Source organism: Aeromonas veronii bv. veronii, assembly GCF_000820225.1.
Taxonomy (GTDB): Bacteria; Pseudomonadota; Gammaproteobacteria; order Enterobacterales; family Aeromonadaceae; genus Aeromonas; species Aeromonas veronii.
Genome location: NZ_CDDK01000040.1, coordinates 1 through 45,578 on the forward strand (window position 1 = coordinate 1; position 45,578 = coordinate 45,578).

Here is a 45,578-nt window from a genome sequence, read left to right on the forward strand (position 1 = left end):
GGCGACCATCTATGAATACCTTTGGCCTGCCTCTCAGAAAGCCCCGAGTGTAGCGGTCACTTGGGGCTGGGGCAGGTGTGGCTTGATGGTTGATTTGGGAAACAACGCCGTTTGGCGATAAAATCAGATCACAAACGAAGCCTTTTTATATCTATTTCAATTGGTTGCCGCTAAAGATCCTGTACATGAGCTCCTGCTATTGATTAACCTCCTAGGTAATCGCAGCAACGTGTAAACTCGTCAAAATCATAGACGAAGCCACCTTTCTATATGGCTGGCCCTTGCGTCCTAGAGCTGAATCCTTGACTCAATCAAATAGCACTGTGACTGGTAGCCCCTCAACTTGAAGACTGAGCGGTAACTTATCATCCAATGATAGTGCTACTTTGAGCGTTGCTTTCTCCCCTTCAAACGGAGCGGCCAATTGTGCTGGCAATTTGTCGGCTAGCTCGACCGGTCTAGCTACTCTGGCTGCCAGACGCTCACCACTGGGTAACTTGACGATGGCCCTGTGACCCGTCTCCATGGATGACAAATACTTGGGCTGCACATAGGCAAGGACTAGAGGATCCTCACGTTTGGAGATCAGCGCAAGTGGAGCCCCCGAGAAGACCCAGTCCCCTGCTTGTACTAGCACATCGGAGACCTTGCCCCTGGTAGGCGCTACTGGTTGTTGCTGCATAGCCATGGTTTCCATCTCCGTCAACTCCTGTTCTAGAGAGTGGCGAGCACTGGCCAGTGGTCCTGTCAGGTGATCTTCTTTGACTTGTAAGATGTGTTGCGTTTTGTCTACCTTGGCTTTTTGCAGCGCGATAAGTGACTGTGTCCAGCTCAGAAGAACGCTGGCGTATTCAGCGCTGGATACCAGTTTCTGCTGCCGGTAGTTTGCATATTCTTTGTAGATAGCTTCCTGCTCACGGGAGCCTCGTTCAGCAATGCTGATTTGTCCATCAAGGATGCGCAGTATCTCAAGCTCGTCGAGCTGCTTGTTAAGTACAATCGCCTTCAAACGGGCTTTGCGCGCCTCAATATTTACATTGAGTGTAGGGGATTCAAACTGCATCAAGACATCCCCCTGTGAGACGGGTTGTCCCGGTGTCATGTAGATATTGCGGATAAAGCCATCGCCATTGGCCACCACCAACTGGGGCTCTGTCGTGATAATGGCTGGTGCTTGAGTTAGCCACCACTCTCGTCCCAGATACCAGAGCAGTATGATGACAGGACTGAAGGCCAGTATCAGGATCAGATACCATCGCACCTTGAATGCCATCCGTTTCGCGGGGGCATACAATACTCGGATCCCCTGTTCCGAGGTGGCATCCTGTTTTTTAGGGGGGGTGAATGTGACTTTCATCAGAATTTGTTTCCTCGTTTCAGAACCCACCATGGCGCCATGCTGCTCTCTTCATGGCCGCGCCGGAATATTTCATTCAAAAGTGCTACGGCACACCACAGACGCATCAGTAGGGTATAAACCGGATAGAGGCACAACCAAGGCAACAGTCTCAGATCGGCTCTGGGCCGTTCTGATATTGCGAGCAGGAACACCAGAAAATTGATCAAAGTGAGAAATAGGTAAACCAGATAGAGACAGAGCATTAAGGCCATCACAAACTGACTCGGATAACTGAAGATCAGCCACCACGTGTATCCCATGACTAGCAGTGGCAGCACCACGTTTTGCGCCACCCCATAGACCAGAGTGAACAGGAAGGTTTTCCATCCTAATATGCGAGGTGTAAGTGACAGCTTGTGCTTGCGCAGATAGAGGAAAAGCAGGTCACCATCCCAGCGCAGACGCTGTTTGGCTAGAGTGACTAGATCCGAAGGGGCATCAGTATGGCCTATGGCTTTAGGGGCAAACCCTATCTTCAGACTGGGGTGACGCTTGAGGTAGTGTTTGATCCGTAATGTCAGATCCAAGTCTTCTGCTGTGTGTGTATCCCATCCCCCAATCTGGCGAAGGAAATCACGACGAAATGCCCCGAATGCCCCCGAAATATTGTTGATAAGATTCCACTCGCTTAAGCCGGTTTTGCCGCCCTGCATGGAGATCATGTATTCAATCCCCTGCATCCGGGTCAGCAGCCCAGCCTGCAGGTTGCGCACTCGCAATGCTCCGCCGACGGCTGGAATATTGGGATCATCAAAACAGGCGACAATCTCATCGATCATATTGTTGTCAAAGGATGTATCCCCATCGGCATTCATCACTATTTCACCGGTTGCCGCCGATAGGCCTGCGTTCAGGGTCGATACCCGTCCGCCACGTTGCCACTTAGGCAACAGCACCAGGGTTCGGTTCTCGCATCCCTGAAACTCGCGGACACAGTCCAAGGCCGCTTGGTAGGTATGAGCGTTGGCATTGGCGCCATCAATGACCGCGATGATCTCCATATGACCGCGATATAGCTGTTCCTTGAGGGTCAATATAGTGGAGCGGATCGCATTCCCCTCTCCATAACTGGTGATGATACAAGAGACGCTGGGGCAGCGTCGTGACAGCGGTAGGTCGGACACTCTGGGCTCCTGACGGGCATACCACTTGAGGATTCCGGTCAGCGTCAGCGCCATTAGTGGAACTTCAACCAACAGCAGCATGGGCAACAGCAGCAGAATCATCCGAGGTGAAACCGACAGACTGCCCAGTATATCTATCAGGATGTAATAAACGGTTCTCAGCCAATCATGCATGCTGGATGCTCCCATCCAGCCAGTGACTCAGCCATAGGTTGGCGTCTTCACCCAGGCTGACAGGTAGGGGTTGCATCTTCACATTGAGTGTCAGTGTGTCCAGTCCCTCAATATTGTTCATCGCCAGGATCCGGCTCTGCAATATCTCTCTGTCATCTGCATCCGTGTATGGGAGCAGGAGCAGCAGCAAGTCATCTGCGTACTGGCAAACTACGTCTGTATCCCGAAATTGTGCTTGTAGGCGAGTAAGCAGAGCTGCCAGCCTCTGGAAAGCTTTTAGCAACCCCAGTTCTGCTCGAAACTCGGCCAGATGCTCAACCTGTATAGCGAGCAGCGTATGGCTGCCGCCGTGACGCTGTAGCAGGCGGTTGCTCCACTGCAGCAACCAAGGGAAGTGTTCTATAGCCATAGGAGCTCCCCAAGCTAGGGGGAGATGCAACCGCTGGCTGCCTTCCCGGGCAATATGATGCGCCAGTTTGCCAATGCGATATTCATGGATGGGCGTCACCACAAGATCATCCGGTTTGCTTGACTGACCGCACTCATAACAGCGCGCCAATACGGTAGCTTCGATGAAACGAGCGTTACACGAGAGACAACGATACTTCTCCAGTGGGCGATCATAGTCCACCCCTATGTGACGCAAGGTGGTGACACATTTGGGACAACGCAACGTGCTCTGTTGCATGAAGGAATCTTGGTCATCAACGTGGCCACAGGTGAAGCAGTGAACAGCCGGTTTAGCCTCAAGGGCAATATGGGAGCATTCCGGACAAACATCGACAAAGTTCAGGTGAGCTGAGCGACAGCGGTTGCACAGGCGCACGCGATCCACCAGTTGTTCGCTCTGCAACAGACGTTCAGACACCAGTTGTGGCAAAGAGCCTATGGACTCGCTGCCTAATAGACAATCGAGCAGAGGATAACTGTAGCCTTGACGGCAACCTACCTGCCAGTGTGGTAACAAGCGGAAGTGAGCGCGCGGCCAGCTGTACCAGGCTAATTTATCCATCTCATCTGGGTGTTCACGCAGTGTCAGTAGGGACAGACGTTCAAGTATATGAGGTACCCGCTCATCCAGTTGGCCAAGCAGACCATCTGCCAATATGGGCGAGAGCGGGCTGGCTTCTAGGCAGAAAACGGGATGCAAATAACGGTCGGGATCACGGCGAACCGCCAGCAAGACCTGGTCTTGCTCATCTGCTGGTAAATTGAGTAGCAGCACTGCTTGCTGTGCTGGGTCCCATAGAGACCAATCGGTTATATGCTGGGTAACACGATCCATCGATGCCCCTAGTAGAGCGATCTGGATGGGTTGTTCATTTGTACTCATCATGAGGAAATAACCTCTTTCCACAGACTGAAATATAGAGTGCCACCCTGTAAGAGGGTTAGTGTACTGGTGTCAACAACTGTGGGGAGAGAGACTGCGAGCTTCCCAACCTGGAGCGATACCAATGGCACTGCCGTTAAATCGATCAACGTCCTGGATATGGCGAAAGTACACAGAGGGTTGAGAACTGATAACTGATGCCATACTCAATCTGCAGCTCAGCCGTCTCAGGTGTAGAGATCTGTAGCTTTCCGAACCCGACTCACATCGGGAGTGGCGAGGTGGATAAATACAACCTTGTGCAAAACTTAGTCAATGCTTGGAAATAGGAATTGTTATCAATTAATCATGTTCGGTAGCCTGCCATTCGAGACCTTGTTTTTCCTACAACTATTGAGGCAATAAACAGCACTACGAATTGCTTGGCCTACATCCGAGGTTTAATAAACTAGGGGGACTCTATTGTGCCCCGCCTTCCCTTGTTGCCGGTGTAGACACACAGAGTTGCGAGGCTTGCTGACTACGACAGATGGCGTCATTTGATAACAATTCTGACACTGTTTGTGGCTCGGGCTGGATTAGTGGTAGCAGAGGCAGAGGGAGCTTAAGGAAAGGGAGGGGGTTGCGTATCCGGAGAATTCTTACTTAGTGGTAACTCAAGAAATATCTGAAACTAGGCAGGCTCATGATGAGTTGGAATGCTTAACAGCAGTAATTGAGGTCGGGGGGGGCAGTCTAGCCCCTGAGTATGTAGGGAGGTAGCCCTAGGTGCTCGGGCTCGTTGAGAAAGAATTGCGTGATTCATCTTTCAGTTTCATATTCCAATATGTTTATTCTGACATTAACATCAATTAATACAGCCTAATAGCACAATATATTTGATCTAAGTCAAGTTCTATTTTTATTATAATTTAAGTTGTCAGTAATAGATTTCATCGATAACAGCAATAGATAATTAAAAAACTCATCCTGCTAATTGTGGTATATGATGTGGAAAATTTGGGGGTGCCTATGATTATCTATGGACAATACGGTGGGGCAGCACTTAGGGCCGTACATTTAATGGTGCAGAACAACTATGATCATATCACTGCTTGGGATATGGCAATATTCGAAGCGTTCGGAGAGGACTTGGGCGAAAAAAAACAGTATAAAAACAACCCGAAGGTAACATTCCTGACCCTCTGCAGCTTGGGTAGCATCAGTTGCATTATGCCAATCCACTATGATACAGCCATCAAAACTAAGAAATATGTCACGACAGCAATCGACATCCTTTCCTCTAAAGATAAATCCACACCGATTAACCCTGATGACTTATGGCAAGAAGTTATTGCAGCATGTGATGCCGCAGCTTCATTGAAGCATAACAATCAGATGGATGTGGTTTTGACGCTATGGTATGCAAATGTGTTGAATACCAATTGGTCTAGTGATGAACTGGAACTGTGTACGGAATTTATATGAATTTTGCAGTTAAAAAAGCCAAGGTAAAATCACCTTGGCTCTTCACATTATTTGATTTTAATTAATGTACCACTATCAGAATGTGCAAATGGTTTACCGTACACTTGCAGACTTGTCGTCTGATTATACTTGAGCTGATCTTTAACAGAGAAATCAAGCGACATCATAAAGTCAGTCGTTGAATCATTTGCTGACATATAACTACTTTCAGCAATTCCACGCTTCCCTGTTTTAAAATCAACCTTATTGCCTGCTTTACCTTCGACGACAACACAAACAGCACGAGGTATGCAGTATGAGTTGTAGATCATCTGATTTTTTTTATCGTAAATCAGATAACCACGCTGGTCATGAAACTTACCGTTGTCACTTTTTCTGAATACTTCTTGCTTGTAATACATCGCAACTAAATATTGGTCACTGGCGTTTTTTGCATCCGCAGCGGGCTCGAAGGTAAAGGTCTCATAGTACGGTTCGACCGCTGGTCCACCCTTACCAACCTTGCTCCCTTCTTGCCCTGGAGCTACGTCTACACCACCACTGTCCGTGCTTTTCCATGTTCCCACTAGCTGTGCCAGGGGACCAAAATCCAAGCCATTTATTGTTGTGTCTGAATCTGCGTGCGCCAGCGTAGAGCTGGCAAGTAAAATGGCGGGTATTACAAGCTTATTCATAAAAGACTCCTGTATGGTTCAGCTTTTTATTATTTTCTGCAAGCCAGGGGATTTTAAAAAGAGCGGTAGATGATGGTCAATTATATTTAATTGTGTGATGTGATTTTTGTGAGGCCGGATTCGTTTTTTACTCGTAATAAAAACCAGATTTGATTTAACACATGTTCATGGTTATAGCGGAAAAATCTCAATGCCAATCTAGATCAATTTTTAGTTACGATATTCTATACTTACGGTTAGGTGATTTTATTGCTAGGTAGGAGAGGGCTATGTATTGTTTGAAATGTTATTAGTTTAGGGTCGTCGTTTTTTGTTAAGGTGCTGACTTTTGATGCCGATATTAAATGTGGAACATAAGGCGTTGACATAAAAGTTAATAAGGATAACCAGATGCTTAAATCAATGACAATAGGTAATAAACTGATAACTGTTTTTTCGGCCCTTGTGGTGCTGATGCTGGGATTTGCCTGGTTTTCTGTTACCCAACTATCGAACATTTACCGTGATACAACCGAGATCACTAACAATGTCATTCCGTCAATACGAGCTTCAAGCCAAATGCATACGGCCTTGCTTGATGCTCGCCGGGCTGAGTTGAGCATGCTGATTGGTATTCAAGACAGTGATCAGAGTGCGATTAGTACCAACAAACAACGTTTTGAGAGCAGTAAACGTGACTTTGAGGCTGCGCAACAACAATATTCCAAGATGGATTTTGTCTCAGAGAGGGACAAACAATACTTCGAGAACCTTGTCGCAGCCGCATCGGATTATTTTTCTGCCCATTCCATTCTGTTGACGGCCGTTGAGCAAGGTGACGTGACCAAAACAAAGTCCCTTATCAATAACGAGTCTAAGCAAGCCTTGGAAAAGGCTGGGCAGGATGCCTTGAGTCTGCGTGCAGAAAATGATCGGATTGCTCATGAGATGGCCGCTCATGACAAGGTAGTTTATGACAACGCCAAGACACTCAGCATTTCAATGGGTGCAGGTACGGTGGTTTTTGTGATCCTGGCGGCTCTACTACTTATCCGTCAGATCCGCAATCCGATCATGGTTTTGTTAGAGCAAATTCATCAGGTATCTGCTGGTAACCTCACCAGCAAGCTCGATATGAAAGTCTTTTCCCATGATGAACTCGGCATGCTGGCCAAGGGCTTGAACGAGATGCAGGACAACTTGCGGATGCTCGTAAATGAGGTTTTAAGCTCTGTGGTTCAGCTCGGTTCTGCAACCGAAGAGATCAGTGCCGTTGCCTTGCAGTCTGCCCATAATATGGATGGTCAAAAGCATGAGCTGAACCAACTGGCCACAGCTATGAATGAGATGCAGGCCACTGTGCAGGAGGTAGCCCGCAATACTAACGATGCTGCCAGTGCTGCAACCCAGGCAAGTACAACAGCCCTTCAGGGTAGTAACACAGTGAACAACTCTATCGTGCGTATCGAGAAGGTGGGTGAATCGATAGAGCATACTGCAGTGGTGATCCGCCAGCTGGGCGATGATAGCCGCAATATCGGCATGGTGCTGGAGGTAATTCAAAGCATTGCGGAGCAGACCAATCTGCTGGCGCTGAACGCAGCGATTGAAGCAGCTCGAGCTGGCGAACAAGGGCGTGGATTTGCAGTCGTGGCCGATGAGGTCAGAACGCTGGCTAAACGAACCCAAGACTCCACCTCCCAGATAAACGGTATCATCTCCGAACTGCAGGAACGAGCGAATGAAGCGGGAGCCACGATGCAGCAAAGTCAGACCATGATGGTTGAAACGGTTACCATCGCCCGGGAAGCAGGGGCGTCAATCTCGGAGATCAGCAGTGCTGTCAGCAGTATTTCGCATATGAATATCCAGATTGCCACTGCTACAGAAGAGCAGGGGGCTGTGAGTGAAGAACTGAATCGCAACGTGGTCAACATCAGCAATGCTTCGGAAGAAGTCGCAGCAGGCGCTAAGCAGATGTCCCAGGCATGCCATGACTTGAACCACTTAGCTACTCAGTTACAAGATGTAGTCAGGAAATTCCGCATTTAAGCTTGGGAAAGGATATGTCTTTGTTGAACACCGGCTGATAGCCGGTGTTTTTTATTAGACAAGTGCTGGCGCTTATTCAATATTTGACGGTTTTAAGAAACCACAGATATAGCAATAGATATTACTGTTTTTGTTATTAGAGCTTATACGTAAATTTCAGATAGACCTTCATCTCTGAATCAGTAAAATTTGGCGAGGCTCACCCAACAAGAAGGTTATAACGTGAAAAAAACGATGCTAGTATTGGCCTGCTCGATTGGATTGTTTGGTAGTAGTTGGCCTGCATTTGCTGCAAATGATAGCAAGGCTCAGCAGGTTCAGTTTAAAAAAGGGATGTCGGAGACAACAATTAACAGTTCGATCAAAGGTGATCAGAACTTGGATTATAAGTTAACGGCCAACAAGGGCCAGAAGATGCTTGTGACATTGGACACCAAGTACAACACATATTTTAATATCCTTCCTCCTGGTAGTACTGCTGATGCCATGTTCTCTGGTGCTATGAAAGGTGACCGCTTTGAAGGTGAGCTGCCGATGAAAGGGACTTATACCATTCGAGTTTATCAGATGGGGGCAGACAAAAGCAGTAAAGCCAAGCATGATTTCAAGCTTTATGTAAAAATTAGTGGCTAAGCTTTATAAGGTTAATGTGGGCCATTCTGTAGCGAGCTTACGATGTTGAGAGAAAGCCCCGAGCATTATGCTTGGGGCTTGATTGAAAACCGATATGAATTATTTTCTGTTAAAATCAATTCGATTAGACTCGATTGTTTTCTATATCTCGCTAACACAATAATATCACTATTACTGGTGCGTGACATTGATCAAACTTTGGCCTTACCATGGTTATGCCGACACTAGACCATCCGGCTATTAACCTAAAAAGGGCCAAGCGTGACCAAGAATATTAAAATTCTTCAAACCAGACCAGTCTTTATTAGCACTATATGGAGCTGACTCTGCTGAAAATGTCTGGCGGCGTGCTGGTTCCTTCCACCCCAGCTGATGCTGAAGCGATCCGATCATTACCCATTGGCTCATTTATTCAAGCCAAAGGAAGCGGGCGCCGTAATCCTGCTTTTCATCGCCGCTTCTTCGCATTACTCAATCTGACTTTCGATTACTGGGAACCTGCAGGCGGAATGGTGTCACCAGCAGAGCAGGGGATCTTGAATCGCTTTGTTCGTTACCTCTCACATTTTGGCTCATCTCAGGCACTTAACCAAGCGAAGGATGAGTTCATCGAGCTGTTAGCCATTAACAGGGTCGAGCGTCATGGACCTCAAGCTGAAAAGTCATTCGAGGTAATGCGCAAGTGGCTGACTGTCGAGGCTGGATATTTCACTATCGTTATACTGCCGGATGGTGGGATGCGCAAAGAACCAAAAAGCATTCGGTTTAACAAGATGGAACAGGCCGAATTTTCAGATCTATATCGAGCTGTATTCGGTGTGTGTTGGCGCTATGTGTTGAATCAGCAGTTTGGCTCTGAGGCTGAGAATACCATTGCTCAGCTGATGGGATTTTCTGGATGAGGTTTGATACTAGCCCTATTCGCTCGAAAGCACTGCGGAATAGCGCCAGAGGGCAGTTGTGCAAGTTGCAGTTGCTTGGTGTGTGCCAAGGCGGTACCGAGACGACGGTGTTGGCTCATCTGCCGAGTATGCCTCATGGGATGGCCCTGAAGGGTGATGATCTGATTGCAGTCGAGGCTTGTGCAGCGTGCCACGATGCCATCGATGGACGATTCAACTATGGCTGGCTACCGGGAGAGAAGGAGGAAGTCCTCTACTTCGCCCTGATCCGCCAACTGCATCAGTGGGTAGTGCGCGGGCTTATTAGTGTGAAAGGGGCAACATGATCCACCTATCAGCCCTTGAAGCTAGTCGTCTGCTTGCTAATTACCCCAAAGCTAAGCGGGAAGTTGAGCAACTGAAGACAGTTCAACAGGTAGACAGCTTGCATGGCAATGTGATGGCCGAGCTAGTTGGTTTTCCGGAGCCAAAGACCGAGCTGCTATTCCACCCAGTTCGAAAATGGAGGTTTGACTATGCCTGGCCACTCAACATGATCGCCCTTGAGATCCACGGCGGGATCCACTCTGGGGGGCGGCACACCCGGGGCAAAGGGTTCGTTGAGGACAGAATGAAGATGAATGAGGCCACATTGCTTGGATGGTCCGTCATCGAAGTTACTCCTGAGCATATCAAGACTGGCCAGCTGCGCGCCTGGTTGCTGAAAGCATTTGACCGGAATACCAATCACTTGAGGACCACCCCATGAGCAAAGCATTGGAAATGGCACTGCGCCTGTTTTCACCAAAAGGAGCTCTCCATGAACCGACCTCCCGTAATTTCAGCGCTCTGGGGCGTGACGAGTTGATTGGTGCGCTACAGATAGCCTCCAAGGATAATCCCCAGGGGTTGCAGTATCTGATGGCTGATCACCTGATCGACAAACAAGCTATAGAGGCGCTGCAGGCTCACTTCAACGATGGCCTGTGTAATGCGGATGTAGGGCGTATGGCATTGGCTATCCTGCTACGACGTCCACTGCCAGAGCAATTGGAGAGGCTCGTTCTATCTCATCCCTACTATGACAAAGAGCGCCGCCGTGCTGCAGTGGTAATGGAGAAGGCCAAGCGGGCTCACCGTCACGGTAATGATCATGAATATCTGCGCCTGCTAGATGAGCGTAATGCCATCCTAAATACCGCGCATGGTCGCTGTGTTGATGAGATGCTGATATCCGGGCGTTGTCCACATTGCACTGGAACCGGCAGGCGGCTACGAATCGGTGGCGAGTGTCCCAAGTGTCATGATACCGGGCGTGTGGCCCCTGACATTGCTCTGGTCTCCCGTCGATTCGGAGGGGAAGTACAACTATCTGTAGAGAGCATGGTGGATGAGGTGATCTACCAAGCGTCAGATCTCACTAAGGCTATGGAGCGGCAGGTTCGGGAAATGGTCATGGAGTGAGGTTCTTCCTATCGTGTCAGCTCCCATGGAGTCACTGCGCTTAACTCATGTAGGCGTTGCTTTTTTGGTTGCTTTATTTTTGTACATTTTCCTGTCAATGATATCTAAGGTCGTATCTATGTTTGACTCAAAGCGGTTGTAACCAAATGAAAATGAAAGCTGAGGGTAATTCTTTTGGAATTTAGTTTTGAATCGTATTTCGATTTCTTGTAATGCCTCTTTCACATCTACATCTTCAGTACAGTCGATGATGATAAGGTACTCATCACCCCCCATTCTCACAATGTAGTCATCATGCCGGAAGGTTTTCTTCAAAATATTGGCTACATCACACAAAACCTTATCACCTGCTAAGTGACCAAATGAATCGTTGATGTATTTAAAATTATCAAGGTCCATATAAATCAGTAGGTTATCTGATTTTAATTGTAGGTCTTCTAGAACACTTCGATTATAAATTCCAGTCAGTGGGTCCGTTTTAGCTTGTTTTTGGTACAACATTTTTTCATTGTATGAGTCAGTTATATCTGTTGCTAAGGTGAATATATATACCTCATCTTCCACTACACTCTTAAATTTTGTGACATCAAAATAATGCACGTTATCGTCAAATTTAAACGACATAATCTTATTGGATTCTTCATTGTTATCCATATATGTTAGAGTCAAGTCATGGCATTGGGCAAATACATTTGCGACATTGCCATCGACTAAGTCACAGATATCATCATTCGTTAAACCGATAATGTTCATATCTGTGAGACTTGCAACCCATTCTCTAAATGGTTCATTTATATAGACAATCCGGTGTTTGCTGTCCCTTACTGATAGAAACCCAGGAAAATATTTAATAAAAATATCAGAAAAATTTATTGCTGTTTTGCTCATAAAGACACCATTATTAATAACCATTCCCGTAACATCAAGTGTAGTTGTTTGCAACAATCACACATCGCTAATCTGTTTAGTGCCTTAGGAGGAGCCTTCACATACAGCAACATGAACAGGGATAATTAAGGCTATCTATGTCAGCAGATTAAGTGGGGTAATATGCACGGTTCTAAGGCTGAGATCTAGCGCAGCTGATATGATTGATATCAGGCATAGCTTATCGCCAAGTTGGCTACATCAGAGAAGAACGGAAATTATCATTCATATAGTCCATTGTTTTTAAACAGCTTACTATTATTTTAACGTTTTCGTGCTATTCGCGCTCAGTCATGTTTGCGAGGTACTGTCATTGATGACGACCGTTCCTTAATTTTTTTGAAAAAATATGTTGCAGAGATACATTGAATGCATAGATGAGCAAGATAGCGGCAAACATGACCATGTTGTGATTAATGCTTCTGGTTGAATTCACCCCGCCGTCCCAGCGTTAGTATTGCTTAAAGATGACCAGAGTCACCGTGACCTTGGTCTTTTTCATTTCTGGCTCGCCTGGTGCGGGCTTTGTCGTTTCTGGAGGGGAGGGGGAGATAGGTGGCGTCACTATAGGGGGACCAAGATTGTGCCGCTTGTTGTTGTGTCAGGTGATAACTAGATCTGTACAGTCAGGCCAAGCTGGATGCACTCACACCAAGCGTGATGAAGCAGCGGGCGCTGGCGGCCAGATCCCCGAATACTGGTTCGGTGGTGCGTGGTAGCTGGCGGCGCAAGTCTCGCAATCAGCTGGGCCATGCCAGCTGGCTGGATGTGGTAGAAGCCGCTCTCTGGTGCTTCTGGCATGGGGACGATTCGGCCAGCGGCGAGGTATTGCTCGGCTTACTGCTGGGGCGGGATGAGCGAGTGCGGCTTGTTTATGGTCTGCTGGTGGGGGCTTTCTACATGGGTGAGCCTTTCAAGCTCGAGTGAGATTGTTTGAATGCCTCAGTAAGTGATTAAAATATAAAAATAAAATGAACTTCTGCAGTTTATGTCCACGAACTTCTGCATGTGGTGTTTCAAATATGAAACGGCTGGACGGGTCTGGCCTGGCTCTATTACGGCAAAAACGGATGAAATCCTGTCGGTTCAGTTGCTCAGTCGAAGAGTGTTACTATCTGTAGCAATGCCCCTCAAATTTCACCACGTCCCAATTGTGTACCACTATCATCAGCGTTAGAGCCATAAACCTTTATAAATCAGTTCATTAAAAAAGACATATTGCAAAACGTGGAAGTAGAATGTTGGCTCGTTGCCCGCGTGTGCTGTTTTGCTCATGTTGCTCGAGATGAGGTATCCGATGACGGCGGCTAGCGCCTGGGTGGGCGGTGCCAGGCACCACAATTGCCAGCATGGTAAACCATAGCGCAGGCAGAACGAAGGGCGAGCCGCGCAGGTGGCGGTTTATTGGGCGGTTGTTCCCGACATCTTGTGCACTTCTGTCTTGCTCAGCGGGACTATACGACCAATTTATCTCGTAGGATGCGATGATTTTTTATGACATCAAAATGTTAGCCTGGTCCCATATCCGCTGGTTATAAGGAGTATAACCAGCGTGTGACGGCGGTAGCCTTTAGACTGCAGGCCTCAAAACAGCAATTTTGCAGGTGGTGCAGTTATGGTGATTACTCAGGGTCCACAGTTCAACGGCAAGGCATCCAAGCGGATGCATGTGATGGCCAAACCTATCGGGGCCGTGTGTAACATCGACTGCACCTACTGCTACTACCTCAGCAAGCAGGATCTGCTGGAATACAAGAAGGGGTGTTCGCCCCAGATGGACGAGCAGACCCTTGAGACCTATATCCGCCAATATATCGAGGGGCAGAACACCCCCGAGATCATCTTCTCCTGGCAGGGGGGAGAGCCGACGTTGCTCGGGCTCGACTATTTTCGCAAAGTGGTCGAGTTGCAGCGCAAATACCAGCCGCAAGGGGTGGTGATTGCCAACGACCTGCAGACCAACGGCATCCTGCTCAACGATGAGTGGTGTGAATTTCTGGCCGCCAACAACTTTCTCATCGGTCTGAGCATCGATGGCCCCGAGTTGCTACACAACGCCTATCGGGTCAACCGAGCCGGGCGCGGTACCTTCAATCAGGTGATGGCGGCGGTGGCGTTGCTGCATAAATACAAGGTGAAGTTTGCCACCCTGACCTGCGTCAACAACCTCACCAGCAAGAATGCGCTGGAGGTTTATCGCTTCCTGCGTGATGAGGTGAAGTCGCCCCAGATGCAGTTTATCCCCATCGTCGAGCAGAAGAGTTTTCGCACCACCGCGCCCCAGACCTGGCAACCGCAGGAGCAACTCAAGCAGGGGGACAAGCGCCTCAATCCCTGGCACAAAAATTCGGTGGTCGAGCCCTGGTGCGTCTCGGCCGAGGGGTGGGGGGATTTTCTCATCACCATTTTCGATGAGTGGGTGCAGCGGGATCTGGGACGGGTCTTCGTGCAATATTTCGAGGCGAGTGTCGAGACCTGGATGGGACGCAAGAACCCCCTCTGTACCTTGGGGGAGATCTGCGGCAAGGGGCTGGCGATGGAGCCCAACGGCGATGTGTTTGCCTGTGACCACTATGTCTATCCCAAGTACAAGATCGGCAATATCCACCATCAGCCGCTCAGTGAACTGGCGTATTCGCCCGCCCAGCAAGCCTTCGGCTTTGCCAAATCGCGCAGTCTGGCCCGCCAGTGCCAGCAGTGTGACTACCAGTTTGCCTGCTATGGGGAGTGCCCGAAGAACCGATTTATTCGCACCCACGAAGGGGAGGCAGGTCTGAATTACCTCTGTGCCGGTTGGTACAAGTTTTTCAGCCATATCGATCAGTCGATGGCCTATATCCTGCGCCGTGCCGGTTATCCGGTGGCCCATGGCAAGTACCGTGATTCGGTGATGAATAACGGCGTCATGACACATGGTCAGAGGAAATAAGCGATGCAGAGAATGTTGAGTCGCCACGAGTTCCGTCACACCCGCTCCTGCACCATGGGCGCCTTGTGGCTGGCCCTTGGCATGACCCTGTCTGGCCCAACACTGGCGGTAGCCAGCCCTGAGCCGCCAGTCACCACATCAGCGAATGGGGCACCCACTGCATCCGTGGCGGCCAGTGCGCCCTCAGCCGCCCAGATCCAGCAGTGGGCCTACAGTGCGCAGAATATCTCCCTGCCAGCGGTGGAGCGGGCCGATGCCCTGCGCCAGCTGGCGGCTTATCCGAACCAGAACAGTCTGGTGGCGGTGGCCAGAAGCCTGCGTGATGAGCACGCATTGGTGCGCGAAGCGGCGGTGATTGCCGCCGATCCCTATCAGTTTGCGCACCGCTGGCGACTGCTCTCACCGCTGCTGGCTGACAGCAGTGCCGAGGTTCGCCGCGCCGCTACCTTCAATCTGGCTCGCGATTATGGCGCCATGAATGAGGGGCAACTGAGCGCCATTGGCCAGCCGCTGGCGGAGTTGAGCGAGTATCTCGCCCGGCAGCAGGACCCTGCGCAGCAGCTGTTGCAGGCAGATCTCTATCGCTGGACCCGGCAGTGGGACAAGGCGCAGGCAAGCTACGAACAACTGCTGGCCAATCAGCCTGACAATCCCCAGCTCTGGCTTGGCCTCTCTGACAACTTGCGGGCTCAGCAACGGGATGCCGAGGCGCTGGCCTTGCTCAACAAGGGGATTCTTGCGCTGCCGCAGAATGCCAACCTCCATTACGCCAAGGCGCTGACCCAGGTGCGCCTCGATCAGAAGAACGAAGCGGCAGTCACCATGGCACGGGCTGCGGAGCTCGCTGGCAATAATAGCTACTTCTGGTATCTCAACGGGGTGCTGCAAGAGCCGCTGGATCTTGAGAAAGCCATCGGCTCGTTCGAGCTTGCCTACCGGATCTCCGGCGCGCCGGAGCAGCTCTATGCGGTGTGTGATATCTACCTTCGCCACGATCACCCCAAGAGCGACGCCTGCATGAGTGAACTTGGCAAGATAGCGCCCCCCGAGGTGCTGGCCGAGCTCAATAGCAAGCGCGCGAGCAAGACGAGCACGCCGCCGGTTTCCGCTGGCCAGTGATGGCTGCCACTTCTCTTACTGCACAGGTCAGGCTATGACGATCATACCGTTCAAATGCGCAATTCCGTTGCTGGCGACCACCCTGCTGGTGGCCGGCTGCACCCTCTCGGTCAAACAGGGCAACCAACCGCTCCATCCGCTGCGACAGAAGGTTGAGGCGGACATGGTGCTGGTGGAAGAGGGCCGTTTTGATATGGGCTCCAACGACCCTGCCGCCAAAGCGAGCGAAGGGCCGCAGCATACGGTCTCGCTCAACAGCTTCTACATGGCAAAATTCGAGGTGACCCAGGCTCTTTTCGAAGCGGTGATGGGCCCCTCCATCAGCTATTTCCAGGCACCGGATGTACCGGTCAACAACCTCAGCTGGCAACAGGCCAATCTGTTTGTGACAAGGCTCAATGAGCTGACCGGCGCTCACTACCGCCTGCCCACCGAAGCTGAGTGGGAGTATGCAGCCAAGGGGGGCAAGCTGAGTAAAGGTTATCGTTACAGCGGCTCCGATCAGATTGACGAAGTGGCCTGGTACAGCGGCAACGCCAAGAATCGCGCCTATCCGGTGGGGCTGAAAAAGCCCAACGAGCTGGGGCTATACGACATGACCGGCAATGTGGGGGAGTTTGTGGCTGATGCCTATGAAGAGACCTTCTATCGCCACAGTCCTCAAGAGAACCCGAACAATGCCCAGCAGAGCAAGAGCCACCTCGCCCATAAGTCGGTGCGAGGCGGCAGCTACGCCTATGAGGCTGAATTGTCTGAAAATTTCCGGCGTGATTTTGCCAGCCAGTCGGTGATGATGGCTGACATGGGATTGCGACTGGTGCGAGATGCCCGTTAGGACTGAACGATGGAGGTGGTCAGCCCCAGCTCGCTGACCACTTCGAACAACTGCTGGCGCAGCCAACGGTGGCCAGCCTCGGTGGTCCGGCTGGGGTGCCAGATGGCCGACAGGCTGAATACTGATTCCTCGAAGGGGAAGGGGAGTACCCGCACATCATACATGCCGGCAAAGGTATTTATGATGGAGGTGGGCAAAACCCCGATGATCTCGCTGCATGCAATGATGGGCAGCATCTCCATGGCGGTCGGCACCCGTACCACGATATTGCGGTTGGCCATTTGCGGCAGGTGCTCGGCGGTGATCATGCTGCCTCTGACCTGCCACTGGGCCAACGCCACATGCTCCTCGGTAAAATAGGCCTCCACCGTCAAGTCGCTGCCCAGTCGCGGGTGGTTGCTGGCACACACCACCTTCACCTGCTCGCCATAGAGCACCTCGCTCTTGAGCATGCTGCGCCCGCTCTGGGTCATGTCGATGATGAGATCATAACGCTGCATCCGCAGGTCACTCTCCATATCCTCGGTAAAGAGGGGATGCACCTCAAGCGAAATACCTGGGGCGTGTGCCCGGATCTTGCACAGCAGCGCCGGGACCAGTTGGGCGCTGATCAGTCTGACACAGGCGATGGAGAAGACTCGCTGGGAAGTACGTGGATTGAAAGTGCGCGAGGTCGAGAGGGTCGAGCTGAAGTTTTTCAGCGCGGCCGCCATCGCCGGATAGATGTCGATGGCAAACGAGGTGGGCTCCATCCCCACGACCTTGCGATTAAACAGAGGATCGCCGTAGATCTCCCGCAGTCGCTTGAGGGCCTTGCTGACGGCGGGTTGGCTGATCTCCATGCGTGTCGCCGCCCGGGAGAGGCTGCGCTCTTCATAGATGGCGACAAAGATCGGGATCAGGTTCAGCTCGGTACTTCGGATGTCTAACAAGAGAAGCCTCGTTACATGTTCGTGGAAAAATCACACTGCCTTGGCACTGCCGGGTAGCCGGAGGGGAGAACCTGCCACGCCAGTCAGGTGGCGTGGCAGCCAGCTGGTATCCCACTTTGGCAGTGTAATGAAGTGAGCAAAGTGGGACAACCAGTGCAGGGGTTGGTTGCTGCGTGGCGCACTTTATTTATCTGTTTGCGTTGCAGGATGATTGACCCGCTGAGGTCGGTTTGCCAGTCAGGGGGGTCAGTTCCGGCAGGGCCGCTTGCCAGCCGATGATGCGGCCCAACCATGAACGGATGTTGCCAAGACTGGCGCCCCGTCGCCTTTGCAGGCGCACCAGCAGGTGCCAGCCCATCCTGAGCGCATCAGCCCGATCAAGGGGATCTTGCTGGAATACAACCTGTTGTTGCTCCCAAGCCGGATCGGAACTGACACGGCTAAGTTCCAGCCAACCCCTCTTGGCCCGCAGATAGCGATAGGCCAGTACCCGCACCGCCCCCCACTGCCTGCTCCAGATGGCGGCCCCATATTGCCAGCCGAGCGGACGAGGGTGGTGACGGTAGTAACGGGCCATAGCCAGGAGCGCCAGCACCAGCAGGGCTACACCACTGGCTACTCCAAGCAGCCGATGCCAGTAGGCCGCCAGCCAGGAGGCGGGAGTGTGGCGCACTTGCAGGGTCTGCCCAGGGAGGGTCAGGGTTTGCAGCTGGCCAGTCTGGCTGTTCCACCAGGCAAGCTCCAGCGCGGGCAGGGTCAACTCACCACCGCGCTGCACGATATAGGTAGTCTGATCTTCCCGTGTCGAGAGGTACTCCCCCCGATCCTGGGTATCGTTCAGTCGGGCTTGCGCCGGATAGGCCTGTACCCGCCCATCGCTTGCAAGCGGAGTGATCAGCGGCGGGATCAGCACCGAGAGGGTATCCTGCCCGCTGGCGGTCACGGTGCGGGTGATAGCATCCCCCACCCGCAGCTCGCCGTCAGCACGGTCATCCGCAGAGCGCTGCCAACGCTGGCTCAGGGTGAGATTACTGGCGCTCAGCCAACGCCCGCCGACCGTCAGGGCTGGGTCGGGCAGAGCGGCGGCAAAGCGCTGAGGGTGGGTGGTGAGGGTGATCTGCCGGGAGCCCCCTTCAGGGCGCGCCACGGTGGCCCGCACCGTGATGGCGGGGATCTCGAACTGGCCGGATTGCTGGGGATAGAGCGTCAGCTCCCAGCGCTGGTGCGACCAGGTCTCGCCATTGCGGCGCTGGGTGAAGTTGGTCGCCAGCTCGCTGCGCTGCTTGACCATGACCCCCGGCAGCTCGAACTGGCCGATGCGGGTACCCGCGGTAAACCAGCGGTTGGTGGCCAACTCCAGATAGAGGGTGATCTGTTGGTTGACGGCATAGGGGCGCTTCTCCTCCCCCTGATCTTTCAACCAGCTCTTGAGGGTTACCTGAGTGGCGTCAGTCGCATCAGCGGCCTCGGCAGCCTGTGCCTCGACCGTGAGCAGCACGGCCCCGAGCAGGGTAGCGGTCGCCACATATCTGCACAGCCAGTGGCGGAGTTTATTGTGCCGGTTGCACATGGGTAGGCTCCTTGTGGGTGGCAGAACGAGGACGGGCGGTTGCGCCCGTTTGCTGCGCTTGTAGCTGGAGGCGGAATTTGGCTTGCAGGAAGTCACCGGGATCAGACTCCACCCGGCGCAGCCACTTTTCGGCCTGCGCCGGATTGGCCAGGATCTGATCTGCGGTCAGGGTTTCGCGCGCCATCAGGGATGAAGCCACGGTCTCTTCTGCCCCGTTGGCACTGCGTGGCTCATCATCGGGCAGTTCACTGGAGTGATCAGGTCCATCCGGCGTGCCGGTCTGGCTCTGACTGGCGCGGTTGATCTCGTCAACAATCCCGCTCATCACCTGATAGTTATGGGCGGCTGATTGGCGCACGCTCGGGTCGCTGGCCTCGTCAGCCAGTTTCCGGAACAGCCGGCGGGCGGCCAGATACTCACGCTGTCTGGCGAGGGCATTGCCGGCATAGAGCAGAGCCTGTTCGGAGTCGGCTTGCAGGAATGCTGACTGGGCCAGCGCAAACTCGGCGCCATAGTAGTAGGCCACCCCCTTGTAGAAGGGATCTTCATAGTGTTTAGCCGCCTCCAGATAGTCACCTTGCTGGAAGTACCACTGCCCCTGCTGATCCGGGGTGAGCCAGAGGTTTAACCACTGCTGTTTCAGCTCCTTTGCCCAGTGATTGATCGCAGGCTCTGTCGGCTCTACGGGCGCCAGCGAGAAGGTGGTGGCCTGCGCAGGCGTCGTCTGTAACAGGGAGAGACCGATGGCTGCCACCAGACCCCACTGCACCAGCCAGCCTTTGCGAAACCAGAGCAGCAGCAGGGCGACGACCGGAAAGAGCAGGTAGTAGCCCATGTCTTGCCAGGGCATCAGGGAGTCGTTGTGGATCAAAAAGTTGCGTTCAATCCCCCGGTTGATGCGCTCTACGTCGCCATTATCCACCGTCATGGTGAGCAGGGTGCCATCGCTGTCACTGGCCAGTCGCCGTAGTGAGGCAAGCTCCAGCGGGCGTTTGCCACTCAGGGCCGGGTCGCCAGCGGCCAGGATCAGCAACTGACGGGATTGACCACGGAAATAGTCAGCCAAGGGGGCGATGGCGGAGGGGCTGATGCCATCACTCACCAGCAAAACGGTGCTGCCGGTCTCATCGGCCAGAAGCTCGGTGAGCAGCGGGAGCACCTGTTCGGTGCGCTTGCCCGCTTTAGGCATGATCTCGGGACGGATGGCGGCGAGGATAGGGTCATAGACGGCATTGTCACGGGTCAGCGGCATGGCGGTGTGGGCCGAGCCGGCAAAGACCACCAGCCCGTTGCGCCCGCCATCGCGGGTCGCCAGCAGATCGCTGATCTTCTGCTTGGCCCGCGTCAACCGGTTGGGGGCGATATCCGTTTCCAGCATGGAGTCGCTGTTATCGAGCAGGATCAGCAGGGCGCCCTGATCTTCGCCAAAGGGGGAGGGTTCACGGCTCCAGGTCGGCCCTGCGCAGATCAGTATGGCGAGCCCCATCAGCAGCCCCAGCACCTTGAGGGGCAGGTTCTTTTTCCAGCCGGTGTCCCCCAGCGTCAACGCCTCGCGCAGATGGGGCGGCAGCCGCTGTTGCCAGCTGTTTGCTTCATCCATGCGCCAGCGCAGCAGCAGGATGGCGACAAGGGGGAGCAAGGCCAGCAGCCACCAGGGGCGCAGAAAGTGGGCATTCAGCCAGAGCTGTTGCCAGTAGAGAGGATCCATCATGGCGTGTCTCCTGAGAGAGCAGTGCGCAGGCGGTAGCGCCTGAGGGTCAACAGGGAAAAGAGAGTGAGATAGAGGCCGACGCTGACGGCGATGAGGTAATGGTGCAGGCTTTCGCGAGTCTGAAAGCGGGTGCTTTCGTAGCGCTGTGGCTCCAGCTCACCGATCACCTGATAGGCGCGCGTCAGCTGCGCCTCATCAAGAGCCTGAAACAACTGGCCGCCGGTCAGGGTCGCCAACTGTTGCAGGGTATCGAGATCAAGTGCCTGTTCGCCGACGGTGGCCGGATCCCCCATGGCGATAGTATGCAGCCGCACGCCGTTGACCGCGGCTACCCGGGCCGCATCCCGCGGGCTGACAAAACTGCCGGTGTCGTTGCCATCGGTAAGGATGATGGCGACTTTCTCCCGCTTGGCGCTGTTCTGGTCTTGTTGCCCGTGGCGATCACTGTTGTTGAACACTTTGATTGCCAGACCGATGGCATCTCCCAGATGGGTACTCTGGCCCGCCATGGCGACATCGGTCTCCTGCAGCAGGGTTTGCCAGGTCTCGAGATCGGCGGTAAACGGCGCCTGGAGAAAGGCGGCATCCCCAAACAGGATGAGCCCGAGCCGATCTCCTTCGCGCGTTGCAGCAAATTGTTTAAGCACCTCTTTGGCGGCGTCGAGCCGACTGAGGGACTTGCCGGGGTCGGGGGAGAAGTCGGTCTCGGCCATGGAGCCGGAGAGATCCAGCACTATCATCACATCCCGCCCGAACCGCTCGCGTACCTGAGGCGGGCCATAGATGGTGGGCTTGGCCAGCGCCACCACCGTCAGTAGCCAAACGGTGATCAGGGCGATCCGTTGCCACCAGCTGGCAGTCAGCTGGGTTGCCCCCTCACGCGGCGGCTCATCCAGCAGGTCGATCAGCAGATCGAAGAAGGGTACCTTGATGGCACTCTGCCGGGTGCGATAGGCCGGAATAAGGCGAAACACCAGCCACGGCAGGGGCAGCAGCCAGAAACAGTGGGGGTGGGCAAACTCGAGACCGGCATCAAGCATGATGGGCCTCCGTCGCCAACGAGGCTGTTTGTATTGGAGTCTGGTGGTGGGCAAGCCAGTCGTTGCAGAGGGAAACGAGGCAGAGCTGATCACTGACGCTTAACACCACCTGATCACAGACCAGCGATACCAGCCAGCGCTCCCCCAGTTCGGTCGCGAAACGGGGCTGTCTATCAGCCATGGCATTGTCGAGGGTCTGCAGCAACGCCATGCCAAACAGCTTGCCGTGCCGGGGATCTAGGTGGGTCAACACCTGCTTGATCAGGTGAAACAGCGCCAGACTGGCCCCGGCATCAGACCAGTTGATCGTGCTCAGGGCCGCCTGCGCTTCACGGCGGTAACGCTGTTGCCACCAGCGCTGTGCCCGGTGATAGAGCCAGAGCAGCGCCAGCGCCCCCAGGCTCAGAGCCAGCAGCAGCCAGCCTGCGGTTTGCGGTTGCCAGCTGATGGTGGGTGGTACGGTCACGTCCTGCAATTCGCGCAGCATATAGGTGCCGGGCAGCTTGTGGTTCATCAGTGATCTCCTCCCAATGCGGTAATGAGGCGGGCGAGGTGGTGGCCACCGGTGTCGAGGGTGATAAGCGGCAATCCCTTGAGGGCCATCAGTCGCAGCAGTTGATCTTTTTTCAGCTGCTGCTGGCGGGCTAGCCCCTGATCCAGCACAGGGATCAGGTGGGGAGCAATATTGAGCTGGTACTGGCCATCGCCGACTACCCAGCTGGCGTCTGCGGCTGTGGTCGACAGGGTCGACTCGAGGGGATCGGCGATGTGCAGTGCCAGCACATCGTTGTGCTGCTGCAAGTAACCGAGGCGGGTCAGGTCGGCCTCGGTGACGCCTGCCCAGTCGCTGAGAAAGATCAGGGTGGTATTTTTCAACTTGAGGCGGCCCAGCATCGCCAGCAGGGGGGCCAGACCGGTCGCCTCGCTGTCGCGGCTGGTGGCCGAGAGAGCATGATTGGCGGCACAGAGCTGGCGCAGTCCTGCCAACCAGTGGCCACGGGAGCGCTGGCCGCGCAGCCACGCCACGCCATCGCAGTGCAAAATGGCGAGCCCGACCCGATCGTTCTCTTTGAGTACTTGCCAGCCGAGCAGGGCGGCGACTTCGGCGGCCACTACCGACTTCATCATCTCCACCGAGGAGAAGAACATGCAACTGCGCTGATCAACACAGAGGATCACGTGACGATCTTTCTCTTCGCTGTAACTGCGCACATGGGGGCGGCCGGTGCGCAGGGTCACTTTCCAGTCCAGGGTGCGAATATCATCCCCTTGCTGATAGTGGCGCAGCTCTTCAAAGTTGAGTCCACGGCCGCGAAAGCTTGACGGGTGACGGCCGCACAGCAGATTGCCGCTGTTTAGCCGGGGCAGCAGTGAAAACTGGCCGACCAGCCCCTGTAGCCGGACCAGCGTCAGGTAGTCACAGTGGATGCGGGGGTCACCACTGGGCGGTTGCCCGCACTGTGTCAGCCTGTCATGGGATAAGGAGCGAGGTGTCATGGTATCGCTTACCCGATGACGACGTGATCGAGCAGAGTCATCACCACCTGCTGGTGATCCACCCCATCTGCCAGCGCGTCATAGCTGAGGGTAAAGCGGTGACCAAGCACGCTGGGCACCATGGCGCGCACATCGTCGGGCAGCACGTGGTTGCGCCCTTGCAGCCAGGCATAGGCGCGTGCGCACTTGTCCAGAGCAATGGATGCGCGGGGACTGGCGCCGACCGCAATCCACTGTGGCAGCCCGGTGGCCGGGTAGCGATCGGGGTGTCGGGTCGCCATGACCAGCGCAATGATGTAGTGCTCCACCAGCGGTGAGACCGTCATGGCCGATAGCTCAGATCTGGCCTGCAAGATGAGTTCAGGGGAGAGGGGGGCGAACCCCTCGTTCTGCTGGCGGGTACCGCGCTCTTCGGCCCGCACCAACCGAATGATGGCAAGCTCTGCCTCATCATCGGGGTAGGCGACCGAGACCTTGAGGGCAAAACGGTCCATCTGGGCTTCTGGCAGCGGGTAGGTACCCTCCTGCTCGATGGGGTTCTGGGTGGCCAGCACCATAAAGAGCTCGGGCAAGCGATGGATCTTGTCACCGACGGTAACGGTGCCTTCTGCCATCGCCTCCAGCAGCGCCGCTTGTACCTTGGCGGGGGCGCGGTTCACTTCATCGGCCAGTACGATGCTGTTGAAGATGGGGCCAGGCTGGAAACGCAACTGGTGGGCTCCGTCACGCTCCTGATACATCTCGGTGCCGGTTACATCCGAGGGGAGCAGATCGGGGGTGAACTGAATGCGGCCGAAGCTGGTATTGAGGGCTTCTGCCAGCGCCTTGACCGAGCGGGTCTTGGCGGTGCCGGGTAAACCTTCAAGGAGCACGTGGCTATTGGTCAGCAGGCCGATGACCAGGGCGCGGATCACATGGGACTGGCCGACCACACTGAGACCAACCTGTTCGATAAGTTGCGAGATCTGTTGTTGCAAGGAGTTCATAGGGTTTTCCACAGGGTACATTTAACGAGACAGAGATTGCGCTCGGAGGGGCCAACAGGTTTTCAATTTCCAGCCGGCACGGGGCGAGCCAGCTGGAAATTGAAAACGCCCACCAGAGAGTGATGGGCGTTGGAGTCACCGCCTTACTTGATGGTGGCGACTTTTTGTTTGAGTGCATCCAGCTCTGCCAGTTTGCCCTTGAGCATCAGGCTCTGGGAGCTAATGCTGGCCGGGTTCATCTGGAAGCTCTGTTGCATCGGATAGTTGGGCAGAGTGTCGAAGAACTCTTTCAGGATCCCCTGTGCAGGTACGAACAGCCACATGTTGTCTGCCATCCAGCGCAGATACATGCCTGACTCATGCGGTGCCTTCTCGAACGGGTCAGCGCGCAGGTTGATGATCTGCGGCCAGTTTGGAGTCACACGCGCCGCGTCGGTGATGTTGCCCTCCATGGTGGCAAAGTTCAGTTTGAAGTCATTCCAGCGCACGGCGTTGAGTTCGCCGTTTGAGGAGAAGTAGAGCATGGAGTTGCGCGGGGAGGTGTCGGCTTTTCCTGCGAGGTACGGCATGAAGTTGTAACCGTCCAGTTTCACCCGCCACTGTTTGCCGTTGGCCTTGTAGCCCTTGGCCAGCTTCTCTTTCACATCCGGTACACCGGCAGCGGCCAACAGCGTCGGCATCCAGTCCTGATGGGCCATCATGGCGTTGACCTTGGTGCCTGGCTTGATCACGCCTGGCCAGCGAACCAGTTGCGGAACCCGCATCCCGCCTTCCCATGTGGTGCCTTTTTCGCCGTAGAATGGGGTGGTGCCGCCATCCGGCCAGCTGACGGTCTCGGCGCCGTTGTCAGTGGTGTAGATCACGATGGTGTTGTCGGCGACCCCCAGCTCGTCCAGTTTGTCGAGCAGGATCCCCACCTGATCATCGTGCTCCAGCATGCCATCGGCATAGATGCTGACGCCGGATTTACCCTGATACTTCTCTTGCAGACGGGTCCAGACGTGCATGCGGGTGGCGTTATGCCAGATGAAGAAGGGCTTCTTGGCCTTGACTGCTTTCTCCATGAACGCCAGCGAGGACTCGAGGAACTCTTCGTCAGCATGCTCCATGCGCTTGCGGGTCATGGGGCCGGTATCTTCAATCTTGCCGTCGGCAGAAGATTTGATGACGCCGCGTGGGCCGAACTTCTTCTTGAACTCCGGATCTTTCGGGTAGTAGTAGGTTTCCGGTTCCTCTTCCGCGTTCAGGTGATAGAGGTTACCGAAGAACTCGTCGAAACCGTGCTTGGTCGGTAGATGCTGGTTCTGATCGCCCAAATGGTTCTTGCCGAACTGAGCCGTCATGTAACCCTGCTCTTTGAGCAGATCACCGATGGTGGGGGCCCAATCCGGAATGCCGTGGGTAGAGCCGGGCATGCCGATGGTCAGCAGACCGGTACGGAATGGCTCTTCACCGGTAATGAAGGCGGCACGGCCGGCGGTGCAGGATTGCTGACCGTAGTGATCGGTAAAGAGGGCCCCTTCATTGGCGATCCTGTCCAGGTTCGGGGTCTGGTAGCCCATCATTCCCTGGTTGTAGGCACTGATGTTCCAGTAGCCGATGTCATCGCCCATGATGGCAAGAATATTGGGCTTGGCGGCTGCTGTGGCACTACCAGCGGTGGCCATTAAGGCAAGGCTCATTGCTATTTTGTTTATTTGAATGGCCATTATTGGCTCCACTCCTAATCTGATGTGAATTGGTACACAAAATGGGCGATGAAAGCAGCGTGCGTTTAACGCGGTGGAAATATCATCCCGTGCAGGCTGTTGGAGGGGATGGAATACCCGGATGGGCACATTCCCCTTTATCGCTGTCGTTATGACCTGCAAAGAGTGATATGACCTGAATAGCCCGAGTTAACCGCCGCTTGGAAATCAGCTTTCAACAGTTTCACTCTATAAATCCCGTTTATCCTTGTCGCCTTATAGCGAATATAACCGCTGGTTATCCGATATTTTTTCTCCAACCTTTCGGTCGCAGGCTATCGGGTGGGCTGGAGCGAGCATGGGAAGCTTTATCCAGAAGGCGGAGGTGTCTACCGCTATCGATGGCGACAAGGCGAATAAATGGGTGATGGAGTTCACAGTTCGGCTAATCAATTTAGGGGATGAGAGCTGTTATGAGCATTGTGGTGTGCCTTTATTCAAATATCTTACTGGCAAGTCGAGCACTCTTTAATTCTGATTAAGTCATAATTAAGTAAAGTTGGGGTGTTGATTGTTTCGCTCAGACATGAGTTTTTAAAATTGCTCACAATCTCATCGCGAGATTTAAAAATTCTACTTGCATATTTTTGAACGAGTAAATATGACTTGCATGGGAGTGGCCAAATAAATCCAGCTGTGATCTTTGTCTTTTCAAGGTGCTAGGGTCATAAATGCCTATAAAAACAAGGTAAAAGGCTCGGCTATTGACTAAGTTGATAGAAGGCGAGGCATAAAACAGCGCCAGTTTGATACGACAACATCGCATGGGACCCGGATCATGGACAGAGCGCAGGGCGTAGCCCCCTTTTCGTTGCAAGTGGATCTAAGGCAGGTGGTGTATGCCCTGTCAGCCTCGCTGGATCTGGTGGGCATTGGCGATGTGGCCCACGGTAAACGGGTCGGGATTATGGCTGCCGAGTGCAGCCGGGAGCTGGGAATGAGTGAGGCCGAACGCTGTCTGCTGTTCGAGCTCGGGGTGCTGCATGATATCGGTGTCTCCTCGACCATCACCCATCACCATCTGGTCAGCGAGTTCGATTGGGAGTCCTCCCAGCGCCACTGCGAGGTGGGATATCAGCTGCTCAAGGATTTCCGTTTGCTGGCACCATTGGCCCTGCCTATCCGTTATCACCACACCCACTGGCACCTGTTGCGCGAGATGGCCGATGTGGACCTCAATGTGGCCCGTCAGGCCAACCTTATCTTTCTGGTGGATCGCTGCGATGCGTTGGCGGCGCCCTACTATGGCGATGGTTCATTGTTGATGCATACCAACGAGATCCGCGCACGCCTGCAGGATTTCCGTGACGAGTTCTTTGCCCCCGAGCTGGTGGATGCCTTCCTCAAGGCGTCTCGCTCTGAGGCATTTTGGCTGCAGCTGGAAGCGCGCTCCATCAATGATTACATGCTGGAGATGCTGCAGGTGCGGGAGCCTTGCCTGACCTTCAACGGGGAGCTTAAAGCGCTGGCGCAGATCTTCTCCGGCATTGTCGACGCCAAAAGTCCATTCACGATGACGCATTCACTCGGTGTGAGCAGGTTGTCTCGGGCATTGGCCGAGCAGATGGGAGTCAGTGCCATCCATTGTGACATGCTGGAGATCGCCGGTTTGCTTCATGATTTGGGCAAGCTCAGGGTGCCGGACGAGATCCTCGACAAGCCTGCCAGCCTGACGAAAGAGGAGCGGGCCATCATCAATTCCCACAGCTTCGAGACTTACCAGATCCTGCGCCACATCGAAGGGTTTGAGGAGATTGCCTGCTGGGCGGCCTATCACCATGAGGAGCCTGACGGGGAGGGCTATCCGTTCCACCTGCCGGCATCCGCTATGGCGCTAGAAGCGCGGATCCTGCGGGTCGCCGATATTTTTCAGGCCATGGTGCAGGACAGACCTTATCGCCGCGGTCTGCCTGCCCGTGACGCATTGACCTTTATGCAGCAACTGGCGGATCAGGGGCGGGTCGATCCCGCTGTGGTGGCGGTGCTGGCCGATCACCTGCCGCAGATGATGATGGCAGCCATTCCGGATCGCGAGCCTGATCATGCCATCAATTGAGGGAGAGGCTGGCCGCTGACTCATACCGCCGCGAGCCAGCTATGCTTGGAACAAGCCGAGCATGGTGCCGGTACCGGCGCACAAGACGCCAGCTTGATAGACTACCGTAGGGGATCAGATATGGAATCGCTAAAAGCCAAGGATTATATGCAAAGCAGACCCATCACCTTCACTGCCGACATGATGGTGCAAGCTGCGGTCGAGAAATTTCTGAACAGTCATCAGCTCGGTGGCCCGGTGGTGGATGGGCAGGGCCATCTGATTGGCTGGATCTCCGAGCAGGATTGCATCGCAGTGCTGCTTAAAGAGGCCTATCACTGCGAACAGGTGGCGCAGGTCAAGGATGTGATGCGCAAGGAGGTGTTGTCGGTGGGACCCGATACCAGCATTTTGAGTCTGGCGGAGATGATGATGGGGCAAAAGCCGAAGATCTATCCGGTAGTGGAGGAGGGGCGTCTGCTCGGGGTCATCAATCGCCACAACGTCATGCAGGCCATTCACGCCCAGCTCACCACCTGTTTTGTCCATCACACCCACGGTTAACCCTGTTTTCCTCTCTCCCAAGGCAAGCTTCGGCTTGCCTTGACTATTTCATATACTGAGATTTATTCATATTATGCCATCTTACAATGGTTGTTTTGTCATGTTTGAGGATCGGCCAATCTCTCTGTCTTCCCATATATAACGCTACGTTAAGGCTTGCACCGTTCCCGCTCGCTCTTTAGGATCGCTCGCAGCTAATCGATATGGCCCCTCTGGGCACCTATTTAAGGAATTCGTACCTTGTCTCTCTCTATCGAGGCGCTGCGCCGCCGTCTCTCTGCATGCATGAACCTCGACGCCCGCCGCCTTTCCAGCCGTCTGCACGGGGTCAAGAAGCTGCCTGAAGGCAAACAGGCCGCCGTGCTGGAGACCATATCCGCCGATCTGGATGCCGCACAAGCGCGTTATCAAACCCGTCTGGCCGGAGTGCCCAAGGTCACCTATCCGGACAACCTGCCGGTCAGCCAGAAGCAGGCTGAGATCGCCAAGGCCATTCAAGAGCATCAAGTGGTGATCATCGCAGGGGAAACAGGCTCGGGCAAAACCACCCAGATCCCCAAGATCTGTCTGGCGCTCGGGCGCGGGGTGAAGGGCTTTATCGGCCACACCCAGCCACGCCGTTTGGCAGCCCGCACCGTGGCGGCCCGTATTGCCGAGGAGATGGAGTCCGAACTCGGCCACTACGTGGGTTATAAGGTGCGCTTTACTGATCAGGTGAGCGAGCAGACCCACATCAAGCTGATGACCGACGGTATTCTGCTGGCGGAGATCCAGAACGACCGGATGCTCACCCAGTACGACACCATCATCATTGACGAGGCCCACGAGCGCAGCCTCAATATCGACTTCATCCTGGGCTATCTCAAGCAACTGCTGCCCAAGCGCCCGGATCTCAAGGTGATCATCACCTCGGCCACTATCGACCCGCAACGTTTCTCCCGCCATTTCAACAAGGCGCCGGTGATCGAGGTCTCCGGCCGCACTTACCCGGTGGAGGTGCGCTACCGTCCACTCACCAGTGACAAGAGTGAAGGGCTGGAAGAGCGCGATGAACTGCAGGGGATCTTCGATGCGGTGGAAGAGCTGGCACGCGAAGGGCTGGGGGACATCCTTATCTTCATGAACGGCGAGCGGGAGATCCGCGATACCGCCGATGCCTTGCGCAAGCTCAACCTGCGCGATACCGAGGTGCTGCCGCTCTACGCCCGTCTTTCCAACGCCGAGCAGAACAAGGTGTTCCAGCAACACGCCGGACGGCGCATCGTGCTCGCCACCAACGTGGCGGAGACCTCGCTGACGGTGCCGGGCATCCGCTACGTTATCGATCCGGGCACCGCCCGCATCAGCCGTTACTCCTGGCGCACCAAGGTGCAGCGCCTGCCCATCGAGCCGGTCTCCCAGGCCAGTGCCAACCAGCGTAAAGGGCGCTGCGGCCGAGTGGCGGACGGCATCTGTATCCGCCTCTACTCGGAGGAGGATTTTAACAGCCGCCCTGCCTTCACCGACCCCGAGATCCTGCGCACCAACCTGGCCTCCGTCATCCTGCAGATGCTGGCGCTCGGCCTTGGCAATATGGAGGCTTTCCCCTTCGTCGAGCCACCAGAGTCGCGCCATATCAAGGATGGCCTGACTCTCTTGAAAGAGCTGGAGGCGGTGCGCGAGCTGCCCGCCACCGGCGAGCGCGAAGCCAAGTTGCAGCTGACCGAGACCGGTCGCCAGCTCTCGCGCATCCCCCTTGATCCGCGTTTGGCGAAGATGGTGATCAGCGCGGCGCAGACCGGCTGCTTGAGCGAGGTGATGGTGATCACTGCGGCCCTCAGCATTCAGGATCCCCGCGAGCGGCCCATGGAGAAGAAGCAGGCCGCCGACGAACAGCACAGGCGCTTTGAGGACAAGGATTCCGACTTCCTCGCCTTCGTCAATCTGTGGAACTACCTGAAAGAGCAGCAGGATGCCCTTGGCAGCAATCCATTCCGCCGCATGTGCCAGAAGGAGTTTCTCTCCTATCTGCGGGTGCGCGAATGGCAGGACATCCATTTCCAGCTGCGTCAGACGGTCAAGGAGCTGGGTTTTAAAGCCAACCATGAACCGGCGGATTTCAAGACGGTGCACTGTGCCCTGCTGACCGGCCTCTTGAGCCACATCGGCAACAAGGATCTGGAAAAGCCCGAGTTCCTTGGCGCCCGCAACGGCCGTTTCCACCTGTTCCCGGCCTCGGGTCTGTTCAAGAAGCCGCCCAAGTGGGTGATGGCCGCAGAATTGGTGGAGACCTCGCGCCTCTACGCTCGCATCAATGCCAAGATTGAGCCCGAGTGGGTGGAGCCGCTGGCAGGCCACCTCATCAAGCTGCACCATAGCGACCCTCACTGGTCGAAGAAAAACGGCGCCGTAATGGCCAAGGAGAAGGTGACGCTGTATGGCCTGACACTGGTCAATGAGCGCACCATCAACTTCAGCCGTATCGATCCGGCGCTGTGCCGCGAGCTGTTTATCCGCCGCGCCTTGGTGGAGGGGGATTTCGAGACCCGTCACCGTTTCTTCAGCGACAATCGCAAGCTCCTGGCCGAGGTGGAGGCGCTGGAGCACAAATCCCGTCGGCGCGACATCCTGGTGGATGACGAGGACTTGTTCCGCTTCTACGATGCCCGTTTGCCGGAGGAGGTGATCTCCGCCCGCCACTTCGACAAGTGGTGGAAAGAGGCGCAAAAGCGGGATCCCGAGCTGCTCAACTTCGAAAAAGAGATGCTGATGAAGGGGGACGCCGCCCACATCAGCGATCTTGACTACCCCAACTTCTGGCAGCAGGGGCGCCTCAAGCTCAAGCTGACCTATCAGTTCGAGCCGGGTGAGGCGGCAGATGGTGTGACCCTGCATATTCCGCTGCCGCTCCTGAATCAGGTGGAGGTGAAGGGGTTCGAGTGGTTGATCCCCGGGCTGCGCCACGAGCTGTTGGTGGCCCTTATCAAGTCGATGCCCAAGCCGATGCGCAAGAATTTCGTGCCGGCGCCGAACTATGCCGATGCGCTGCTTGCCAGCATCAACCCCGAGCAGGGGCCGCTCTTGGACGAAATGGAGCGCCAACTGCGCCGCATGACCGGCGTGACCGTGCCCCGAGAATCCTGGGATTGGAATGCGGTACCCGATCACCTGAAACTCACCTTCCGGGTGGTGGACGACAAGCACAAGAAGGTAGCGGAAGGCAAAGATCTGGAAGCCTTGAAAGAGTCGCTGCGTGGCAAGGTGCAGGAGACCCTGTCGCAAGTGGCGGACGATGACATCGAGCAGTCCGGCCTCACCCTGTGGAGTTTTGGCGAGTTGCCCCAGGAGTACAGCCAGAAGCGCGGCGGGTTCGAGGTGAAAGCCTATCCGGCGTTGGTGGACGAGAAGGATTCGGTCGCCATCCAGCTGGTGGAGAGTCCGGTGGTGCAGCAGCAGCTGATGTGGGCCGGTCAGCGCCGGCTGGTGCTGCTCAACGTGCCATCCCCCATCAAGTATCTGCAGGAGAAGCTGCCCAACAAGGCCAAGCTCGGGCTCTATTTCAACCCGTTTGGCAAGGTGGCGGAGCTGATTGATGACTGTATCGCCTGTGGCTGCGACAAGCTGATCGAGCAGCATGGCGGACTGGCTTGGGACGAGGCCGGTTTCGAGGCGCTCAAGGAGTTTGTCCGTGCTGAGCTCAACGATGCGGTGGTGGAGGTAGCCAAACAGGTGGAGGCCGTACTGACGCTGTCCCATGAGATCAAGAAACGGCTCAAGGGCAAGATGCAGCTCGACACCGCTTTTGCCATGTCGGATATCCAGCAGCAGCTCGGCAACCTTATTCACAAGGGCTTTGTCACCGAGACCGGCTGGCAGCGGTTGCCTGATTTGCTGCGTTACCTGCGCGCCATCGAGCGTCGCCTGGAGAAGCTTGCCATCGATCCCAACCGGGATCGGGTCTACATGCTCAAAGTGCACAGTGTGGAGTCGGAGTACAAGGCGCTGCTGGCCAAGATCCCCAAATCCCAGCTCATTCCCACCGAGGTGGCCAATATTCGCTGGATGATCGAGGAGCTGCGGGTGTCGTTTTTTGCCCAGAATCTGGGGACCCCTTATCCGGTCTCCGATAAACGGGTGCTTAACGCCATCGCTCAGTGCTAAGCTGCTATCTAACTGTTTTAACAGCATGATAGCGGGTGCTGAGAAGGGGTTGCCGGTCAGGTAGCCCCTTCAAACCGCAAGTCAGGGAGGCAAGGATGCTGGGGATCTGGTTGAGTGTGGCGCAGGTGGTGATCAGCGGTTATCAACCCATCGCGGAACAAACCTGGGTGCAGTTGAACCCGGAATATTACCCGCTGGCGCGCACGCCGCCTGCGATGTTTGTGGCTTGGCGTGGCAATCAGTTTCCGCCGCTGGCCCAAAAGCAAAAGCACGGTCGCTGGCAGATCCTCTTTCCCGCCCGGCTGGTCCCCCCTTTCGATCTGTTCGAGGGGGAGGCGCAGCTCTCCAAAAACTATCTGGCAAGGCTGCGGCGTATCGACGAGATGGCTTACGGGGTCGCCCCCGGCCAGGTCGCTGCAATCGTGCAGCAGGGGAGTGGGTCCCCTGCTTATCACGCGCAACCTGTCGCGCCCTTTATCGCCGAGTTCCGTACACCCCAAGACGCGTTCGGTGGTGTTGATATGCTCACCGACCCCGCCGAGAACGAACCTCTACTGGTTCAGCTGGGGGTGACCTTTCGCACTGCGGGGATGAGTGGTGCCCAAGGATATGAGGGAGTAGCGAGCACCGATATGGCGCTCGCCAGCCACACGGCTAGCTTATCCGCAGGCAGTGACGTCATGCTTACCCTCTCGGCTCCTGCGGCCGGCGGTTCACAAACCGTGTGTCATCAGGTCGCAGCAGGGGAGACCCTGTGGCGTATAGCGAATCAGTTATCCAGCGCCCAGGGAGCAGATACCTACAGCTATTTGCTGGCGCTGGTGGCAGAGAACCAGCAGCGGCTTGGCAAGAGCATTCGAGTCAGAACGGGGGAGGGTCTCTACTGCCCGCGCGCCGAGACCCTGGCGCGGTTTGATGCCCTGAGCCCGGCCCAGCGTCAGCAGCAATTCGCCCGGTTGGAGCAGAGGCGCTAAATGCAGAGTCGGTACCTTGTATCCGAATTTGGCCCGTGGTAGTATTCGCGCTCGTTTTGCGAGGTGCTGACCGGTCGCAGTTAGCACCATAAATTCATCCAAAAGAGATACATACTATGTCTTTCGTATTCCAAGCTGAAGTCCGTTCTGACCTGGGGAAAGGTGCGAGCCGCCGCCTGCGTCAAGCTGACCAAGTTCCTGCCATCGTTTACGGTGCAGGCAAAGAAGCCCTGTCCATCACTGTTGACCACAAGAAAATGATCCTGGCTCAAGAGAAGCCGGAATTCTATGAGTCTGTACTGACTCTGGTTATCAACGGTGAAGAAGTTAACGTAAAAGTGAAAGCTATCCAGCGTCACCCGGTACGTTACAAGCTGATCCACCTGGACTTCGTTCGCGTTTAATAGCGAACAGTCAGGTTGAAGAAAAGCCACTCTCAGGAGTGGCTTTTTGCTATCTGACATCTTGTGATCAGGCTGAAGGGACTTGCCTGATAAGCCCGCAAGGCAGTTATCCCAGCTGGCTAAGGGCTTGCTGGCAGCGCTGCTCGGCGGCATCCAGCTCCAGCAGCACCATTCTGATATCTTCCATCTGCTGTTGCAGTGTCTCCCGTTTCTCCTCAACCAGTCCCAGCATGGTCTGTAACTGGGTGCGGCTGCTCTTGTCGGCATCATAGAGATCAAACAACTCGCGGATCTCGGCGAGGCTGAACCCGAGCCGCTTGCCACGCAGGGTGAGCTTGAGGCGAACCCGATCCTGCTTGCTGTAAATGCGGGTCTGTCCCTCTCTGGCAGGATTGAGCAATCCCTGATCCTCGTAGAAACGGATACTGCGCGTCGTAATATCAAATTCCCGGGCCAGCTCACTGATGCTGAAGCGCCGTCCTTCATCCATGTTGTTCATACAGACTTCTTGGCGAACTAAATCCTGTCTGCACCTTACCTAAACGTAAACTGCACTGCAACTCTTGTTCCATTGCGTCAGAACCCCTATGTTATGGCCATGTAACAAACAGAGGCAGGCAAATGGATATTGCAATTGTGGCGGCAAAACGGACTCCGATGGGGGCGTTTCAGGGGGCATTGGCAGAGGTCACTGCGCCTGAGTTGGGAGCCTGTGCCATCGAGGCGGCACTGCAGCAAAGTGGGCTGCGTCCGGAGCAGGTCGATGAAGTGTTTATGGGCAATGTGCTGGCGGCGGGCGTGGGGCAAGCGCCAGCCCGGCAGGCGTTGTTGAAAGCAGAGTTGCCAGATAGTGTGCCTGCTACCACGGTCAACAAGGTGTGCGGCTCCGGCATGAAAGCAGTGATGCTGGCGGCGGATACCATCCGCCTTGGTGACAACAGGGTGGTGGTCGCGGGGGGGATGGAGAGTATGAGCCGTGCCCCCTATCTGCTGGATAATGCCCGCAACGGCTTTCGGATGGGGCATCAAAAGGTGTTGGACCACCTATTCCTCGACGGTTTGCAAGATGCCTATGATGGCCAGCTGATGGGGGTGCATGCCCAGCGCAGCGCCGATCAGGCCGGTTTGACCCGCAGTGCCATGGATGAGTTTGCTCTTGCGTCGTTGCAGCGTGCGCGCGATGCGCAGCAAGCCGGCGCATTTGCATCCGAGCTGGCAAGTGTCTATCGCGGTGATCGCTTGTTGCTGGCCGAAGACGAGCAGCCTGGCAAGGGCAGACCGGAGAAGATCCCGACCCTGAAGCCAGCGTTTGGTAAGGAAGGCACTATTACGGCGGCCAATTCGAGCTCCATCTCGGATGGTGCGGCGGCGCTGATATTGATGGATGGCGCCACGGCGCAAGCCTGGCAGGTACCTGTGCTGGCTCGGATCGTCGGTTATCAGAGCCACGCGGCATTGCCCGCCGAGTTTACCTCTGCGCCCATTGGCGCCATTTCACGCTTGCTGGCGCGTCTTGCATGGTCGGTGGAAGAGGTCGATCTGTTCGAGATCAACGAGGCCTTCGCCATGGTCACCATGCTGGCCATGAGCGGGGTCGGCATCCCTCATCACAAAGTTAATGTGCATGGTGGGGCCTGTGCGCTTGGTCATCCGCTGGGGGCGAGTGGCGCGCGCATTCTGGTGACGCTGATCGCCGCGCTGCGGCAACGGGGTTTGCGGCGAGGCGTGGCCGCGCTCTGTATCGGGGGCGGGGAGGCGACCGCTATCGCGGTCGAGGTGAATGACGAGCCGAATTAATTGGTGGCTTCCATCGCCAGCAGTTGTTCCGTGACCCAGGTGGTGGCGGCCAGATAGAGGTGACTCACCTTATCCTCGCTCAGCCCCAGGCGGGCTGTTCTGGCCGTTACCCGCGACCAGTTGGCGCTCTCGTAATCTTCACAAAACGCGAGGTAGAAACCCAGATTGCCTTTGCGCTCCAGCAGCGCCAGCCGAATATCGTCGATAAGAGGGATAGTGCCGAGCAGTTTGTCCATCGGCTGCTCCATCAGTACATCCAGCAGGGAGAAGAGACCGGTGATAAAGGCCTGTTGTGCCTGCTGGCTCGGAGCGTGGGCGTGGGCTAACAGTTCACAGAATCGAGCACGGATCATCGACATCTGGTAGAGCTCGGCGCTCTTGCCCTTGCCCGCACTGGTCGCGGCCACCAGCGAGACAAAGCGCTTTAGCTGGGTGTTGCCCAGATAGATGGCAGCCTGGCGAAATGACGAAATAGTGTTGGTGTGGCCTTTGAGATGGTTAACGTAGCGCAGCAGCTTGAGGGAGAGGGAGATATCCTGGCTGAGCAGTTGCTCGATCTTGTTGATATCCGGCTCTGTCTCGTTGACCACATTGAGCAACTGCATCACCACGACTTGCGCCGGCTCCATAGTGGCTTGTTTGACCATCTCGGGGCGGCTGAAGAAAAAGCCCTGAAACAGCTGGATCCCCAGCTGTTTTACCCGTTTGAACTCCGCCTTGTCCTCTACTTTTTCTGCCAGATAGGTGAGCCCCAGCGCTTGATGACGCTTGATAAACACCTTGATCTGAAAAAGTGATGTCGCTCGCAGGTCAAACTTGATGATATTGATAAAGGGGAGGAAGCGCTCCCAATCCGGCGACATGGTGAAGTCATCGAGTGCCAGCTGATAACCCAGTTTGTGCAACTGTTTCACCTTTTCCAGCAGGGCATCATCCGGTGGGGAATCTTCCAGGATCTCAATCACCACTTTTTCGGGCGGCAGGCACTCTGCCAATCCCTCCAGCAGCAGTGAGTGGGGGAAATTGATAAAGCAGGGGCGGCCTCCCAACAGCTGATCGATATTTTGTTGGAGGAACTGTTCGACCACCAGGCGTGACGTCGCCTGCTGGGAGGAGATACTCGGGAAGACATTATTCAGACTATCGCGAAAGAGCAGCTCATAGGCATGAGTGTTGAGGTCTCTGTCGAGGATCGGCTGTCTTGCTACGTAGGAATACATGCCTTGCTCCAGTAAAGGTACTGGGTTGATTTTATGGTGTTGCAGAACACTATGCCAGTGTTCACCTTATTGAGTAAGGCAATAATTGGCATAGCGTTTTTTGCAGGGAAGGAATTTAGAAGAGATAGCTCAATTGTGCACCAGCCAGCCAGGCATCCCCTTCAGAAGTGCCCTGGAAGGTGGAGGTCGTCATCGGATTACCCGGTTGCAGCTCCATTTTTTCAGTGACATCCACCTTTTTACCATCGATCAGGGTCAGCCCCAGATCCACGGTCAGGTTGGGCGTGAACTGATACCCCATTCCCACGCTGTACCAGAGGCGATCGGCATCCGGGATGGAAATGGTACGACGATCGGCTGGCACAGGGCTGGCGTCATAGGCCACACCGGAGCGCAGTTGCCATTTGGGAGTGACCTGATAGGTCATACCGATGGCGTAGCGCCAGCTATCTTCCCAGTGCTCGTCCTTGATGTGCATGTTCTGCAAATTGTTGAGATCAGCTTCCAACTGAACGAATTTGCTCCAGTTGGTCCAGTTCAGGCTGCCGTGGAGAGCCAGCTTGTCAGTCAGCTGATGGAACGCCGCCAACTCTGCCGTCGCTGGCAACGGCAGATCCAGACTACCGGTATCTCTGATCTCGGTAACGGAGCCATCTGCATTGGGTCGGCCCAGGATAGCATCTCCCGAGAGGGTCAAAGTGACATCGTGACGGTAGGAGAGGCCAATTCGGGTTTGCTCGGACAACTCCAGCAAGGTGCCGACATTCCAGCCCCATGCCCAGCCATCCCCTTGCAAATGTTTTGCGATCAGGTTGCGAGAAGGGAAGGTGCCACCGACTTCTCCTTCGCCCTGAATAGCAGAGATCCCGGCACCAATTGACCACATCTCATTGATGCGATAGGCGAGTGAGGTACCCAGATCCATGGTCTTGATATCGGAGACATTGCCAAAGTGTCCCGCGCTGTAGTTATCCGGCATCTTGACGCCAAGGCCGTAGTAAGAGGTTGCCGAGAAGCCTAGTCGCCACTGCTCATTGAGTGGAATGATGAGATAGGCGTTGGGTACCCAGGCTGCGGCGGCGATATCGTGTGCACTGGCATCGGAGGTGACGATACCGGCTTTGGTCGGCAAGCGGGTGTTGCCTTCAATATTGACGTCAGGACTGACATAGATGACTCCGCCAGAGAGCGCCATCTGATCGAAGCGGGTCATGGCTGCTGCATTGCGGGAGAGTACACTGGCGTTATCCGCGATGGCTGCCTCACCGGCAAAGGCGCGTCCCAGTCCTGTAGCGGACTGTTCAGCCAATTGGAACCCGGCGGCATGGGTCTGACCCGCGATCACCAGCAGGGCGATGGCGGACGGTTTGATGATGGGATGCATGGCAAAATCCTTGCTGTTACCCGAAGGTTCAATCGGTCATATGAATGAAGGCAGGATTTTATATGGTATGACCAGTAAGGCAACGGTAATGGCCAGTATCTGGATAAAACAAGATTAAATGCTGGGATGATGCACTCTAATAGCTTGATTGGAAAAGAAAAATAAACACGTGTGTGCTACATGTGTGCGCTGAACTGGCTTTTGCGGATAAAAAAAGAGCGCCTGGCGGCGCTCTTTCAATTCTATCAATAATCAGAACTTCATGTTGAAGCCAACAGATGCTAAGAATGCATCACCATGTGAAGTACCAACCCAATGCGGGTTTTGTAGGCTTGCAGGACCATGAGTCGCACCCAAGCTTTCATCTACATCAACTTTCTTGCCATCGATATAGGTCAAGCCGAAGTCCAAGCTCATATCTTGGTTGAAGTGGTATGTTGTACCAGCGCTATACCAGATTCGATCTGAGTCTGGAATGCTCAAGCTGCGATACTCAGCTTCGATTGGAGTTTTGTCATAAGCAAAGCCTAGACGTGCTTCCCAAACTGGGTTTATGTACCAAGTTCCGCCGATCGCATAACGAGTTGAGTCTTTAAACTTCTCGTCTTTTTGTAAAAGCGTTGCACCACTGCTGGAGGTTGCTTTCAGTTCTTGGAATGCGCTCCAGTCGGTCCAGTTAACGGAGTAGTGAACTGCAAATTGCTGATTAAGACGATGGTAACCAGCAAACTCTGCTTGTGCTGGCAAATCGAGCTTAAGATTGCCGTCAATCGTTCTACCGGCCAAGCCGCCAGCAATCGCAGGGAGGTCATTCGAGTAATCCCCGTCAAAGCTCATGTCAACCTGTGAACGGTAGGTTAGTGCCAAGCGGTTATTTTCGTTAATTTCGTAAAGTGTACCAATGTTCCAACCGAAGCCCCAAGTGTCTCCTTTCATGTGAGAAACACGAGTCGCATTAGGTAACTGAGGAATCAAATCTCCGTTGAAGCGATTCAACTCAGCAGCGCCATAAACTGCATTAATTCCAGCACCGATACTGAATTGCTCGTTGATTCTGTAGGCAATGTTGGGGTTTATGTTGAACGTAACAAGGGATGTGTCACCTGCTCCAGAGCCTGCGTTGAAACTCTTATCGTACTCGGTAGACAACCCGTAGTTGGAGAAGAGACCAATACCCCAAGCCCACTGGTCATTAATTGGTTGGATAAAATATGAGGCTGGCACAAAGGCTGCTGGTGCAATGTCATCTTGGCTGGCACTTACGCCACGCAAAGGAATAGTTCCCTCCACATCCACATCCGGTTTGATGTAGGTGCCGGAGACAGAAACTGCCATCTTGTCGAAGGTGGTCATGGCGGCCGGGTTACGGGCCAGAACGGAGGCGTTGTCGGCAATAGCTGCTTCACCGGCATAGGCGCGACCCAGACCGGAGGCCGAGTGCTCGTTCAACTGGAATGCCGCGGCATGGACTTGACCGGTGGCCAGCGCGATGGTGGCGGCAATCAGGCTCTTCTTGAAAATAGTTGTCGTCATGGTGTTCTCTCTTGTAGGCAGATTTTTTTGCCGATATTGGCTGCACGTTCAATGCAAACCTCGACAAAATCCGTTTTTATTTCAGCTTCTTCCCAATCAATTCTGGCGTGATTCTATGGATCTGGTAGGAGGTAAGAAATCAGACCAGTGACAGCAGAATACATAAAAGTGATCGATGTGTTAATCATTTGTTTTAACTTGCTGTTTAATTCATCATTTTGAGGGTCTAAAGGTGGATTATTGACCTGGATTGCCGATCTCCGTCACAAAAATAATTTTGTCAATTTTTCGAAATCTTGAGGCAAATGAGTGACAAAGAGGAGTAATCAGGGGGAGAACAGGCAGCGGCTGGTGACCGCCACCTGCTATTGAGGATGGATCTGAGGTTGTTAACCGGCGATGTTAAATGTCCCACTGCAGACGTGACTGCAGGGCGTTGGCAACGGGGGCAAGTGGCTCTCTCATCTCGCCAATCAGTACCATATTGGCGCCTTTGAGCTGGACTATCTCCCCTTTGAGGGTGCCATCTTCAAAGGTGGCCTGTTGCAGGGTTAATGGCACATGTTTGGGCACTAAAAAGAGAGTGACTGGCCCCATCTTTCCCTGGATCACCATGTGCAAGGCTGGTCCCTGATAAAACGAGCAGTGATTGACATAGGTCACCTTGAGCCCATCCATCCCGCTTAAGGTGGCGCCATACTTCTCCATCTTGGCATTGATGTTATGCAGATTGACCTGTTCATCGACACCTTCAATAAAGGGTTCTTCGCCATAGACATGAGCCATCGCCACCTGTGCGAGGGAGAGGGCCGCAGGAGCCGTTTCTGGCAGCGTGATCCAGCGGGTGCTCATTCCCAGCAGGAAGGCGACCGATGCAGCCAGGGCGATCTGGCGCCAGGATGTTGATGTCCGGATCTTGACCGGCGCCGTGCCAAGGGGGCGGGATGGCGGCAAATCATCTGGCGCGTCACTGTCTTGCTGCATGGCTTGCCTGAGCAGGACCCGCTCGACCAGTCCGGCGGGGACCTCTACCTGCATGGTGCGCTTGAGGGTTCTGTCGAACTGCTTCATCTCGTCGAGATAGTTCCGATTGGCCTGGCTGGCTTCAGCAGCTTTGAGAAAATCCGGCAGTTGATCGTGGGGCTGGATCATGGCGTTGCGGCGAAATTCGAGTTCATCCATGTCCGTGTCCTCTTGCTTGGTTCTTCTGCTCCATCGCCTCCTTGATCTGGTTGCGGGCGCGAAACAGGCGGGTCATAACGGTGTTTTTGTTGAGGCCGAGCATCTCGGCAATCTCCTCACCACTGAATCCTCCCACGACTTGCAGCAGCAGTGGCTCCTGGTACTCCTCGGGCAATCGGGCGATGTGACGGTGCAACCACTCGTTCTCCATCTCCTGTTCACTGTGCAGCGCATCGTGCTGGGGTTGAGGGTGATCGTCGAGATCCACCAGCTCCAGCTGTTTGCGTTCAAAGCGGCGGGCGTTCTCCCGTCTGAGGATGGTGATCAGCCACCCTTTGGCCGCCTTGTCATCCTGCAGGGTGTCGATAGCCTTCCAGGCACGCAGGAAGGTCTCTTGCACCAGATCTTCCGCCACGTTGGGATCCCTGGTCAGCCAGTAGGCATATCGGTAGAGATCGCCGTGCAGCGCATGAACCAGTGCTTCAAATTTGGTTTGTTTGTCAGCCATGGGATCAGAGACCGGCGAAGTGGCCGGATCATTTCCACCAATATGCTGCTGAGCACGTTTTTTTCTAAAAAACAGCAGTGCCATTGGGCAATCCTTGTCAGGGGGCGTGGCGGCGGGAGCGGGAACTCCCGTGCGCCAGCAGGTAAATCAGGTACGCAATACCGGCCGTTTCATCAGCCCTGAGGGTACGCGCCAGAGCGCGCCACTCGATGGGCGGGCCAGAAGAGGGCCGTGCAAAACAGGCTCGCTCGAGTGCGGCTAGCCCGTTGCCGAGCCGATTATGCCCAGCCTCAGGCAACTGGCCTAATTGATAATAGGAGACCTGCCAGCGCATGGTCGCCCACTTGATCAGCGCCTTGCGACTGGCATCCGGCTGTTGTTGGGCAAGGGCACGTTGCAGTTGATAGAAGGCGCGCCAGCGGGGCCAGTGGCGCCATAGTGCACGCAGCGCCACGGCCAGCACGACCCACCAAAGGCTCTCTCGCAGAGCCACCTGCGATGTCTGCTGATCAGGTTGCCGATTTGTCGTTGCCTGAAACGTCAGCGTAATGGCGGGCAGGTTGGCCTGTTCAATCCGGCTGCTTTGGGTATTAAACCAGGGCAAATCAATGGGGGGGAGCTGATAGTCGCCGCTCTGCTCCGCGACCAGAGTCTGGCGCCACTGTCGCTCAAACAACAGCTTGCCATCACGGTAACGCTCCTGCTGTTGCTCGCCATCGGGATGTGCCTGTATGCCGCTTGGCAGTTGATGGGCCATCAGGGGGGCAAGCTGTATCTGGCCGCTGTCACCATTTTCCATGGTCAGGGTGAGGATCCGGATCAGCGGTTCACCCACTTCCCCCGTGGTGGCCGGTTCAAGACGCTGGCTCAGGGTCAGTCGGGTGGCCACCGGCGTGGCAGGGGCTTTGTCCACCCTCACCTCGAGCGGTGCCGCGCGGGCCGAGAGTTTTTGCGGCTTGCCCCCTTGCGGCGTGAGCTGCCCCTGCAAGCGGGGTGAGTCGAGGTGCCAGAGTCCCGGCGCTTTTGCCTGAACGAGCCAGCTGCGGGTGAGCCTGCCGGGCAGACCTGCCTGAGCGGGGGCGATCCGCTCGTCGCTACCGAGGCGACGGATGGTGAAGTGGGCAGAGCTAAGCTCGCTTAGCGCCGGGTTTTGCATACTGGTGGGCAGCCAAAGAGTCAGGCGGTAGATCACCGGCTGGCCGGGATAGAGCGGGCCCTGATGATCAAGGCTGGCCTGCATCTCGAGGGGTGAGGGGGCTGCGGGTTGCGGCAGCGCCGCTGTTTTCTCCTCTCTCAATGGCAGGGTGAGCGAGGGAGTGAACTCATTTCCGAGCTTGAGCGGGGCAATCACCACCTCTGTATTTGCGGGTGAATTGCTCTGGTGCAGCGGGATCTGCCAGCGAGTCAGTTGTTGTACCGGGGTGGTGACCCGGCTCATGGTCACTCTGCCCACTGCAAACTGGCGCAGTAGGGGGGTGATCTCCAGCTCGCTGCTCTGGCGCTCGCCATCCGCTTCGATGATCAGCAGCCAATCGCTGGGGTCGGCCCCCGGCAGCAGCTCTGCCCGAGGGGGCAAAGCCCAGCAAAGTGGACTCGCGAGTGCGAGCAACAACCCCCATCCTGCCCGTGTCACCAGGGCTCCTCCACCTTGATCAGATCCCGGCGTAGTGCCTCTTTGCGCAGTCGCTGCTCCAGCAGCAACACAGGGGGAGAGGGGGGCAGGGGCATTGCTGCTGCCTGCTGTTCAGCCGATGGCTTGGGCTGCTTGCTGTTGCTGGTATCGGGAGCGGCCGCCGCTGCGCCCTGTAACAGAGAGAGGTTATAGAGCGCATCTTCATGGCCGGGTTCAAGTGCCAGAGCGGCCAGATAGGCCTCTTTGGCTGCGGCAAACTCCCCCAGTTGCAGCAGGGCATTGCCGCGGTTGTAGTGGGCGGTGGCACTCTCTGCTTCCTGATAGGCTGCGATGGCTGGCCGGTAGGCGCCAGCTCGATACCAGGCGTTGCCGCGCCAGACTGGATCGTTGAAGGTGCGGGCTGCCCGCTGAAAATCCCCCTCTTGATAAGCCTGCATCGCTTGCAGATCCCCCCTCTCTGTTGCTTGCAGATCTTGTGGCGCAAGCAGCTGAGCTCCCAACATCAGCGCCACCATCAACCGGGCGCCGACTCTGGCCAGCAAGGCGAGCGGTAACAAGGGGATTAGCAACCAGGGGCCAAGATCCAGTGGCGCCGGGGTGAGGGCCGAGGTCGTGGTGGGGAGGGGAGCAAAGTGGGGGACATCGCTGCCAAGCCATTGCAGCTCACCGCCGAGGCGATTGGCCAGTGCGGCAATGGCCTGACTATCGGGGGCGGGCAACTGCGCGGGCATGCGGGTGGCAAACCCCAACTCATTGGCCGGAATGGCGGGCATGGGGGCCGGTTGACCGCTGTTGGCAAGCAGAATATCGAGGCGTGCCGACTGGGTGTCGCGGCAAAGAAGGCGTTGCTGGCAGGGCCACAGGGCGGCGATTTGGGTCATCTGATTATGGGTGAGGTCGTCGGTGATCAGCAGCAGACGCGCTTGTTCTCCAGGGGCCAGCTGCGTCATGGCAAGTTCCACCGCCCGTGCCGGGTTGCTGCCCTGCAGCGGCATGATATCGGGGCGCAAGTCGGGCAGCAGCAGCGAAAGGGCCTGATGATCCCGGGTTGGCGGCATGGCGAGGTAGGCATCGCCTGCGTAGAGGATCAGCGCAATGCGCTCGCCCTTGGCGCGGCTCAGCAGCTGCTGCAACTGCCATCTGACCCGGGTTGCCCGATCCGGTTTGAGATCGGTGGCGGTCATCGAGCGTGACAAGTCCAGTAGCCAGATATCTAGCGGTGCTGCAGGCTGCTGTTGCAGCTCACCGCGCAATGCCGGTCCACTCAGGGCCAAAATGACGGGCAGGGTTGCCAGCCAGAGCCAGGGGCGCTGAGGACGGGATGCTGGCAGCAGATAAGCCTGCATTGCAGGTGCGAGCAGCGGGGGCTGGCGACGACGGCGCCACCCTTGCCAGAGCCAGGGGATGAGTGCGATCAGCCACAGGGGGCGGAGCAAGATCAGATCCATCTGCGTGCACCTCGTGTCAGCCAGCTACGCACCATGCGAAACTCCAGCCTGCCGTGCCCTGACGGCAGAAGCAACAAGCCACAAAGCAGTGCCAACGGCCAGGGGTAGAGCTCGATCACCGGCTGGTACTGGGCAATCGGCATGGGGGCAGGTTCAAGGGCATTGAGAGTCACGTTGATGGTATCGAGATCGCTCTGGGTGCGTGCCCGAAAGTAACGTCCCTGGCCTGTCTGTGCCAGCTCTTTCAGGAGCGGCTCGTCCAGTTCGCTGCTGGGATCGGCC

At 55.3% G+C, this 45,578-nt stretch carries 38 protein-coding genes, 1 pseudogene and 1 riboswitch; of the genes and pseudogenes, 17 read left to right on the plus strand and 22 right to left on the minus strand.

Annotated features, from left to right (window positions below; all coding sequences use genetic code 11):
* Positions 1-307: 307 nt before the first annotated feature.
* Genes BN1139_RS16440 through BN1139_RS16450 form a run of 3 tightly spaced genes read right to left on the minus strand, consistent with a single transcriptional unit; the run spans position 308 to position 4,033 of the window.
* Positions 308-1,357, minus strand: a complete 1,050-nt coding sequence (locus BN1139_RS16440; protein WP_005351625.1) for an HlyD family secretion protein — start codon at positions 1,355-1,357, stop codon at positions 308-310.
* The gene (locus BN1139_RS16445; protein ID WP_005351626.1) at positions 1,357-2,697 is read right to left on the minus strand and encodes a glycosyltransferase family 2 protein; all 1,341 of its coding nucleotides are present in this window, start codon (positions 2,695-2,697) and stop codon (positions 1,357-1,359) included. Before BN1139_RS16445 ends, BN1139_RS16440 begins: the two co-directional genes overlap by 1 nt.
* Positions 2,690-4,033, minus strand: a complete 1,344-nt coding sequence (locus BN1139_RS16450) for a TackOD1 domain-containing metal-binding protein (RefSeq protein ID WP_005351627.1) — start codon at positions 4,031-4,033, stop codon at positions 2,690-2,692. The genes BN1139_RS16445 and BN1139_RS16450 overlap by 8 nt, the downstream gene beginning before the upstream one ends.
* 206 nt (positions 4,034-4,239) lie before the next feature.
* A riboswitch (cyclic di-GMP riboswitch) is annotated at positions 4,240-4,318 on the minus strand.
* A 723-nt stretch (positions 4,319-5,041) separates the two neighbouring features.
* Between BN1139_RS16450 and BN1139_RS16455 the strand changes: the two genes are divergently transcribed.
* Positions 5,042-5,497 (plus strand): DUF6979 family protein, encoded by a 456-nt coding sequence (locus tag BN1139_RS16455; RefSeq protein ID WP_041202696.1) that lies wholly within the window; start codon positions 5,042-5,044, stop codon positions 5,495-5,497.
* Positions 5,498-5,544: 47 nt separating this feature from the next.
* Here BN1139_RS16455 and BN1139_RS16460 read toward each other — a convergent pair whose 3' ends face one another.
* On the minus strand, positions 5,545-6,171 hold the full coding sequence (locus BN1139_RS16460; RefSeq protein WP_005351629.1) for a heme-binding beta-barrel domain-containing protein: 627 nt from the start codon (positions 6,169-6,171) through the stop codon (positions 5,545-5,547).
* Between the two features lie 390 nt (positions 6,172-6,561).
* Here BN1139_RS16460 and BN1139_RS16465 point away from each other — a divergent pair, with 390 nt between their 5' ends.
* From BN1139_RS16465 to BN1139_RS16490, 6 genes are all read left to right on the plus strand, one after another.
* On the plus strand, positions 6,562-8,202 hold the full coding sequence (locus BN1139_RS16465; RefSeq protein WP_005351630.1) for a methyl-accepting chemotaxis protein: 1,641 nt from the start codon (positions 6,562-6,564) through the stop codon (positions 8,200-8,202).
* Positions 8,203-8,424: 222 nt separating this feature from the next.
* The gene (locus BN1139_RS21805; protein ID WP_041202697.1) at positions 8,425-8,835 is read left to right on the plus strand and encodes a hypothetical protein; all 411 of its coding nucleotides are present in this window, start codon (positions 8,425-8,427) and stop codon (positions 8,833-8,835) included.
* 314 nt (positions 8,836-9,149) lie between these two features.
* Positions 9,150-9,737 (plus strand): DUF1367 family protein, encoded by a 588-nt coding sequence (locus tag BN1139_RS16475; RefSeq protein ID WP_005351635.1) that lies wholly within the window; start codon positions 9,150-9,152, stop codon positions 9,735-9,737.
* Positions 9,734-10,063, plus strand: coding sequence for a nuclease domain-containing protein (locus BN1139_RS16480; protein WP_005351636.1), 330 nt, complete (start codon positions 9,734-9,736; stop codon positions 10,061-10,063). Before BN1139_RS16475 ends, BN1139_RS16480 begins: the two co-directional genes overlap by 4 nt.
* Positions 10,060-10,485 carry a hypothetical protein gene (locus BN1139_RS16485; RefSeq protein ID WP_005351637.1) on the plus strand — a complete coding sequence of 142 codons (426 nt, stop codon included), beginning with the start codon at positions 10,060-10,062 and terminating at the stop codon, positions 10,483-10,485. The genes BN1139_RS16480 and BN1139_RS16485 overlap by 4 nt, the downstream gene beginning before the upstream one ends.
* Positions 10,482-11,180 carry a TIGR02642 family protein gene (locus tag BN1139_RS16490; protein WP_005351638.1) on the plus strand — a complete coding sequence of 233 codons (699 nt, stop codon included), beginning with the start codon at positions 10,482-10,484 and terminating at the stop codon, positions 11,178-11,180. The genes BN1139_RS16485 and BN1139_RS16490 overlap by 4 nt, the downstream gene beginning before the upstream one ends.
* A 45-nt stretch (positions 11,181-11,225) precedes the next feature.
* On the opposite strand, the gene BN1139_RS16495 is transcribed toward BN1139_RS16490, so the two are convergent.
* A complete protein-coding gene (locus BN1139_RS16495; RefSeq protein WP_224970031.1) occupies positions 11,226-12,068 on the minus strand; it encodes a GGDEF domain-containing protein in 843 nt (280 codons plus the stop codon).
* Positions 12,069-12,767: 699 nt separating this feature from the next.
* On the opposite strand from BN1139_RS16495, the gene BN1139_RS16500 reads away from it, so the two are divergent.
* The 4 genes from BN1139_RS16500 (at position 12,768) to BN1139_RS16515 (ending at position 16,990) form a co-directional block, all read left to right on the plus strand.
* Positions 12,768-13,034, plus strand: coding sequence for a hypothetical protein (locus BN1139_RS16500; RefSeq protein WP_005351640.1), 267 nt, complete (start codon positions 12,768-12,770; stop codon positions 13,032-13,034).
* 688 nt (positions 13,035-13,722) lie between these two features.
* Positions 13,723-15,036, plus strand: a complete 1,314-nt coding sequence (locus BN1139_RS16505; RefSeq protein ID WP_005351641.1) for an anaerobic sulfatase maturase — start codon at positions 13,723-13,725, stop codon at positions 15,034-15,036.
* A gap of 3 nt (positions 15,037-15,039) precedes the next feature.
* Positions 15,040-16,155, plus strand: coding sequence for a tetratricopeptide repeat protein (locus BN1139_RS16510; RefSeq protein WP_005351642.1), 1,116 nt, complete (start codon positions 15,040-15,042; stop codon positions 16,153-16,155).
* A gap of 34 nt (positions 16,156-16,189) precedes the next feature.
* Positions 16,190-16,990 (plus strand): formylglycine-generating enzyme family protein, encoded by an 801-nt coding sequence (locus tag BN1139_RS16515; RefSeq protein ID WP_005351644.1) that lies wholly within the window; start codon positions 16,190-16,192, stop codon positions 16,988-16,990.
* Here the strand turns inward: BN1139_RS16515 and BN1139_RS16520 are convergent.
* From BN1139_RS16520 to BN1139_RS16555, 8 genes are all read right to left on the minus strand, one after another.
* Positions 16,987-17,922, minus strand: coding sequence for a LysR family transcriptional regulator (locus BN1139_RS16520; protein WP_005351653.1), 936 nt, complete (start codon positions 17,920-17,922; stop codon positions 16,987-16,989). The two genes, BN1139_RS16515 and BN1139_RS16520, sit on opposite strands and share 4 nt — an antisense overlap.
* 187 nt (positions 17,923-18,109) lie before the next feature.
* Entirely contained in the window at positions 18,110-19,447 is a 1,338-nt protein-coding gene (locus BN1139_RS16525) for a BatD family protein (RefSeq protein WP_013723785.1), read from the minus strand.
* A gap of 25 nt (positions 19,448-19,472) precedes the next feature.
* Complete coding sequence (locus tag BN1139_RS16530) at positions 19,473-21,203, minus strand: VWA domain-containing protein (protein ID WP_005351658.1); 1,731 nt, start codon at positions 21,201-21,203, stop codon at positions 19,473-19,475.
* Positions 21,200-22,243, minus strand: coding sequence for a vWA domain-containing protein (locus tag BN1139_RS16535; RefSeq protein WP_005351661.1), 1,044 nt, complete (start codon positions 22,241-22,243; stop codon positions 21,200-21,202). Before BN1139_RS16535 ends, BN1139_RS16530 begins: the two co-directional genes overlap by 4 nt.
* Positions 22,236-22,757: a DUF4381 family protein gene (locus tag BN1139_RS16540; RefSeq protein ID WP_005351665.1), complete on the minus strand. Its 522-nt coding sequence runs from the start codon at positions 22,755-22,757 to the stop codon at positions 22,236-22,238. Before BN1139_RS16540 ends, BN1139_RS16535 begins: the two co-directional genes overlap by 8 nt.
* The gene (locus BN1139_RS16545) at positions 22,757-23,740 is read right to left on the minus strand and encodes a DUF58 domain-containing protein (protein WP_005351668.1); all 984 of its coding nucleotides are present in this window, start codon (positions 23,738-23,740) and stop codon (positions 22,757-22,759) included. Before BN1139_RS16545 ends, BN1139_RS16540 begins: the two co-directional genes overlap by 1 nt.
* 8 nt (positions 23,741-23,748) lie before the next feature.
* Positions 23,749-24,726 carry an AAA family ATPase gene (locus BN1139_RS16550; RefSeq protein ID WP_013723784.1) on the minus strand — a complete coding sequence of 326 codons (978 nt, stop codon included), beginning with the start codon at positions 24,724-24,726 and terminating at the stop codon, positions 23,749-23,751.
* A gap of 143 nt (positions 24,727-24,869) precedes the next feature.
* Positions 24,870-26,408 (minus strand): arylsulfatase, encoded by a 1,539-nt coding sequence (locus tag BN1139_RS16555; RefSeq protein WP_223849303.1) that lies wholly within the window; start codon positions 26,406-26,408, stop codon positions 24,870-24,872.
* Positions 26,409-27,252: 844 nt separating this feature from the next.
* On the opposite strand from BN1139_RS16555, the gene BN1139_RS16560 reads away from it, so the two are divergent.
* The 5 genes from BN1139_RS16560 to rplY all read left to right on the plus strand — a co-directional run bounded on the left by BN1139_RS16560 (position 27,253) and on the right by rplY (position 34,591).
* On the plus strand, positions 27,253-28,530 hold the full coding sequence (locus BN1139_RS16560) for an HD domain-containing phosphohydrolase (protein ID WP_005351681.1): 1,278 nt from the start codon (positions 27,253-27,255) through the stop codon (positions 28,528-28,530).
* A gap of 120 nt (positions 28,531-28,650) precedes the next feature.
* A complete protein-coding gene (locus BN1139_RS16565) occupies positions 28,651-29,073 on the plus strand; it encodes a CBS domain-containing protein (RefSeq protein WP_005333273.1) in 423 nt (140 codons plus the stop codon).
* 240 nt (positions 29,074-29,313) lie between these two features.
* Complete coding sequence (hrpA, locus tag BN1139_RS16570) at positions 29,314-33,213, plus strand: ATP-dependent RNA helicase HrpA (RefSeq protein ID WP_005351683.1); 3,900 nt, start codon at positions 29,314-29,316, stop codon at positions 33,211-33,213.
* A gap of 95 nt (positions 33,214-33,308) precedes the next feature.
* Positions 33,309-34,187: a hypothetical protein gene (locus BN1139_RS16575; RefSeq protein ID WP_005351685.1), complete on the plus strand. Its 879-nt coding sequence runs from the start codon at positions 33,309-33,311 to the stop codon at positions 34,185-34,187.
* Between the two features lie 116 nt (positions 34,188-34,303).
* On the plus strand, positions 34,304-34,591 hold the full coding sequence (gene rplY, locus BN1139_RS16580; protein WP_005333252.1) for a 50S ribosomal protein L25: 288 nt from the start codon (positions 34,304-34,306) through the stop codon (positions 34,589-34,591).
* Between the two features lie 106 nt (positions 34,592-34,697).
* Here rplY and BN1139_RS16585 read toward each other — a convergent pair whose 3' ends face one another.
* On the minus strand, positions 34,698-35,090 hold the full coding sequence (locus BN1139_RS16585) for a MerR family transcriptional regulator (RefSeq protein WP_005351693.1): 393 nt from the start codon (positions 35,088-35,090) through the stop codon (positions 34,698-34,700).
* Positions 35,091-35,212: 122 nt separating this feature from the next.
* On the opposite strand from BN1139_RS16585, the gene BN1139_RS16590 reads away from it, so the two are divergent.
* Entirely contained in the window at positions 35,213-36,388 is a 1,176-nt protein-coding gene (locus BN1139_RS16590; RefSeq protein ID WP_005351695.1) for a thiolase family protein, read from the plus strand.
* Here the strand turns inward: BN1139_RS16590 and BN1139_RS16595 are convergent.
* From BN1139_RS16595 to BN1139_RS16630, 8 genes and pseudogenes are all read right to left on the minus strand, one after another.
* A complete protein-coding gene (locus BN1139_RS16595) occupies positions 36,385-37,608 on the minus strand; it encodes an EAL and HDOD domain-containing protein (protein WP_005351696.1) in 1,224 nt (407 codons plus the stop codon). The two genes, BN1139_RS16590 and BN1139_RS16595, sit on opposite strands and share 4 nt — an antisense overlap.
* Before the next feature lie 115 nt (positions 37,609-37,723).
* Positions 37,724-38,992, minus strand: a complete 1,269-nt coding sequence (locus tag BN1139_RS16600; RefSeq protein WP_005351697.1) for an OmpP1/FadL family transporter — start codon at positions 38,990-38,992, stop codon at positions 37,724-37,726.
* 252 nt (positions 38,993-39,244) lie between these two features.
* Positions 39,245-40,525, minus strand: coding sequence for an outer membrane protein transport protein (locus tag BN1139_RS16605; RefSeq protein ID WP_005351698.1), 1,281 nt, complete (start codon positions 40,523-40,525; stop codon positions 39,245-39,247).
* A gap of 402 nt (positions 40,526-40,927) precedes the next feature.
* Entirely contained in the window at positions 40,928-41,707 is a 780-nt protein-coding gene (locus tag BN1139_RS16610) for a DUF3379 domain-containing protein (protein ID WP_005351710.1), read from the minus strand.
* Positions 41,700-42,299 carry a sigma-70 family RNA polymerase sigma factor gene (locus tag BN1139_RS16615; RefSeq protein WP_005333245.1) on the minus strand — a complete coding sequence of 200 codons (600 nt, stop codon included), beginning with the start codon at positions 42,297-42,299 and terminating at the stop codon, positions 41,700-41,702. The genes BN1139_RS16610 and BN1139_RS16615 overlap by 8 nt, the downstream gene beginning before the upstream one ends.
* 13 nt (positions 42,300-42,312) lie before the next feature.
* Positions 42,313-43,824: a BatD family protein gene (locus BN1139_RS16620; protein ID WP_005351715.1), complete on the minus strand. Its 1,512-nt coding sequence runs from the start codon at positions 43,822-43,824 to the stop codon at positions 42,313-42,315.
* A 20-nt stretch (positions 43,825-43,844) separates the two neighbouring features.
* Complete coding sequence (locus tag BN1139_RS16625; RefSeq protein ID WP_013723779.1) at positions 43,845-45,296, minus strand: VWA domain-containing protein; 1,452 nt, start codon at positions 45,294-45,296, stop codon at positions 43,845-43,847.
* A pseudogene (locus tag BN1139_RS16630) lies at positions 45,287-45,578 on the minus strand (VWA domain-containing protein); the annotation flags it as partial. The gene BN1139_RS16625 and the pseudogene BN1139_RS16630, both read right to left, overlap by 10 nt.

Coding starts and splice junctions, on each gene's coding strand:
- BN1139_RS16615 (WP_005333245.1), bottom strand. CDS start 42,299: ATGGCACTGCTGTTTTTTAGAAAAAAACGTGCTCAGCAGCATATTGGT.
- BN1139_RS16590 (WP_005351695.1), top strand. CDS start 35,213: ATGGATATTGCAATTGTGGCGGCAAAACGGACTCCGATGGGGGCGTTT.
- rplY (WP_005333252.1), top strand. CDS start 34,304: ATGTCTTTCGTATTCCAAGCTGAAGTCCGTTCTGACCTGGGGAAAGGT.
- BN1139_RS16505 (WP_005351641.1), top strand. CDS start 13,723: ATGGTGATTACTCAGGGTCCACAGTTCAACGGCAAGGCATCCAAGCGG.
- BN1139_RS16485 (WP_005351637.1), top strand. CDS start 10,060: ATGATCCACCTATCAGCCCTTGAAGCTAGTCGTCTGCTTGCTAATTAC.
- BN1139_RS16605 (WP_005351698.1), bottom strand. CDS start 40,525: ATGACGACAACTATTTTCAAGAAGAGCCTGATTGCCGCCACCATCGCG.
- BN1139_RS16495 (WP_224970031.1), bottom strand. CDS start 12,068: ATGAGCAAAACAGCAATAAATTTTTCTGATATTTTTATTAAATATTTT.
- BN1139_RS16625 (WP_013723779.1), bottom strand. CDS start 45,296: ATGGATCTGATCTTGCTCCGCCCCCTGTGGCTGATCGCACTCATCCCC.
- BN1139_RS16610 (WP_005351710.1), bottom strand. CDS start 41,707: ATGGATGAACTCGAATTTCGCCGCAACGCCATGATCCAGCCCCACGAT.
- BN1139_RS16455 (WP_041202696.1), top strand. CDS start 5,042: ATGATTATCTATGGACAATACGGTGGGGCAGCACTTAGGGCCGTACAT.
- BN1139_RS16575 (WP_005351685.1), top strand. CDS start 33,309: ATGCTGGGGATCTGGTTGAGTGTGGCGCAGGTGGTGATCAGCGGTTAT.
- BN1139_RS16600 (WP_005351697.1), bottom strand. CDS start 38,992: ATGCATCCCATCATCAAACCGTCCGCCATCGCCCTGCTGGTGATCGCG.
- BN1139_RS16510 (WP_005351642.1), top strand. CDS start 15,040: ATGCAGAGAATGTTGAGTCGCCACGAGTTCCGTCACACCCGCTCCTGC.
- BN1139_RS16490 (WP_005351638.1), top strand. CDS start 10,482: ATGAGCAAAGCATTGGAAATGGCACTGCGCCTGTTTTCACCAAAAGGA.
- BN1139_RS16565 (WP_005333273.1), top strand. CDS start 28,651: ATGGAATCGCTAAAAGCCAAGGATTATATGCAAAGCAGACCCATCACC.
- BN1139_RS16555 (WP_223849303.1), bottom strand. CDS start 26,408: ATGAGCCTTGCCTTAATGGCCACCGCTGGTAGTGCCACAGCAGCCGCC.
- BN1139_RS16440 (WP_005351625.1), bottom strand. CDS start 1,357: ATGAAAGTCACATTCACCCCCCCTAAAAAACAGGATGCCACCTCGGAA.
- BN1139_RS16450 (WP_005351627.1), bottom strand. CDS start 4,033: ATGATGAGTACAAATGAACAACCCATCCAGATCGCTCTACTAGGGGCA.
- BN1139_RS16585 (WP_005351693.1), bottom strand. CDS start 35,090: ATGAACAACATGGATGAAGGACGGCGCTTCAGCATCAGTGAGCTGGCC.
- BN1139_RS16500 (WP_005351640.1), top strand. CDS start 12,768: ATGAAGCAGCGGGCGCTGGCGGCCAGATCCCCGAATACTGGTTCGGTG.
- BN1139_RS16530 (WP_005351658.1), bottom strand. CDS start 21,203: ATGATGGATCCTCTCTACTGGCAACAGCTCTGGCTGAATGCCCACTTT.
- BN1139_RS16545 (WP_005351668.1), bottom strand. CDS start 23,740: ATGACACCTCGCTCCTTATCCCATGACAGGCTGACACAGTGCGGGCAA.
- BN1139_RS16535 (WP_005351661.1), bottom strand. CDS start 22,243: ATGCTTGATGCCGGTCTCGAGTTTGCCCACCCCCACTGTTTCTGGCTG.
- BN1139_RS16445 (WP_005351626.1), bottom strand. CDS start 2,697: ATGCATGATTGGCTGAGAACCGTTTATTACATCCTGATAGATATACTG.
- BN1139_RS16560 (WP_005351681.1), top strand. CDS start 27,253: ATGGACAGAGCGCAGGGCGTAGCCCCCTTTTCGTTGCAAGTGGATCTA.
- BN1139_RS16595 (WP_005351696.1), bottom strand. CDS start 37,608: ATGTATTCCTACGTAGCAAGACAGCCGATCCTCGACAGAGACCTCAAC.
- BN1139_RS16480 (WP_005351636.1), top strand. CDS start 9,734: ATGAGGTTTGATACTAGCCCTATTCGCTCGAAAGCACTGCGGAATAGC.
- BN1139_RS16460 (WP_005351629.1), bottom strand. CDS start 6,171: ATGAATAAGCTTGTAATACCCGCCATTTTACTTGCCAGCTCTACGCTG.
- BN1139_RS16475 (WP_005351635.1), top strand. CDS start 9,150: ATGGAGCTGACTCTGCTGAAAATGTCTGGCGGCGTGCTGGTTCCTTCC.
- BN1139_RS16540 (WP_005351665.1), bottom strand. CDS start 22,757: ATGAACCACAAGCTGCCCGGCACCTATATGCTGCGCGAATTGCAGGAC.
- BN1139_RS16465 (WP_005351630.1), top strand. CDS start 6,562: ATGCTTAAATCAATGACAATAGGTAATAAACTGATAACTGTTTTTTCG.
- BN1139_RS16515 (WP_005351644.1), top strand. CDS start 16,190: ATGACGATCATACCGTTCAAATGCGCAATTCCGTTGCTGGCGACCACC.
- BN1139_RS16550 (WP_013723784.1), bottom strand. CDS start 24,726: ATGAACTCCTTGCAACAACAGATCTCGCAACTTATCGAACAGGTTGGT.